Source organism: Enterobacter sp. MG-EB028 (assembly GCF_056673305.1).
In genome coordinates, this window is sequence record NZ_CP195079.1 from 1658262 (window position 1) to 1715932 (window position 57671).

At 55.6% G+C, this 57671-nt stretch carries 45 protein-coding genes (1 of these 45 only partly in view); 31 read left to right on the forward strand and 14 right to left on the reverse strand.

From position 1 onward, the window contains the following. On the forward strand, positions 1-184 hold the 3' end of the coding sequence (cas6f, locus tag ACR42C_RS07815; protein ID WP_316380038.1) for a type I-F CRISPR-associated endoribonuclease Cas6/Csy4. It extends 371 nt beyond the left edge of the window; the window shows 184 of its 555 coding nt (coding positions 372-555); the start codon falls outside the window, past its left edge; its stop codon occupies positions 182-184. A gap of 22 nt (positions 185-206) precedes the next feature. On the opposite strand, the gene ACR42C_RS07820 is transcribed toward cas6f, so the two are convergent. The 7 genes from ACR42C_RS07820 to trxB all read right to left on the reverse strand — a co-directional run bounded on the left by ACR42C_RS07820 (position 207) and on the right by trxB (position 7442). Next, positions 207-680 (reverse strand): RES family NAD+ phosphorylase, encoded by a 474-nt coding sequence (locus ACR42C_RS07820; RefSeq protein ID WP_233002279.1) that lies wholly within the window; start codon positions 678-680, stop codon positions 207-209. Further along, on the reverse strand, positions 677-1120 hold the full coding sequence (parS, locus tag ACR42C_RS07825) for a type II RES/Xre toxin-antitoxin system antitoxin (RefSeq protein WP_023337017.1): 444 nt from the start codon (positions 1118-1120) through the stop codon (positions 677-679). The genes ACR42C_RS07820 and parS overlap by 4 nt, the downstream gene beginning before the upstream one ends. A 498-nt stretch (positions 1121-1618) precedes the next feature. After that, positions 1619-1837, reverse strand: a complete 219-nt coding sequence (infA, locus tag ACR42C_RS07830; RefSeq protein WP_002211347.1) for a translation initiation factor IF-1 — start codon at positions 1835-1837, stop codon at positions 1619-1621. A gap of 284 nt (positions 1838-2121) precedes the next feature. Further along, on the reverse strand, positions 2122-2826 hold the full coding sequence (aat, locus tag ACR42C_RS07835) for a leucyl/phenylalanyl-tRNA--protein transferase (RefSeq protein WP_163328571.1): 705 nt from the start codon (positions 2824-2826) through the stop codon (positions 2122-2124). A 45-nt stretch (positions 2827-2871) separates the two neighbouring features. Next, positions 2872-4593, reverse strand: a complete 1722-nt coding sequence (gene cydC, locus ACR42C_RS07840; RefSeq protein ID WP_479984979.1) for a heme ABC transporter ATP-binding protein/permease CydC — start codon at positions 4591-4593, stop codon at positions 2872-2874. Beyond that, a complete protein-coding gene (gene cydD / locus ACR42C_RS07845) occupies positions 4593-6359 on the reverse strand; it encodes a heme ABC transporter permease/ATP-binding protein CydD (RefSeq protein WP_479984980.1) in 1767 nt (588 codons plus the stop codon). The genes cydC and cydD overlap by 1 nt, the downstream gene beginning before the upstream one ends. A gap of 114 nt (positions 6360-6473) precedes the next feature. Then, on the reverse strand, positions 6474-7442 hold the full coding sequence (gene trxB / locus ACR42C_RS07850) for a thioredoxin-disulfide reductase (RefSeq protein WP_116340982.1): 969 nt from the start codon (positions 7440-7442) through the stop codon (positions 6474-6476). Positions 7443-7986: 544 nt separating this feature from the next. Between trxB and lrp the strand changes: the two genes are divergently transcribed. From lrp to ACR42C_RS07900, 10 genes are all read left to right on the forward strand, one after another. After that, complete coding sequence (gene lrp, locus ACR42C_RS07855) at positions 7987-8481, forward strand: leucine-responsive transcriptional regulator Lrp (RefSeq protein WP_000228469.1); 495 nt, start codon at positions 7987-7989, stop codon at positions 8479-8481. A 135-nt stretch (positions 8482-8616) separates the two neighbouring features. Further along, positions 8617-12312, forward strand: coding sequence for a DNA translocase FtsK 4TM domain-containing protein (locus ACR42C_RS07860; RefSeq protein WP_320720187.1), 3696 nt, complete (start codon positions 8617-8619; stop codon positions 12310-12312). 128 nt (positions 12313-12440) lie between these two features. Then, positions 12441-13055, forward strand: a complete 615-nt coding sequence (lolA, locus tag ACR42C_RS07865; RefSeq protein ID WP_116340976.1) for an outer membrane lipoprotein periplasmic chaperone LolA — start codon at positions 12441-12443, stop codon at positions 13053-13055. Between the two features lie 9 nt (positions 13056-13064). Next, positions 13065-14408 (forward strand): replication-associated recombination protein RarA, encoded by a 1344-nt coding sequence (gene rarA / locus ACR42C_RS07870; protein ID WP_163328579.1) that lies wholly within the window; start codon positions 13065-13067, stop codon positions 14406-14408. Between the two features lie 92 nt (positions 14409-14500). Continuing rightward, a complete protein-coding gene (serS, locus tag ACR42C_RS07875; protein WP_008499983.1) occupies positions 14501-15793 on the forward strand; it encodes a serine--tRNA ligase in 1293 nt (430 codons plus the stop codon). A 211-nt stretch (positions 15794-16004) separates the two neighbouring features. Next, positions 16005-18449 (forward strand): dimethylsulfoxide reductase subunit A, encoded by a 2445-nt coding sequence (gene dmsA / locus ACR42C_RS07880; protein ID WP_479984981.1) that lies wholly within the window; start codon positions 16005-16007, stop codon positions 18447-18449. Between the two features lie 10 nt (positions 18450-18459). Then, a complete protein-coding gene (locus ACR42C_RS07885) occupies positions 18460-19077 on the forward strand; it encodes a DMSO/selenate family reductase complex B subunit (protein ID WP_116340970.1) in 618 nt (205 codons plus the stop codon). A gap of 1 nt (position 19078) precedes the next feature. Next, complete coding sequence (locus ACR42C_RS07890; protein ID WP_316380044.1) at positions 19079-19942, forward strand: dimethyl sulfoxide reductase anchor subunit family protein; 864 nt, start codon at positions 19079-19081, stop codon at positions 19940-19942. Positions 19943-20216: 274 nt separating this feature from the next. Then, positions 20217-21365: an MFS transporter gene (locus ACR42C_RS07895; RefSeq protein WP_049136505.1), complete on the forward strand. Its 1149-nt coding sequence runs from the start codon at positions 20217-20219 to the stop codon at positions 21363-21365. A gap of 123 nt (positions 21366-21488) precedes the next feature. Continuing rightward, positions 21489-22019: an anti-virulence regulator CigR family protein gene (locus ACR42C_RS07900; RefSeq protein ID WP_061098704.1), complete on the forward strand. Its 531-nt coding sequence runs from the start codon at positions 21489-21491 to the stop codon at positions 22017-22019. 36 nt (positions 22020-22055) lie between these two features. On the opposite strand, the gene pflA is transcribed toward ACR42C_RS07900, so the two are convergent. The 4 genes from pflA to ycaO form a co-directional block, all read right to left on the reverse strand. After that, a complete protein-coding gene (pflA, locus tag ACR42C_RS07905; protein WP_014883212.1) occupies positions 22056-22796 on the reverse strand; it encodes a pyruvate formate lyase 1-activating protein in 741 nt (246 codons plus the stop codon). A gap of 203 nt (positions 22797-22999) precedes the next feature. Beyond that, positions 23000-25282 carry a formate C-acetyltransferase gene (pflB, locus tag ACR42C_RS07910; protein ID WP_023338210.1) on the reverse strand — a complete coding sequence of 761 codons (2283 nt, stop codon included), beginning with the start codon at positions 25280-25282 and terminating at the stop codon, positions 23000-23002. A gap of 51 nt (positions 25283-25333) precedes the next feature. Next, on the reverse strand, positions 25334-26191 hold the full coding sequence (gene focA / locus ACR42C_RS07915; RefSeq protein ID WP_162874957.1) for a formate transporter FocA: 858 nt from the start codon (positions 26189-26191) through the stop codon (positions 25334-25336). A gap of 406 nt (positions 26192-26597) precedes the next feature. After that, positions 26598-28358, reverse strand: coding sequence for a 30S ribosomal protein S12 methylthiotransferase accessory factor YcaO (ycaO, locus tag ACR42C_RS07920; protein ID WP_479984982.1), 1761 nt, complete (start codon positions 28356-28358; stop codon positions 26598-26600). Between the two features lie 127 nt (positions 28359-28485). Between ycaO and ACR42C_RS07925 the strand changes: the two genes are divergently transcribed. The 13 genes from ACR42C_RS07925 to ACR42C_RS07985 all read left to right on the forward strand — a co-directional run bounded on the left by ACR42C_RS07925 (position 28486) and on the right by ACR42C_RS07985 (position 43411). Beyond that, positions 28486-29178, forward strand: a complete 693-nt coding sequence (locus ACR42C_RS07925; RefSeq protein WP_479984983.1) for a DUF421 domain-containing protein — start codon at positions 28486-28488, stop codon at positions 29176-29178. Positions 29179-29340: 162 nt separating this feature from the next. Then, entirely contained in the window at positions 29341-30429 is a 1089-nt protein-coding gene (serC, locus tag ACR42C_RS07930) for a 3-phosphoserine/phosphohydroxythreonine transaminase (RefSeq protein WP_479984984.1), read from the forward strand. A 69-nt stretch (positions 30430-30498) separates the two neighbouring features. Next, entirely contained in the window at positions 30499-31782 is a 1284-nt protein-coding gene (gene aroA, locus ACR42C_RS07935; protein ID WP_233002288.1) for a 3-phosphoshikimate 1-carboxyvinyltransferase, read from the forward strand. A gap of 185 nt (positions 31783-31967) precedes the next feature. Next, positions 31968-32651, forward strand: a complete 684-nt coding sequence (cmk, locus tag ACR42C_RS07940) for a (d)CMP kinase (RefSeq protein ID WP_024907794.1) — start codon at positions 31968-31970, stop codon at positions 32649-32651. Positions 32652-32762: 111 nt separating this feature from the next. After that, on the forward strand, positions 32763-34436 hold the full coding sequence (rpsA, locus tag ACR42C_RS07945) for a 30S ribosomal protein S1 (RefSeq protein ID WP_008499966.1): 1674 nt from the start codon (positions 32763-32765) through the stop codon (positions 34434-34436). Positions 34437-34606: 170 nt separating this feature from the next. Further along, a complete protein-coding gene (gene ihfB, locus ACR42C_RS07950; protein ID WP_008499965.1) occupies positions 34607-34894 on the forward strand; it encodes an integration host factor subunit beta in 288 nt (95 codons plus the stop codon). Positions 34895-35107: 213 nt separating this feature from the next. Beyond that, positions 35108-37372, forward strand: a complete 2265-nt coding sequence (locus ACR42C_RS07955) for a ComEC family protein (protein WP_479984985.1) — start codon at positions 35108-35110, stop codon at positions 37370-37372. 36 nt (positions 37373-37408) lie between these two features. After that, positions 37409-39157, forward strand: coding sequence for a lipid A ABC transporter ATP-binding protein/permease MsbA (gene msbA / locus ACR42C_RS07960; RefSeq protein WP_479984986.1), 1749 nt, complete (start codon positions 37409-37411; stop codon positions 39155-39157). Next, complete coding sequence (lpxK, locus tag ACR42C_RS07965) at positions 39154-40131, forward strand: tetraacyldisaccharide 4'-kinase (RefSeq protein ID WP_316380048.1); 978 nt, start codon at positions 39154-39156, stop codon at positions 40129-40131. The genes msbA and lpxK overlap by 4 nt, the downstream gene beginning before the upstream one ends. Positions 40132-40175: 44 nt before the next feature. Next, positions 40176-41405 carry a winged helix-turn-helix domain-containing protein gene (locus ACR42C_RS07970; protein WP_395313910.1) on the forward strand — a complete coding sequence of 410 codons (1230 nt, stop codon included), beginning with the start codon at positions 40176-40178 and terminating at the stop codon, positions 41403-41405. 45 nt (positions 41406-41450) lie between these two features. After that, positions 41451-41633: a protein YcaR gene (gene ycaR / locus ACR42C_RS07975; RefSeq protein WP_006174474.1), complete on the forward strand. Its 183-nt coding sequence runs from the start codon at positions 41451-41453 to the stop codon at positions 41631-41633. Beyond that, complete coding sequence (gene kdsB, locus ACR42C_RS07980) at positions 41630-42376, forward strand: 3-deoxy-manno-octulosonate cytidylyltransferase (RefSeq protein WP_479984987.1); 747 nt, start codon at positions 41630-41632, stop codon at positions 42374-42376. Before ycaR ends, kdsB begins: the two co-directional genes overlap by 4 nt. Before the next feature lie 141 nt (positions 42377-42517). Then, positions 42518-43411, forward strand: a complete 894-nt coding sequence (locus ACR42C_RS07985) for a YcbJ family phosphotransferase (RefSeq protein ID WP_163328601.1) — start codon at positions 42518-42520, stop codon at positions 43409-43411. Here the strand turns inward: ACR42C_RS07985 and elyC are convergent. Then, positions 43388-44167, reverse strand: coding sequence for an envelope biogenesis factor ElyC (gene elyC / locus ACR42C_RS07990; protein ID WP_116340944.1), 780 nt, complete (start codon positions 44165-44167; stop codon positions 43388-43390). The genes ACR42C_RS07985 and elyC overlap by 24 nt on opposite strands. Positions 44168-44291: 124 nt before the next feature. On the opposite strand from elyC, the gene cmoM reads away from it, so the two are divergent. The 7 genes from cmoM to ACR42C_RS08025 all read left to right on the forward strand — a co-directional run bounded on the left by cmoM (position 44292) and on the right by ACR42C_RS08025 (position 54929). Beyond that, entirely contained in the window at positions 44292-45071 is a 780-nt protein-coding gene (gene cmoM, locus ACR42C_RS07995; RefSeq protein ID WP_116340942.1) for a tRNA uridine 5-oxyacetic acid(34) methyltransferase CmoM, read from the forward strand. Positions 45072-45074: 3 nt separating this feature from the next. Beyond that, a complete protein-coding gene (gene mukF / locus ACR42C_RS08000; RefSeq protein ID WP_041910621.1) occupies positions 45075-46397 on the forward strand; it encodes a chromosome partition protein MukF in 1323 nt (440 codons plus the stop codon). Next, positions 46378-47082, forward strand: coding sequence for a chromosome partition protein MukE (gene mukE / locus ACR42C_RS08005; protein WP_008499954.1), 705 nt, complete (start codon positions 46378-46380; stop codon positions 47080-47082). Before mukF ends, mukE begins: the two co-directional genes overlap by 20 nt. Next, positions 47082-51533 (forward strand): chromosome partition protein MukB, encoded by a 4452-nt coding sequence (mukB, locus tag ACR42C_RS08010; protein ID WP_479984988.1) that lies wholly within the window; start codon positions 47082-47084, stop codon positions 51531-51533. Before mukE ends, mukB begins: the two co-directional genes overlap by 1 nt. Before the next feature lie 178 nt (positions 51534-51711). Continuing rightward, positions 51712-53535: a L,D-transpeptidase gene (gene ldtD / locus ACR42C_RS08015; protein WP_479984989.1), complete on the forward strand. Its 1824-nt coding sequence runs from the start codon at positions 51712-51714 to the stop codon at positions 53533-53535. 174 nt (positions 53536-53709) lie between these two features. Next, positions 53710-54261: a peptidoglycan L,D-endopeptidase MepK gene (gene mepK / locus ACR42C_RS08020; protein WP_028012580.1), complete on the forward strand. Its 552-nt coding sequence runs from the start codon at positions 53710-53712 to the stop codon at positions 54259-54261. Between the two features lie 20 nt (positions 54262-54281). Beyond that, complete coding sequence (locus ACR42C_RS08025) at positions 54282-54929, forward strand: MBL fold metallo-hydrolase (RefSeq protein ID WP_116340934.1); 648 nt, start codon at positions 54282-54284, stop codon at positions 54927-54929. A 47-nt stretch (positions 54930-54976) separates the two neighbouring features. Here the strand turns inward: ACR42C_RS08025 and ACR42C_RS08030 are convergent, their stop codons facing one another. Both ACR42C_RS08030 and ACR42C_RS08035 read right to left on the reverse strand, forming a co-directional pair. Next, positions 54977-56167 (reverse strand): amino acid aminotransferase, encoded by a 1191-nt coding sequence (locus tag ACR42C_RS08030; RefSeq protein WP_061098686.1) that lies wholly within the window; start codon positions 56165-56167, stop codon positions 54977-54979. A 184-nt stretch (positions 56168-56351) separates the two neighbouring features. Beyond that, positions 56352-57485 (reverse strand): porin, encoded by a 1134-nt coding sequence (locus tag ACR42C_RS08035; RefSeq protein WP_302218973.1) that lies wholly within the window; start codon positions 57483-57485, stop codon positions 56352-56354. Between the last annotated feature and the right edge of the window lie 186 nt (positions 57486-57671).

The window sequence follows — 57671 nt, forward strand, 5'->3', positions numbered from 1 at the left end:
GCAGCAGCGCCTATTAAAAATGGAAGAAGCGCGGACTGATTTGCCCTGGCTTAATTTACGTAGCCTCTCTACAGCTCAGTCTTTCAAACTTTTTATTCGTCATGGTGAGTTGCTTCCCGCTCCCGTGGATGGATGCTTTTCAACCTACGGGCTGAGCGCGACAGCGACAGTTCCCTGGTTCTGAGAAAACACGGCCGCATCAGCGTTCAGGGTGCGGTTTTTTCTGCAAGGCGGGTATCAAAAATAAAGGGCAGTTGCTGAACAGAACTGAGCGCCGAATGGAATGCCGGATGTAAGGGGTTAAGGATGGCATTGTTTTCATAAGGAATGATGCAGGAAGGCAGGATGAGGGCGAGGGCGCTGTTAGCCTGCAACCACCCGGTTCCCAGATCCATCGTCGATACCGGTGCCGGATTTTCCTGCCAGTCCTCGGGGAGCCATGCTTTATCCAGGTAATCAATCTGGTCGTCCGGGATATCAATGCTGAAAAGCTGGTACTGATTCAATACGGTATCTTTTCTGACGTGCACCAAAATCTCAAGTGATGCCAGCGAGATGGACGTGGACACATATACGGCGGGATGTCCTTTATGGTTCCAGCGACCGCCGTACTGATTTGCGCCGCTTCCACTCCACGCTTCGCTGGCATAGCGCCCCGTTACCAGCCGATAAAAAATCATGCAAACACTCCGTGTTCGAGTCGACCAATCAGGTCGGTGACTTCCAGCGCACCGGTTTCCGTAGCGATCAGGTCGACAGGCGCAACATTGCCAAGCCCGCGTACCGGCGCCTGCAGCCAGTTCCATGCCTCTTCTTTACTGCCGAAATAATCGACGGCAGCATCCAGCACCCGAACGAAACGGGCCACGCGTTCGCTCTCATCCGGTGTCAGCGTCCGTCCCGCGCTTTTACGGCGAGCCACGTTACGCTCATTAATCCCGGTGACGCGCAAAATGTCCGCTTTCGACATGGCCGTCCACTCATGGATATTGTCGAGGACGCTGACGGGCAATCCCTGATTGAGAAATTCAATCAGCCGCATACCTCTGTTTGCAGGTAAACCGGCGTAGCGCCAAAGTGCGTTATCAGCAGGTTTCTGCGCGGGGATCCAGGTTCTCATGTTATCTCCCTATTAATGTCATTTGTCGTGGTTAAGTATAGTCATTTGTCAGGATGTGTGGAATGGGTGTTTTTTGTACTGGGTGATTTATGAGAAGAAAGGTGTTTTGACCCTAATTTTCATCCTTCTTGTAATTGGTTGATTTTAAATGAAAATATTGAGTGGGTGAAAAAGAGGGTGAGAGAAAGGTTTTTAGCTTTTTTTGTATGAAAATCATGATTGCGTGGATATTATTCCAGTGCACTGCCGTACAGGCAGCTTAGAAAAGGGAAATGGACAACCATCACCACAGGATGAAGTGCACTGCCGCACACGTAGCTCAGCAAAATAGAAAATAAGGCCTCACACCCCTTACTTCCTACACTGTCGAACAGACAGCCACGATGCTCAAACGGACCGTCAAATAATTGTTCAAATTATCGACTGCGCCACAAAAAAATAAGGCCGGGAATATCCCGGCCTTATTTAATATTCATCTGCCATTACAGGCGAAAACAATTAGCGACTACGGAAGACAATGCGGCCTTTGCTCAGGTCGTACGGGGTCAGTTCAACAGTCACTTTGTCGCCCGTCAAAATGCGGATGTAGTTTTTGCGCATTTTACCGGAGATGTGCGCAGTTACCACGTGACCGTTTTCCAGCTCTACGCGAAACATGGTATTAGGCAACGTATCAAGTACGGTACCCTGCATTTCAATATTGTCTTCTTTGGCCATCTAATCCTCTGGGGTATCACTACCAAGTTTTGAACCGGCAAGATAATGCCGAAATTCATCAATTAAGTAAAGAATTGCGCGTTTAAAACGCAGCAAAACAGTTTCGGCGCATTGCCCAAGCGTCACGGTACAACCGAACGGAAAGCGCATTCGTAAAGGGGATACAACAGGATAAACGTCAGGACGTTATCTGAAGCGAAGGTCCCAAACGGCGGCGGGGCAACAGGCAGAAGCTACTCTGCGGCATAATTATAACACCCTCACAAAAAATATGCGGAAAACATTTAGGCATTGGGCATAAAGAGCGTTCTGGGGATCCAGAAGTCGCGCGGGAGCTTCTCCTGACGGCAGGCGTCCAGATGCTCGATATACTGTCGTCGCGGGATGTCAACGGCACCGAGGGAGGCGGTGTGCTCATTGAGCACCTGACAATCGATCAGACGCCCGCCGCGTTGGGCAAAGGCCTGGCAGAAGACCAGCAGCGCGGTTTTCGAGGCGTTGACCGCACGGGAGAACATCGACTCGCCGCAAAATAGCGTCCCTTGCGCCACGCCGTACATGCCGCCAACCAGTTCTCCGTTTTCCCAAACCTCAATGGAGTGGGCGTAGCCAAGCTCATGGAGCTGATGATAGGCGTTGACGATATCGCGGGTGATCCACGTCCCTTCATGGCGATCTTCGGCACAGCCTTCGATCACCTGTCCAAAGGCGTGATTCAGCGTTACGCGGTACGGGGATTTTGCATGGAATCGCTTCATGCTGCGGCTTACGTGAAACTGCGCTGGCCACAGCACGGCGCGCGGGTCGGGAGACCACCATAAAATCGGGTCGCCCGGAGAAAACCACGGGAAAATGCCGCGCTGGTACGCCATTAATAGCCGCGCAGGGCTAAGGTCACCGCCAAGGGCCAGCAGCCCGTTGGGCTCACGCAGCGCTCCCTCCGGCGAAGGGAACGCGATGTTATGACGAGAAAGCTGGACCAGGCGCATGACAGCAAAACTCCATTACGCGAGTGAGGACGCTACAAATATAGTCTACAGACGCTGTTTGAACTGATAGTAGCGACCCTGTTTCGCCAACAGCTCTGCGTGACTACCTTGCTCAATAATGTGCCCGTTGTCCATCACAATTATCCGATCAAAACTTGCCAGCCCGCGCAGGCGGTGCGTCACCATCAGGACGGTTTTTCCTGCCATCACGTTCGCCAGCAAATCAAGGATTTGACTCTCGGTTGTCGCATCAAGCCCTTCTGTCGGTTCGTCGAGCAGCATCAGCGGCGCATCATGCAGCAGCGCGCGCGCAATGGCCAGACGGCGTAGCTCTCCGCCGGAAAGCTGACGACCGCCTTCGCCCAGCCAACTGTTGAGACCTTCGTCCTCAAGCAGCTTTTGCAGTCCGACCTGCTCCAGTACGGCGCGAAGATCATCGTCCGAAGCCTCTGGCGCGGCCAGCAGCAGGTTATCGCGCAGGGTGGCGCTAAACAGATGCACGCGCTGTGGAACGACGCTCACGGTCTTGCGCAGGGCCTGCTCGCTGAAATCGGTCAGCAGCGTATTATTAAAACGAATCTGACCGCGCTGCGGATCCCAGGCCCGCGTCAGCAGCTGCAGCAGCGTCGACTTACCGCAGCCGGTACGGCCGAGGATCGCCATCCGCTGCCCTGCATTAACAGAAAGGTTGATACCGTCCAGCGCGTTCTGGGCCTGCTTGTCATAGGCGAAGGCCACGTTATCAAGCTTCAGCGCCACCTGCTCAGGCACGGCGGTTTGTGCTGCGCTGAACCTGACTTCAGGCTCCTGCTCGGCAATCTGGGTGATGCGCAGGGCAGAGGCGATCACCTGTCCAAGATGCTGGAAGGCGCCCGTCACCGGGGCCAGTGCCTCAAAAGCGGCCAGCGCGCAGAAAACGAAGAGCGCAATTAGAGGGCCTGGCTGGGTATTACCGCCAATCCCGCCGGAAGCCAGCCACAGCATGGCGATCACCGCCACGCCGCCGATTAACACCATCAGCGCCTGCGAGAAGGCCGTCAGTTCAGATTGACGGCGCTGGGCGTCATGCCAGTTCAGCTCCGTATTTTCCAGTCGGGCGCGGTAGCGCTTGCTGGCACCAAAAATAGTCAGCTCTGCCTGCCCCTGAAGCCAGGAGGTCAGCTGCTGGCGATAATCCCCGCGCAGACGCGTCAGGTTTTCCCCGGTGGATTTCCCGGCGCGATAAAACAGCGGCGGCAGAATAAGGAGCGTCAGCAGCATAATTCCACCCAGCGTCAGCGCAACGGGAACATCCATAACGGACAGCCCCAGCGTGACCACTACAATCACCACAAACGCGCCCACTATCGGGGAGATCACCCGCAGGTAAAGGTGGTCCAGTGTGTCGACATCCGCAACGACACGGTTAAGTAACTCACCCTGACGAAAACGCGCCAGCCCGGAAGGGGAGAGGGGCAGCAGTTTGCTGAAGGTGTAAATGCGCAGGTGCTGCAGAACACGGAACGTCGCGTCGTGGCTGACCAGCCGCTCGAAATAGCGTCCGGCAGTTCGGGTAATGGCGGTACCCCGCACGCCTGCCGCCGGCAGCATATAGTTGAAGCTGTATAATCCGGCGAACCCTGCGACGGCGGAGGCCGACAGGAACCAGCCTGAAAGCGTGAGCAGGCCGATGCTGGCGAGCAGCGTCACAATCGCCAGCACGATCCCCAGCGTCAGCATCCATTTGTGGCGTTTATAGAGCGCAAGATAAGGCAGCAGAGCACGCATCAGATGTCCTCCTGACGGTTCGCCAGCAGGGCGGCGAACGGCCCCTGCGCGGCAACGAGAGCGGCGTAATCGCCTTGCTCAACAATTCGGCCGTTCTCCATGACCCAGATCTGGTCCCAGTCGGTAATGCCTTCCAGTTGATGGGTGACCATCAGGGTGGTTTGCTGCCGGGATGCGGCGTTCAGGGCCGCCATGACGCGCTGTTCGCTGTGGGCATCCAGGCTGGCAGCGGGCTCATCCAGCAGCATCAGTTGGCACGGGTTAAGCAGCGCGCGGGCAACGGCCACACGCTGCGCCTGTCCGACTGACAGCCCGGAGGACTGGTCGCCGACCACGGTATCAACTCCTTGCGGGAGCAGCGGCAGAAACTCGCTGACCCAGGCGCGGTCGAGAACGGACTGTAGTTCATCTTCACGGGCATCCGGGCGCGCCAGGAGCACGTTTTCGCGCAGCGTGGAGGCAGGAAGCTGCGGGTTTTGTCCGACCCAACTGAGCTGCTTGCGCCAGGCGTCGGGATCGAGATTACGCAGTTCAGCTTTGTTTATCCGCAGCGAACCGGTGTAGGCCATAAAACCGGATAGCGCATTCAGCAGAGAACTTTTCCCTGAACCGCTGGTGCCGACCAGCACCACGCGTTTTCCGGCTGGCAGGGTAAAGTTCAGCGGACCCGCGAGCACTTTGCCTTCAGGTGACAGAATGGAAAAGTCCTGCGCTTCAATGGTCACGGGGTCTTTAGCATTCAGCGTCACGTCACCGCGCTCCGGGTGCGCCAGCGGCGTCTCCAGGAAGGTTTTCAGACTGTCGGCCGCGCCAACGGCCTGCGCTTTGGCATGATAGAAGGTCCCCAGGTCGCGAAGCGGCTGGAAAAACTCCGGAGCCAGGATCAACGCAAGGAAACCGGCTGAGAGGGTCACCGCAGTGCCGTAGTGGCCGAAATCCAGCGCGCCAAGATAGGAGAAGCCGAAGTAAACCGCCACCAGCGCAATCGACAGCGAGGTAAAGAATTCCAGCACGCCGGAAGACAGGAACGCCAGGCGTAACACCTCCATCGTGCGCTGGCGGAAGTCCTGTGATGCCAGGCGAATATTCTCGGTTTCCGCTTCACCGCGACCAAAAATACGCAGGGTTTCCATCCCGCGCAGGCGATCGAGGAAATGTCCGCTCAGCCTGCCCAATGCCAGGAAGTTGCGGCGGTTGGCATCAGCCGCACCCATGCCGACCATCGCCATAAACAGCGGGATCAGCGGGGCGGTGCCCAGCAGGATCACTGCCGCCACCCAGTTGACGGGGAAAATGGCGATAACAATCAGCAGCGGAACAAAAACCGCCAGCGCCATCTGCGGAAGATAGCGCGCGTAGTAATCGTGCATATCGTCAATCTGCTCAAGGATCAGCGTCGCCCAGCTTCCGGCCGGTTTACCCTGGATCCACGCGGGCCCGGCTTCCTGAAGGCGATCCAGCACCTGACGGCGGATCTCGTAGCGGATATGCTGTCCGGCGTGGAAGCCGACGCGCTCACGCAGCCACACCACCCAGGCGCGCAGGACAAAAACCAGGATCAGAACAATAAAGGGCAGCAGGAGCGCTTCGCGGGGAATGTTCTCCATGATCATGTGATTAAGAATGCGGGCCAGCAGCCATGCCTGGGCAACAATCAACAGACCGCTAACGAACCCCAAAAGACGGGAGATCGTAAGCCAGCGGCGGGAAATAACGCTTTGCTGTTTCAGCCAGCGTGTTAACTCTTGTTGACGGGTTTTTTCCATTGCGTATTTTGCAGGTGACGTTATAAGAAATTAGACATCTGCATGTTACACGCGAGCAAAAATAAAGGCGACCTGTGGCCGCCTTTATTTACGTTTGTTACTGACTTGTAAAGATTATTTACCTTGTTCAGCCAGTCCATCGAGATAGCGTTCAGCGTCCAGCGCGGCCATACAGCCGGTGCCCGCAGAGGTGATCGCCTGACGGTAAATATGGTCCATTACGTCACCGGCAGCGAACACGCCCGGGATGCTTGTCTGGGTCGCGTTACCGTGGCTGCCGGACTGCACTTTGATGTACCCGTTTTCCAGCTCCAGCTGGCCTTCGAAGATCGCGGTATTCGGGCTGTGGCCGATAGCCACAAACAGACCCGCCACCTCCAGCGTTTCGACGTTATCGGTGTTCTGGGTATCACGAATGCGCAGACCCGCAACGCCCATCTGATCGCCCGTGACTTCTTCCAGGGTACGGTTGGTGTGCAGCACGATGTTGCCGCTCGCCACTTTATCCATCAGGCGCTTAATCAGGATCTTCTCGGCGCGGAAGGTGTCACGACGGTGGATCAGATGCACTTCAGAGGCAATGTTCGCCAGGTAAAGCGCTTCTTCCACCGCGGTGTTGCCGCCGCCGATAACCGCGACTTTCTGGTTACGATAGAAGAAACCGTCGCAGGTGGCGCAGGCAGAGACGCCGCGGCCTTTGAACGCTTCTTCAGACGGCAGGCCGAGGTAGCGGGCAGAGGCCCCGGTAGCGACGATCAGCGCGTCGCAGGTGTATTCGCCGCTGTCGCCCGTCAGGCGGAACGGACGGTTCTGCAGGTCAACCTTGTTGATGTGGTCGAACAGGATTTCGGTTTCGAACTTAGCAGCATGCTCGTGCATGCGTTCCATCAGCAGCGGCCCGGTCAGGTCGTTCGGGTCGCCCGGCCAGTTTTCCACTTCCGTGGTGGTGGTCAACTGACCGCCTTTTTCCATGCCAGTGATCAGTACCGGCTGCAGGTTTGCGCGTGCAGCATAGACCGCCGCGGTATATCCCGCAGGTCCAGAACCAAGGATTAGCAACTTACTGTGTTTGGTCGTGCCCATGAGATCCCCATTGTTGTTGGCAGGCAATGGGCTGGATTGTAGGGAATTTGTTGCCGTAAAAAAAGAGCGCTGGGATTTTGCTTTCGATATATGCAATAGCTGCGCCCGATGAATCTTGCGCCGTTACATCACGTTTTCTACTTAAAACCGCTCGTTTATAAGGCAGTAAAATGAGGATTAATACCCCCCCGTAATGAATATCCGGCATCTTGTACTAAAAAACGATGTTTTGCTTTGACAATCCCCTGCGCATTTGCGAAAACATTCAAGGAAGAAAAAAAACCGCGTTAACCGTATGCCGCATAGGCATGCACGTAAATGCCATTTTTACCGTGTCAGTGAAATCTACGCATGGCGTGGACAGACGCCATACGTGATGTCGGTGACAGCCTTCGGGCAGCGGTCTTCTTACCAACAGAACCCGAATCCGCATCGCGTCTAATACATAACCAGGCGATGTGATGACTAACGGGTACAGGCTCTGAACAGTGATGTGCACAGGGTCCAGGCAGGAGTAGGGAAGGAATACAGAGAGACAATAATAATGGTAGATAGCAAGAAGCGCCCTGGCAAAGATCTCGACCGTATCGATCGTAACATTCTTAATGAATTGCAAAAGGATGGGCGTATTTCCAACGTCGAGCTTTCAAAACGTGTGGGACTTTCCCCGACGCCGTGCCTTGAGCGTGTGCGCCGACTGGAAAGACAGGGTTTTATTCAGGGCTATACGGCTCTGCTGAACCCGCATTATCTGGATGCCTCACTTCTGGTATTTGTTGAGATTACTCTGAATCGTGGTGCGCCGGATGTGTTTGAGCAATTTAACGCCGCTGTACAAAAACTTGAAGAAATTCAAGAATGTCATCTGGTGTCCGGTGATTTCGACTACCTGTTGAAAACCCGTGTGCCTGATATGTCCGCCTATCGTAAGCTGCTGGGGGAAACCCTGCTGCGTCTGCCAGGCGTGAACGACACCCGTACCTATGTGGTAATGGAAGAGGTCAAACAGAGCAATCGTCTGGTTATTAAGACGCGCTAACACGGAACAGGTGCAAAATCAGCGTAGTTTGATTACACTCCTGTTAATCCATACAGCAACAGTGCCGGGGAGCCCCGGCGCTGTTGTCCGTTTTAGCAAACAGGCAGGATATGCCTGATACCTGGAGAGCCTTTCTTGAGCCAGGAATACACTGAAGACAAAGAAGTCACACTATCGAAGCTAAGCAGCGGACGTCGTCTTCTCGAGGCTTTGCTGATCGTTATTGCCCTTTTTGCCGTCTGGCTGATGGCAGCCTTACTCAGTTTCAACCCTTCCGATCCCAGCTGGTCGCAAACCGCGTGGCATGAGCCTATCCATAATTTAGGCGGCGTACCCGGAGCCTGGCTTGCGGACACGCTCTTTTTCATTTTCGGTGTAATGGCCTACACCATTCCCGTCATTATTATTGGCGGATGCTGGTTTGCATGGCGTCATCGTCAGAACGATGATTACATCGATTATTTCGCGGTTTCCCTGCGCCTGATTGGCGCGCTGGCGCTGATCCTCACCTCCTGCGGGCTGGCGGCGATTAACGCCGATGATATCTGGTACTTCGCCTCCGGCGGGGTAATTGGCAGCCTGCTGAGCTCTGCGCTACAGCCGATGCTTCACAGTAGCGGCGGCACGCTGGCGCTGCTCTGCATCTGGGCGGCAGGGCTGACGCTGTTTACCGGCTGGTCATGGGTGAGCATTGCCGAGAAGATCGGCAGCTTTATTCTTACGATCCTGACCTTCGCCAGCAACCGTACCCGCCGCGACGACACGTGGGTCGATGAAGAAGAATATGAAGATGAGTACGAAGAGGAAGACGATGTTCCGGTGCAGCGTCGTGAATCTCGTCGTGCTCGTATTCTGCGCGGTGCCCTGGCGCGTCGCCAGCGCGTTGCTGAAAAATTTGCTAACCCGCTTGGACGCAAAACCGATGCGGCGCTCTTCTCCGGTAAGCGTATGGATGAAGATGAGCAGGTTGAGTACCGCGCAGCGGGTAGCGCAGTAGATCCAGATGATGTGCTTTTCTCCGGCAACCGTGCGATGCCGGGTGATTTCGATGAATACGATCCGCTGCTTAACGGGCATACCGTTACCGCGCCGGTTGCCGCAGCCGCAGCAGCAACGACCGCAGCACAGGCGTATGCCGCCCCTGTCGAAGCCGTGATGCCATCCGCGCCGGTTCCACCACCGGAATCCGTTATCCAGCAGCCTCAGGTTGCCTGGCAGACCGCACCGGGTGTCCACACGCCGGAGCCCGTTATCGCGCCTGAACCAGAGAGCTATGTCCCTGTGCAGCAGGAGCAGTGGCAGCAGCCTTATCAGCCGCCGCAACCTGAGTATGAACCGCAGCACTATGAGCAGCCTGCGGCCCAGCCTTATCAGGCGCATGCCCCTGAACCGGTTGAACCCACGCAGCCTTATGTGGAGCCTCAGCCTGAACCTGAGGTGGTGGAAGAGGTGAAACCGTCTCGTCCGCCAATGTACTATTTTGAAGAAGTTGAAGAACGCCGGGCTCGTGAACGCGAACAGCTGGCGGCATGGTATCAGCCTGTGCCTGAACCGGTGCAGGAGCCGGTTACAAAGGCACCTTCAGTTTCGGTTCCGCCGGTCGACCCGACGCCTGCTGTTGCCCCCGTAGCGGAAAGCGTGAAGCAGGCTTCTGCGGCCTCAGCGGCGGCAGCACCGGTATTTAGCCTGGCAACGGGCGGTGCGCCGCGTCCGCAGGTGAAAGAGGGAATTGGTCCCCAACTGCCTCGCCCTAACCGCGTCCGCGTTCCAACCCGACGTGAGCTTGCCTCCTATGGTATCAAGCTGCCTTCCCAGCGGATGGCCGAAGAAAAAGCGCGTGAGACGGACTATGAAGATGATGCCGATGAAATGCAGCAGGACGAACTGGCCCGCCAGTTCGCCGCGCAGCAGAATCAGCGCTACGGTGAAGCCTATCAGCACGATGAACCGATGCTGGAAGACGAAGATGACGCGGCTGAAGCCGAATTAGCGCGTCAGTTTGCGGCAACCCAGCAGCAACGTTACTCCGGTGAACAGCCTGCTGGCGCGAACCCGTTCTCATTATCGGATTTCGAGTTCTCACCAATGAAAGATCTGGTGGATGATGGTCCGAGCGAGCCTCTGTTCACCCCGAGCGTGATGCCTGAAGCAGAGCCTGTGCGCCAGCAGCCGGCGCCGCAGGCACAGACATACGCGCAGCCGCAGCAACCTGTTCAGCAGCCGTATGCGCAACCGCAGCAGCCGCAACAACAGCCGCCGCAGTTCCAGCAGCCAGCGCCACAGCCTCAGGAGAGCCTGATTCACCCGCTGCTGATGCGTAACGGTGACAGCCGTCCGCTGCAGCGTCCGAGCACGCCGCTGCCGTCGCTGGATCTGCTGACGCCGCCGCCGGCTGAAGTCGAGCCGGTTGATACGTTTGCTCTGGAGCAGATGGCCCGTCTGGTGGAAGCCCGTCTGGCAGACTTCCGCATCAAGGCGGACGTGGTGAATTACTCACCGGGCCCGGTTATTACCCGTTTCGAACTTAACCTGGCGCCGGGCGTCAAAGCCGCGCGCATTTCTAACCTGTCCCGCGATCTGGCGCGTTCTCTGTCGACCGTTGCGGTACGTGTGGTGGAAGTGATTCCGGGTAAACCGTACGTTGGCCTTGAGCTGCCGAATAAGAAACGTCAGACCGTTTACCTGCGCGAAGTGCTGGATAACACCAAGTTCCGCGATAACCCATCCCCGCTGACCGTAGTGTTGGGTAAAGATATCGCCGGCGACCCGGTGGTGGCTGACCTCGCGAAAATGCCTCACCTGCTGGTAGCGGGTACCACCGGTTCCGGTAAGTCCGTCGGTGTGAACGCCATGATCCTCAGCATGCTCTACAAAGCGCAGCCGGAAGATGTGCGTTTCATCATGATCGACCCGAAAATGCTCGAACTGTCGGTCTACGAAGGCATTCCGCATCTGCTGACGGAAGTGGTCACCGACATGAAAGACGCCGCCAACGCCCTGCGCTGGAGCGTCAACGAGATGGAGCGCCGCTACAAGCTGATGTCTGCGCTGGGCGTGCGTAACCTGGCCGGCTATAACGAGAAAATCGCCGAGGCGGCGCGCATGGGCCGTCCAATCCCGGATCCTTACTGGAAACCGGGTGACAGTATGGATGCACAGCATCCGGTGCTGGAGAAACTGCCTTATATCGTCGTGCTGGTGGATGAATTCGCCGACCTGATGATGACCGTCGGTAAGAAAGTGGAAGAGCTGATCGCGCGTCTGGCACAGAAAGCGCGTGCGGCAGGTATTCACCTGGTGCTGGCGACCCAGCGTCCGTCCGTGGATGTTATCACCGGCCTGATTAAGGCGAACATACCGACTCGTATCGCGTTTACCGTTTCGAGCAAAATTGACTCCCGTACCATTCTCGACCAGGGCGGCGCTGAGTCTCTGCTGGGAATGGGGGACATGCTGTACTCCGGCCCGAACTCCACCTCACCGGTGCGCGTACACGGTGCGTTCGTTCGCGACCAGGAAGTACACGCGGTGGTGCAGGACTGGAAAGCGCGCGGACGTCCGCAGTACGTTGACGGTATTACCTCCGACAGCGAAAGCGAAGGTGGCGGCGGTGGCTTTGACGGCGGTGAAGAGCTGGATCCGTTATTCGATCAGGCGGTTAACTTCGTCACTGAAAAACGTAAAGCCTCCATCTCTGGCGTGCAGCGTCAGTTCCGCATCGGCTATAACCGCGCGGCACGTATCATCGAGCAGATGGAAGCGCAGGGCATCGTGAGCGAGCAGGGGCACAACGGTAACCGTGAGGTGCTGGCTCCGCCGCCGTTTGATTAACCCTCAACATTTGCAAAGAAGGGTAAATCAGCAAAAATTAAGCATTTTCTTCTGTCGCCTGCCTGCGGGCAGGTCCAGAATAGATGACGGAACCCCCATTTCGGGAAGACGTATTTTAAGGAATAACAATGAAAAAAATCGCCATCGCCTGTGCATTACTCACCAGTTTTGTTGCCAGCAGCGTCTGGGCTGATGCAGCCAGCGACCTTAAAAGCCGACTGGACAAAGTCAGCAGCTTCCACGCCAGCTTCACGCAAAAAGTGACAGACGGCAGCGGCAACGCGGTGCAGGAAGGACAGGGGGATTTGTGGGTGAAACGCCCTAATCTGTTTAACTGGCATATGACCCAGCCTGATGAAAGTATTTTGGTGTCAGATGGTAAAACCCTGTGGTTCTTCAACCCGTTCGTTGAGCAGGCCACGGCGACCTGGCTGAAGGACGCGACCAGCAACACGCCGTTTATGCTGATTGCCCGCAACCAGGCCAGCGACTGGCAGCAGTACAATATTAAACAGAAGGGTGACGAATTTGTCCTGACGCCGAAAGGCAGTAACGGCAACCTGAAGCAGTTCACCATCAACGTAAGCACCAACGGTACCATTAACCAGTTCGGCGCGGTTGAGCAAGACGATCAGCGCAGCAGCTACCAGCTTAAATCTCAGCAGAACGGCGCTGTTGACGCATCGAAATTCACCTTTACCCCGCCGCAGGGCGTAACGGTGGACGACCAACGCAATAAGTAAGAGGCATGAGTGGGCAATCTGTCGCTCGATTTTTCAGATAACGCGTTTCAACCTCTGGCCGCCCGTATGCGGCCAGAAAATTTAGCGCAGTATATTGGTCAGCAGCATCTGCTGGCTGCGGGGAAACCCTTGCCGCGCGCCATTGAGGCCGGGCATTTACACTCGATGATCCTCTGGGGACCTCCGGGCACCGGCAAAACCACGCTTGCAGAAGTGATCGCCCGGTATGCTAACGCGGACGTTGAGCGTATCTCTGCGGTGACGTCGGGGGTGAAGGAGATCCGCGAGGCGATCGAGCGAGCGCGGCAGAACCGCAATGCCGGACGCCGCACTATTCTCTTTGTCGACGAAGTCCACCGCTTCAACAAGAGCCAGCAGGATGCCTTCCTGCCGCATATTGAAGACGGCACAATCTTCTTCATCGGGGCGACCACCGAAAATCCATCGTTTGAACTGAACTCGGCGCTGCTGTCCCGCGCGCGCGTTTATTTGCTTAAATCCCTGACCACCGAGGATATCGAAAAGGTCCTCACGCAGGCGATGGAGGATAAGGCGCGGGGCTACGGCGGGCAGGATATCGTGCTGCCTGACGACACGCGACGTGCGATTGCGGAGCTGGTCAACGGCGATGCGCGTCGGGCGCTAAACACGCTGGAAATGATGGCCGATATGGCCGAAGTGGATGATGCCGGGAAGCGGGTGCTGAAGCAGGAGCTGCTGACCGAAATTGCCGGGGAGCGCAGCGCGCGTTTCGATAATAAAGGCGACCGTTTCTACGACCTGATTTCGGCGCTGCATAAGTCCGTGCGCGGCAGCGCTCCGGATGCAGCGCTGTACTGGTACGCGCGTATCATCACCGCGGGTGGCGATCCGCTATATGTTGCGCGCCGCTGCCTGGCAATTGCGTCAGAAGATGTTGGCAATGCCGACCCGCGCGCCATGCAGGTTGCGATCTCGGCCTGGGACTGCTTTACCCGCGTAGGCCCGGCGGAAGGCGAGCGTGCCATTGCCCAGGCGATTGTCTATCTGGCCTGTGCACCGAAAAGCAACGCCGTCTATACCGCATTTAAAGCCGCGATGTCGGATGCGCGCGAACGTCCTGACTACGATGTACCGGTCCACCTGCGCAATGCGCCAACCAAACTGATGAAAGAGATGGGTTACGGGCAGGAGTATCGCTACGCCCATGATGAACCCAACGCCTACGCCGCTGGCGAGGAATATTTCCCGCAGGAAATGGCACAAACCCGCTATTATCACCCCACAAACAGAGGTCTTGAGGGCAAGATTGGCGAAAAGCTCGCCTGGCTTGCCGGACAGGATCAAAATAGCCCCATAAAACGCTACCGTTAGCGCTATCGTTGCGGTAATGTTGGCGTAGTATCCCTGTGGCTGCAGGCTGTGGTCACATTTTCCTATTTTAATTCGATAAGCACAGGATAAGCATGCTCGATCCCAATCTGCTGCGTAATGAGCCAGACGCAGTCGCTGAAAAACTGGCACGCCGGGGCTTTAAGCTGGATGTAGATAAGCTGCGCGCTCTTGAAGAGCGTCGTAAAGTTCTGCAGGTACAAACTGAAAATCTGCAGGCAGAGCGTAACTCTCGATCGAAATCCATTGGCCAGGCGAAAGCGCGCGGGGAAGATATTGAGCCATTACGCCTGGAAGTGAACAAACTGGGTGAAGAGCTGGATCAGGCGAAAGCGGAGCTGGACGTTCTTCAGGCCGAAATTCGTGATATCGCCCTGGCGATCCCGAACATTCCTGATGACAGCGTGCCTGTCGGCAAAGACGAGAACGACAACGTTGAAGTGAAACGCTGGGGCACGCCTCGCGAGTTCGACTTCGAGGTGCGCGATCACGTGACGCTGGGCGAAATGCACGCGGGCCTGGACTTTGCAGCAGCGGTTAAGCTGACCGGTTCTCGCTTCGTGGTGATGAAAGGCCAGATTGCCCATCTGCACCGCGCGCTGGCGCAGTTCATGCTGGATCTGCACACCGAACAGCATGGCTACAGCGAAACCTACGTTCCGTATCTGGTTAACCACGATACGCTGTACGGCACGGGCCAGCTGCCGAAATTTGCCGGCGATCTGTTCCATACCCGCCCGCTGGACGAAGAGGCAGACAGCAGCAACTACGCGCTGATCCCAACCGCGGAAGTACCGCTGACCAACCTCGTACGTGATGAGATCATCGACGAAGATGACCTGCCAATTAAGCTGACAGCACATTCTCCGTGCTTCCGTTCTGAAGCGGGCTCTTACGGTCGTGACACGCGCGGTCTGATCCGTATGCACCAGTTCGACAAAGTTGAGATGGTGCAGATCGTTCGTCCGGAAGAGTCCATGGACGCGCTGGAAGAGATGACCGGCCACGCGGAAAAAGTGCTGGAGCTGCTGGGGCTGCCGTACCGTCGTATGGCGCTGTGCACTGGTGACATGGGCTTTGGTGCCTGCAAAACCTTCGACCTGGAAGTCTGGGTACCTGCGCAGAATACCTACCGTGAGATCTCCTCCTGCTCTAACGTCTGGGATTTCCAGGCGCGCCGCATGCAGGCACGCTGCCGCAGCAAGTCTGACAAGAAAACCCGTCTGGTGCATACCCTGAACGGCTCTGGTCTGGCCGTTGGCCGTACGCTGGTTGCCGTACTGGAAAACTACCAGCAGGCAGATGGCCGCATCGAGATCCCTGAAGTGCTGCGTCCATACATGAAAGGCCAGCAGTACATCGGCTGATAATTTGTCTTAAAACAAAAAAGCGCCTCAGGGCGCTTTTTTTATGCCTTTGATTTGATACGAAGCAATAACCTCTCCCTCTAAAGTAGTAATACTCCTCCGAATGAAAGTCAGCATAAAAAGCTGATAACGAAGAAATTCGTTATAAATAAAACTATATAGCGGTCTATGCCGCCTCTCATTTCTTTGTGAGCAACCAAAGTGAGTCTTTATGAAAATCAACGCGCCTGAAGCGTTAATGGCTGCCGAGGTCACTCGCCGTGGGTTGATGAAAACCACGGCAATTGGCGGCCTGGCCGTAGCCAGTAGTGCCTTCACGCTCCCTTTCACCCGACTGGCGTCGGCGGCAGATGCACTGTCCCCAGCCTCAGCTCCGGAAAAAGTGGTGTGGAGTGCCTGTACCGTAAACTGCGGTAGCCGTTGTCCGCTGCGTATGCATGTAGTGGATGGTGAAATTAAATATGTCGAAACCGACAATACCGGGGACGATAACTACGAAGGGTTACATCAGGTTCGCGCCTGTCTGCGCGGTCGCTCCATGCGTCGTCGCGTGTATAATCCGGACCGCCTGAAGTATCCGATGAAGCGCGTCGGTAAGCGTGGGGAAGGGAAGTTCGAGCGTATTAGCTGGGATGAAGCCTACGACATCATCGTCACCAATATGCAGCGCCTTATCAAAGAGTACGGCAACGAATCCATCTACCTGAACTACGGCACCGGGACGCTCGGCGGCACGCTGACCCGCTCCTGGCCGCCGGGTAAAACGCTGGTGGCGCGCCTGATGAACTGCTGCGGCGGTTATCTCAACCACTACGGCGACTACTCTTCCGCGCAGATTGCAGCGGGTCTCAACTATACCTACGGCGGCTGGGCGGACGGCAACAGCCCGTCTGATATCGAAAACAGTAAGCTGGTCGTGCTGTTTGGCAATAACCCGGGCGAAACCCGCATGAGCGGCGGCGGGGTAACCTACTACCTCGAACAGGCCCGCGCAAAATCCAATGCTCGCATGATCATCATCGATCCGCGCTATACCGACACCGGTGCCGGACGTGAAGACGAGTGGATACCAATCCGTCCGGGTACCGATGCGGCGCTGGTTTCCGCGCTGGCGTGGGTGATGATCACCGAAAACCTCGTCGATCAGCCTTTCCTGGATAAATACTGCGTCGGCTATGACGAGAAAACCCTGCCCGCCAGCGCGCCGGCTAACGGTCACTACAAGGCGTATATTCTCGGTCAGGGCAGCGATGGCGTGGCGAAAACGCCCGAGTGGGCCTCCACCATCACCGGTATTCCGGTGGCGCGTATCGTTCAGCTGGCGCGTGAGATTGGCTCAGCCAAACCGGCCTATATCAGCCAGGGCTGGGGACCGCAGCGTCATGCGAACGGCGAAATCGCGACCCGTGCCATCTCAATGCTTTCTATTCTGACGGGTAACGTGGGCGTTCACGGCGGAAACACCGGCGCGCGTGAAGGCTCTTATGAAGTGCCGTTTGAACGTATGCCGACGCTGGATAACCCTGTTCAGACCAGCATCTCCATGTTTATGTGGACCGATGCGATCGAACGCGGCCCGGAAATGACCGCCCTGCGCGATGGCGTGCGCGGCAAGGACAAGCTGGACGTGCCGATCAAGATGATCTGGAACTATGCCGGTAACTGTCTCATCAACCAGCACTCTGAAATCAACCGCACCCATGAAATCCTGCAGGATGACAAGAAGTGCGAGATGATTGTGGTGATTGACTGCCACATGACCTCCTCGGCGAAATATGCCGATATCCTGCTGCCGGACTGCACCGCCTCTGAGCAGATGGATTTCGCGCTGGACGCCTCCTGCGGCAACATGTCCTACGTGATCTTTACCGACCAGGCGATTAAACCGCGCTTCGAGTGTAAAACCATCTATGAGATGACCTCTGAGCTGGCGAAACGTCTTGGCGTTGAGCCGCAGTTTACCGAGGGACGTACTCAGGAAGGGTGGATGCGCCATCTGCATGAACTTTCCCGTAAAGCGATCCCTGACCTGCCGGATTTCGATACCTTCCGCAAGCAGGGTATGTACAAAAAGCGCGATCCGGAAGGGCACCACGTGGCGTACAAAGCGTTCCGTGAAGATCCGCAGGCGAATCCGCTGACCACGCCATCGGGCAAAATCGAGATCTACTCCGAAGAGCTGGCAAAAATCGCGTCGACCTGGGAACTGCCGGAAGGGGACGTTATCGATCCGCTGCCGATCTACACGCCTGGTTTTGAAAACTATAACGATCCGCTGACGGCGAAATTCCCGCTGCAGCTGACCGGTTTCCACTACAAAGCGCGAGTGCACTCCACCTACGGCAACGTCGACGTACTGAAAGCCGCCTGCCGTCAGGAGATGTGGATCAACCCGATGGATGCCAAAGCTCGCGGCATCGGCAATGGCGATCGCGTGCGTATCTTCAACGGTCGCGGCGAGGTACACATTGAGGCCAAAGTGACGCCGCGCATGATGCCAGGCGTGGTGGCGCTGGGGGAAGGGGCCTGGTACAGCCCCGATGCCAACCGCATCGACCAGGCGGGCAGTATTAACGTGCTGACCACGCAACGTCCGTCGCCGCTGGCGAAGGGCAACCCATCCCACACAAACCTTGTCCAGGTTGAAAAGGTTTAAGGAGTAACCGATGACAACCCAGTATGGATTTTTCATTGATTCCAGCCGTTGCACCGGGTGCAAAACCTGCGAGCTGGCCTGTAAAGATTACAAAGATCTTACTCCGGATGTGAGCTTCCGCCGCATCTACGAATACGCCGGGGGCGACTGGCAGGAAGATAACGGCGTCTGGCATCAGAACGTCTTTGCATATTACCTGTCGATTGCCTGTAACCACTGTGAAGATCCGGCCTGCACCAAGGTCTGCCCGAGCGGGGCGATGCACAAGCGGGAAGACGGTTTTGTGGTGGTGGATGAAGATGTCTGCATCGGCTGCCGCTACTGCCATATGGCGTGCCCGTACGGCGCGCCGCAGTACAACGCCGCCAAAGGGCATATGACCAAGTGCGACGGCTGCCACAGCCGCGTAGCGGATGGTAAGAAACCCATCTGCGTCGAGTCCTGTCCACTCCGCGCGCTGGACTTTGGTCCTGTTGAAGAGCTGCGACAAAAACACGGTCAGCTTGCCGCAGTGGCACCGCTGCCGTCAGCGCACTTCACGAAGCCGAGTATTGTCATTAAACCTAACGCCAACAGCCGTCCGACGGGTGACACCACCGGCTACCTGGCAAATCCGAAGGAGGTGTAAGATGGGAAGTGGATGGCATGAATGGCCGCTGATGATCTTCACTGTCTTTGGTCAGTGCGTGGCGGGCGGCTTCATCGTACTCGCGCTGGCGCTGTTGAAAGGCGATCTCAACGCTGAACAGCAGCAGCGTCTGGTGTTGAGCATGTTTGGCCTGTGGGTGCTGATGGGAATTGGCTTTATCGCCTCCACGCTGCACCTGGGTTCGCCGATGCGCGCGTTTAACTCTCTGAACCGCGTAGGAGCGTCGTCCCTCAGTAACGAGATTGCGAGCGGGGCAATTTTCTTTGCCGTCGGCGGGCTGGGCTGGCTGCTGGCCGCGATGAAGAAATTGCCTGCGGGTCTGCGAAGCCTGTGGCTGATCGTCACCATGGTGCTGGGAGTAGTGTTCGTGTGGATGATGGTGCGCGTCTATAACACCATCGATACCGTCCCAACCTGGTACAGCGTCTGGACGCCGATGAGCTTCTTCCTGACGATGTTTATCGGCGGGCCGTTGCTGGGCTACCTGCTGCTGCGCGTGGCGGGTATCGACGGGTGGGCAATGCGTCTTCTGCCCGCCGTTTCGCTGCTGGCGCTGGTGGTGAGTGCGATGGTTGCTCTGATGCAGGGGGCTGAGCTGGCAACTATTCACAGCTCCATTCAGCAGGCGTCCGCCCTGGTTCCTGATTACGGTTCTCTGATGGCCTGGCGCATCGTTCTGCTGGTCGCGGCGTTGGTATTCTGGATCGCTCCTCAGCTTAAAGGTTATCAGCCCGCGCTGCCGCTGCTGTCACTGGCCTTTGTGCTGGTACTGGCAGGGGAGTTGATTGGTCGCGGCATTTTCTACGAGTTGCATATGACCGTTGGTATGGCTATCGCCAGTTAACGTTGCATTTAGTTATATCAAGCCGGGCCTGAGTGCCCGGCTTTTTCTTTTTCGATCATGAAATTTTTCGACTGTCGTTTTGTTTTAATTTCGGTCATTAATAAATAAAAACAGACACATAATTAATATCTATAGCAGGCGCTGCATTAGCAGGATAAGTTTTTTAAATCGACAGGGAACATATTGTGCGAGCCAGCTAAATCAGTGGATTGACTTTGTTTTTGCCAGTGGCATGATGCGCACGAAATCTGAACTTCCTCACGGTTTTTAATCCATGACCACCTATACCCGGCCAGTGCTCCTGTTGCTCTGTGGCCTGCTTCTGTTGACCCTGGCGATCGCAGTGTTAAACACGCTCGTCCCGTTGTGGCTCGCCCATGAAAACTTACCGACCTGGCAGGTGGGTATGGTCAGCTCGTCCTTTTTCACCGGGAACCTGCTGGGCACGTTATTAACCGGGAGCCTGATTAAGCGCTTCGGCTTTAATCGCAGCTATTATCTGGCCTCGCTGATTTTTGCTGCCGGGTGCGCCGGGTTGGGCCTGATGGTCGGCTTCTGGAGCTGGATGGCGTGGCGCTTTATCGCCGGTATCGGCTGCGCGATGATTTGGGTGGTGGTTGAAAGTGCGCTGATGTGCAGCGGCACCTCCCGCAACCGCGGACGTCTGCTGGCGGCCTACATGATGGTTTACTACGTCGGCACCGTGCTGGGTCAACTGATGGTCAGCAAGCTGCCAACCGACCTGATGAGCGTGCTGCCGTGGGTGACTGGCATGGTGCTGGCGGCGATCCTGCCGCTGCTCTTTACGCGCATTGTGAACCAAAACAGCGAACATCAGGAAGCGACCCACGTCTGGCCAATGCTGAGACTCCGTCAGGCGCGTCTGGGCGTTAACGGCTGCATTATCTCAGGGATTGTACTGGGCTCGCTCTACGGCCTGATGCCGCTCTACCTGAACCATCAGGGGGTCAGTGATTCCGGAATCGGCTTCTGGATGGCGGTGATGGTGAGCGCGGGTATTGTGGGTCAGTGGCCGATTGGCCGCCTGGCGGACCGCTTTGGTCGTCTGCTGGTGCTGCGCGTTCAGGTCTTCGTGGTGATCATGGGATGCCTCGCCATGCTCAGCAACGCCGCGATGGCGCCCGCGCTGTTTATTCTGGGGGCTGCCGGCTTTACGCTCTATCCGGTCGCGATGGCCTGGGCCTGTGAGAAAGTTGAACATCACCAGCTGGTGGCAATGAATCAGGCGCTGTTACTGAGCTATACTATCGGCAGTTTATTAGGGCCGACGTTTACCGCGATGCTGATGCAGAATTATTCCGATAATTTATTGTTTATCATGATCGCCAGCGTGTCGTTTATTTATCTCTTAATGCTGCTGCGTAAAGCGGGCGAGCATCCAACGCCTGTGGCTCACGCCTGATTAAATAAAAGCCTGTTATAGACAGGCTTTTTTATCCCTGTCACATATAAGACTTTTACGTATTGTTTGTTTTTCCCGCCTGGCGATAATTCAAATGAGTTCTACCACTAAAAGGCAACAATCATGTCTATACGTCGTTTTTCCACTACCGCACTTGCCGTAGTGTTGTCTTTAACGTTTGCAACGGCTCCGGTCATGGCTAATCCTGGTAACGGGAACGGCGGTGGTCACGGAAACGGTGGCGGACAAGGTAATGGCGGCAATCATGGTAACGGGAATTCTGGTAACTCCGGTAACCATGGTAATAAGCAAAATAGCGGAAAGGATAACCCTGGAAAATCGGATAAGAGCTTCAAAAACAGCAAAGATGTCGGTAATGACGTTGATGCTCGCGTGAGCTTCGATCATGCCCGCCACCTGGCACTGAATTACGGCTTAACGGGCTATGAGTCTCTGCCTCCGGGTATTGCAAAAAACCTCGCCCGCGGTAAACCACTTCCTCCGGGCATTGCGAAGAAAACCGTGCCAGCGTCTATGCTCGGCCAGCTTCCTTCCTACCCTGGCTATGAATGGCGCGTCGTGGGTGACGATCTGGTCTTAATTGCGCTGAGTACGGCGATTGTGACTTCCGTTATTAACGGCGTCTTTAAATAGAATATAAAAAGGCCCGGTTCTCACCGGGCCTTCTCTTTAATACATGACCTTGTGACCGTACTGCTCAAGAATACCTTTCACGCGCTCCATCGTCTCTTTCTTCGGCGGCTTCACGCCATCGAGTTTGTACTCTTCGCCCATCGCCACCCATTTGTGTTTACCCAGCTCGTGATAGGGCAGAAGCTCAATTTTCTCGACATTGCCCATGTCGCGGGTAAATTCCCCCAGGCGGTGCGCGGAATCATCGTCATCTGACCAACCGGGAACTACAACGTAGCGGATCCAGGTTTTGATGCCTTTGTCGGCAATGTATTTGGCAAACTCCAGCGTACGGTGGTTAGAAACGCCAACCAAATTCTGGTGGATCTCATCGTTCATCTGTTTGAGATCGAGCATCACCAGATCGGTCACTTCGAGCAGTTCATCAATAACCGGATCGTAGCGGCGCACAAAGCCGTTGGTGTCGAGACAGGTATGAATACCTTCTTTACGGCAGGCGCGGAACCAGTCGCGGACAAACTCAGCCTGAAGAATAGCTTCACCGCCGGACGCGGTCACGCCACCGCCGGACGCATTCATAAAGTGGCGGTAGGTCACCACCTCTTTCATCAAATCTTCCACGGTGACTTCTTTACCGCCGTGCGTGTCCCAGGTATCACGGTTATGGCAGTACAGGCAGCGCATCAGGCAGCCCTGGAAAAAGGTAATAAAGCGGATCCCCGGGCCATCGACGGTACCACAGGATTCAAAGGAGTGAATGCGACCAATAGTTGACATTGCGGTGATATCTCCGAATTTGGCCCATCCGGGGGCCTGTGTAGTTGCACAGCTCAAAGGCTATGTCGAGTCTGTTTTGGCTGTTATCCATAGAGTATAGATAGCGGACAAAAGAGACTGATGAAGCGAGGGTGTTAAAAAGGCCCCACTTGCGTGGAGCCTTTATTGTACGCTTTTTAACGCGTGATTTCAGTCAATTCCACTTACATGGACTGAGTGAAAGTACGGGTGATAACGTCCTGCTGCTGTTCTTTAGTCAGGGAGTTAAAACGTACTGCGTAGCCAGATACGCGGATGGTCAGCTGAGGATATTTCTCAGGGTGTTCCATCGCGTCGAGCAGCATTTCACGGTTCATTACGTTCACGTTCAGGTGCTGACCACCTTCGATGGACGCTTCGTGGTGGAAGTAACCATCCATCAGACCCGCGAGGTTAGTTTTACGCACTTCGTCGTCTTTACCCAGCGCGTTTGGCACGATAGAGAAGGTGTAAGAGATACCATCTTTCGCGTAAGCAAACGGCAGTTTAGCAACGGAGGTCAGAGAGGCAACCGCACCTTTCTGGTCACGACCGTGCATTGGGTTAGCACCTGGGCCGAATGGCGCGCCAGCACGACGACCGTCTGGGGTGTTACCGGTTTTCTTACCATACACAACGTTAGAGGTGATGGTCAGAACAGACTGAGTCGGGATAGCGTTACGGTAGGTAGTCAGTTTCTGAATTTTCTTCATGAAACGTTCTACCAGGTCAACTGCCATGTCATCAACGCGAGCGTCGTTGTTACCAAACTGCGGATATTCGCCTTCGATTTCGAAGTCTACGGCCAGGCCGTCTTCGTCACGAATTGGTTTAACTTTCGCGTATTTGATTGCAGACAGGGAGTCAGCAGCAACGGACAGACCAGCGATACCACACGCCATGGTGCGGATAACGTCACGGTCGTGCAGCGCCATCAGAGAGGCTTCGTAGCTGTACTTGTCGTGCATGTAGTGGATAACGTTCAGTGCAGTGACGTACTGTTTAGCCAGCCAGTCCATGAAGTGGTCCATGCGCTCCATGACTTCGTCATAGTTCAGCACGTCACCTTTGATTGGCTCAGACTTAGGACCAACCTGCATTTTCAGTTTTTCATCAACGCCGCCGTTGATAGCGTACAGCATGGTTTTCGCCAGGTTTGCACGCGCACCGAAGAACTGCATTTGTTTACCAACAACCATTGGGCTTACGCAGCAAGCGATAGCGTAATCGTCGTTGTTGAAGTCCGGACGCATCAGGTCATCGTTCTCGTACTGCAGAGAAGAGGTGTCGATGGACACTTTAGCGGCGAATTTCTTGAAGTTCAGAGGCAGTTTTTCAGACCACAGAACGGTGATGTTCGGCTCCGGAGAAGGACCCATGGTGTACAGGGTGTTCAGGAAGCGGAAGCTGTTTTTGGTAACCAGCGTACGGCCGTCAACGCCCATACCACCGATTGATTCTGTTGCCCAGATTGGGTCACCAGAGAACAGTTCATCGTATTCAGGGGTACGCAGGAAGCGAACCATACGCAGTTTCATGACCAGGTGGTCAATCATTTCCTGAGCGTCTTGCTCGGTGATTTTGCCTGCTTTCAGGTCACGTTCGATGTACGCATCCAGGAAGGTAGACACGCGACCGAAGGACATTGCTGCACCGTTCTGAGACTTAACCGCAGCCAGGTAGCCGAAGTAGGTCCACTGGATAGCTTCCTGAGCGTTGGTTGCAGGACCAGAGATATCGCAGCCGTATTTCGCAGCCATCTCTTTGATCTGACCCAGTGCGCGGTGCTGTTCAGCAATTTCTTCACGCAGACGGATAGTCGCTTCCAGGTTTACGCCGTTTTCCAGATCGGACTGCAGGGAAACAAACTGCGCGTACTTGTCTTTCATCAGGAAGTCGATGCCGTACAGCGCAACGCGACGGTAGTCACCGATGATACGACCACGACCATATGCATCTGGCAGACCCGTCAGAACGCCAGATTTACGGCAGTTCAGAATGTCTTTGGTGTAAACATCGAATACGCCCTGGTTGTGGGTTTTGCGGTATTCGGTGAAGATTTTTTTCAGCATTGGGTCCAGCTCGCGGTTATACGCTTTGCAGGAACCTTCAACCATTTTGATACCACCGAACGGGATGATTGCGCGTTTCAGTGGTGCTTCAGTCTGCAGACCAACGATTTTCTCAAGGGCTTTGTTGATGTAGCCAGCATCGTGAGAAGTGATGGTGGAAGCAACGGAGGTGTCAAAATCAACTGGCGCGTGAGTGCGGTTTTCCAGTTTAACGCCTTCCATTACGCTGTCCCACAGCTTGGTGGTCGCATCAGTTGCGCCAGCCAGGAAGGATTCGTCACCTTCATACGGGGTATAGTTTTTCTGAATGAAGTCGCGGACGTTTACTTCATTCTGCCAGTCACCTTTCGCAAAACCTTCCCAGGCTGTGGCTAACTTTTCATTAAGCTCGGACATGTAACACCTACCTTCTTAAGTGGATTTTTTATTTACTGCCTGAGAAAACCATCAATGATGATCGTCGCCACGCAGGTAAATGACCCAGTATGTCAACCCAACTAACAGACCCCCACCGATAATGTTCCCGATAGTGACGGGGATCAGGTTATCAGTAATGAAATTCATAATAGTCAGGTGAGAGAAACTTTCCGGGGATGAACCAACTGCGGTCCAGAACTCCGGGCTTGCAAAGTTGCGGATAACAATCCCCATCGGGATCATGAACATATTCGCAATACTGTGCTCAAAGCCGCTGGCAACAAACATCGCAACCGGCAGAACCATAATCATGGCTTTATCCATCAGGCTACGACCCGAGTAGCTCATCCAGACCGCCAGGCAGACCATCAGGTTTGCGAGGATGCCGAGAGCAACGGCTTCGATAAATGTGTGATGCATTTTGTGGTCGGCGGTCTGCAGGACGTTAAGGCCCCAGCCGCCGTTGGCGGTCATATACTCGCCAGAGAGCCACATCAACAGAACAAAGAGCAGACAGCCAATCAGGTTACCAACGTAGACGTTAAGCCAGTTGCGCGCCAGTTGACCCCAGGTAATTCTTCCGCTGGCCTTTGCCACGACAATCAGCACCGTTGAGGTGAAGAGGTCGGCGCCGCAGATGACGCAGAGAATCAGGCCCAGTGAGAAGCAAATGCCGCCAATCAGTTTAGCTATGCCGAAAGGCATTCCGGCAGTACCGGTGGTGGCGGTGATGTAGAAGACGAAAGCGATTGAGATGAACACACCTGCGGTGATCGCCAGATAGAACGTCTTCATCGGGTGTTTCGTTGCTTTATAGACACCCGCTTCTTCGGCAACTTTTGCCATCGCGGCGGGGAGTAAAAGATCAAAAGGGTTGTCAGCTTTCACACTAACTCTCTCTTTATTAAGTCGGCGACGAGATACTAACAAAGCATTATAGAAGAGAAATTGATATAGATCATATCTCGCCTGGCTTATAGGCCCGCAGTGTGTATGGTTTTACAACAAATGCGGAGTAAGTATTTGATTATCCGTATAAAAATAAATTTTAAAAGTTATGAAAAGAGTTGAATTTTTTCGTTCGGCCCCCTTCGAAACAGTTAATTAATATGGGGTATTTACCATAAAAAGTAACAATAAAGCCCAGGCAAATATTATTATATTTACCCATGTTTAACTTTATTATTACAATCAATAATCATTGCCGAAGAGAATAAAAAACGGGGCAATGAAATTGCCCCGTAATATAGCCCAGACGATTGAATACGCCTACTGCTGTTAATGTTATGTGCGCTTATTTTGACCAGTAAGCGGCTTTTGCTTTCTGCAGCTTTTCATAGGCCTTCAGCAGAGACTGATGCGCCGGGAAGGCTTTCAAATCGCTGTCAACTGCCTGCAGACCGTAGAACGGCTCTTCACCGCTCAGCGCCGCGCTGGCGGCTTCAACCGCTTCAGCACCGTACATACGTACGAAAGCGTTCAGGTACTGCAGTGGCTCGCGATCGTCTTCCTGTGCAAGCAGCAACAGGGTTTGCAGACAGCGGTAATAGTTGGTGCGCTCGGCGGAGAAGACCGACTGGTTAAACTCCATGGTCCATTCGGTCCAGGCCAGGGCCTGATCCAGATCGCCGCCCGCCAGCGCCAGCATCGCTTTCAGTTCGCCGATGCGCAGGGTGTACCAGCCGTTGTCTTTCCCGGTCGCCAGACCCAGCAGTTCGCGCACGCGGGTAAAATCATCGTGGCCCTCATCGTCCAGCTGGGCGATCAGGTTGAGATAATCTTCTTTCTCCCACTCGCTGCCCGGCAGGGACAGCAGGGTCTCACGCAGGTGCGCGCCCATGCTGTTGTTAGCCAGCCACAAATCTTCCGCCGGATAGATGTCGGACATGCCGGGCACGATGATGCGGCACGCGTAAACGCCCAGGTGTTCGTAGTCGGCAATGTAGACTTCCTGATCTTCGGCGTTGAAGATTGCCATCAGCGTGGCGAACTCTTCTTCCGTGGTACCGGCAAAGCTCCAGTCCACGAACGGATAGTCCGCGTCCTGCTTGAACATATCCCAGGAGATCAAACCGCTGGAGTCGATGAAGTGGGTTTCGAGGTTGGTATGCTCGGCCACTTCTTCATCGTCAAACGTTGGCGGGGTAAACACGTCGAGATCTTTCAGGCTACGGCCCTGCAGCAGCTCGGTCACGGTACGCTCCAGCGCCACACCGAAGTCAGGATGCGCGCCGAACGAGGCAAAGCAGGTGCCGTTAGTCGGGTTAAACAGCACGACGCAGATAACCGGATATTTACCGCCCAGCGAGCCGTCGTAGGCAAAGATTGGGAAACCTTCCGCTTCCAGCTTCGCGATGGATTCCACCACGCCCGGGTAGCGCGCCAGCACGTCCGCCGGGATCTCCGGCAGGCTGATGGATTCAGCGATGATGCGGTTTTTAATGTGACGCTCGAACACCTCAGACAGGCCCTGCACGCGTGCTTCGTTGCGGGTGTTACCGGCGGACATGCCGTTGGACACATACAGGTTGCCGACGATGTTCATCGGAATATAAACGGTCTGCTCGTCAGACTGACGGGTGAACGGCAGGGCGCAGATACCGCGATCTTCGTTACCCGATTGCAGATCGATCAGCATGCTGGCAGTCAGTTCGTTTTCTGGATCGTAGAAAGCGCGCAGGCGTTGATCGAGGATCCCTTCCGGCAGTTCGTCGTCTTCGGTCAGCGGGAACCATTTTTCGTTCGGATAGTGAACGAAAGGACCGTTGGCGATGGTTTCACCCAGCCAGAAGTCAGCAAAGAAATAGTTGGTGGACAGACGCTCAAAATACTCACCCAGCGCAGAGACCAGTGCCGCTTTTTTCGTCGCGCCTTTACCGTTGGTAAAGCAGAGCGCGCAGTCTTTGTCGCGAATGTGCACGGACCAGACGTGAGGCACCGGGTTGAGCCAGGAGGCTTCTTCGATGTTAAAGCCCAGGTCGGTCAGTTTCTGCTGGAAGCGAGCGATGGAATCTTCCAGAGCGGCGTCTTTGCCGGGGATAAACGTTTGAGTCATGGCGTTCACTTTTATCGTACGTAAAGCGCGCAATGATACGGGTTTTGAGTGACGGGTGCTATCTCCGGCGAAAATAAATGGCTGGGCTATGCTTAGTGACAGTAACTGACTGTTAAGGCATAGAAAAATGAAAGCATTTGATCTCCAGCGGATGGCGTTTGATAAAGTTCCTCCTGAATTTCTGGGCGAAGTGGCGCTGCGAAGCCTGTATACCTTCGTACTCGTCTTCCTGTTTCTTAAAATCACCGGCCGTCGCGGCGTTCGGCAGATGTCGCTGTTTGAGGTGCTGATCATTCTGACGCTGGGCTCGGCGGCGGGAGACGTCGCCTTTTATGACGATGTGCCGATGGTGCCGGTATTTATCGTTTTTGTCTCACTGGCGCTACTTTACCGTCTTGTCATGTGGCTGATGTCGAAAAGCGAAAAGCTGGAAGATCTGTTCGAAGGGAAGCCGGTGGTTATCGTCGAGGACGGCCAACTGGCCTGGGAAAATGTGCAAAGCGCCAATATGACCGAGTTTGAGTTCTTTATGGAGCTTCGCCTGAACAGCGTTGAGCAACTGGGGCAGGTGCGTCTGGCGATTATGGAAACCAACGGCCAAATCAGCGTCTATTACTATTCTGACGACGAGGTGAAGCCGGGACTGTGTATCCTGCCGGATATGCTCATAGAGCGTTTCAGAACGGTACCTGAATCAGGCGAGTATGCTTGCGTAAGATGTAGCCATGTTGTCGCGATGCAGCCAGGGGATCGTCAATTATGCCCCCGCTGTGCAAATCCGGAATGGACGAAGGTTAGCCGGGCCAAACGTATTACCTGACAGCCATTTTGTCGGTTTTGTCGTATCGAGGCGGCAGATTGTTTTGTGTGACGCGGGGCACATTTCCCCGGTCATAAGTTTTAGACATTGCGGCGCGTGTCACTGAATGATAAAACCGATATCCACAGTTATAACTTATGGCTTTTAGCGTGGTGAGGGGAAATGGCTCAAGTCTTTAATTTCAGTTCAGGTCCGGCAATGTTACCGGCAGACGTGCTTAAACAGGCTCAACAGGAGCTGTGTGACTGGAACGGTCTGGGTACGTCGGTGATGGAAATCAGCCACCGTGGTAAAGAGTTTATTCAGGTGGCCGAAGAGGCAGAAAAGGATTTTCGCGATCTGCTGAATATTCCCTCGAACTACAAAGTATTGTTCTGCCACGGCGGCGGCCGCGGTCAGTTTGCAGGCGTACCGCTGAATATCCTCGGTGACAAAATGACGGCTGACTACGTTGACGCGGGTTACTGGGCGGCAAGCGCCGTTAAAGAAGCGCATAAATATTGCACGCCGAATGTTATCGATGCCAAAGTGACCGTTGACGGTCTGCGCGCCGTGAAGCCTATGAGCGAGTGGCAGCTTTCTGATAACGCCGCCTATCTTCACTACTGCCCGAACGAAACCATTGACGGGATTGCCATCGACGAGACGCCAAACTTTGGCAAAGATGTTGTGGTTGCCGCCGACTTCTCCTCCACCATTTTGTCTGCGCCACTTGACGTCAGCCGCTACGGCATTATCTATGCGGGCGCGCAGAAAAATATCGGTCCTGCGGGCCTGACTATCGTCATCGTGCGTGAAGACTTGCTGGGTAAAGCGCATAAATCCTGCCCGTCGATTCTCGACTACACCGTGCTGAACGATAACGACTCCATGTTCAACACCCCACCAACGTTTGCCTGGTACCTCTCCGGCCTGGTCTTCAAATGGCTGAAGCAAAACGGCGGCGTGGCGCAGATGGACAAGGTGAATCAGCAGAAAGCCGAACTGCTGTATGGCGTGATCGACAAGAGCGATTTCTACCGCAACGATGTAGCGAAAGCTAACCGTTCCCGCATGAACGTGCCATTCCAGCTGGCGGACAGCAGCCTGGACAAAGTGTTCCTGGAAGAGTCCTTCGCGGCAGGCCTGCACGCGCTCAAGGGCCACCGTGTGGTGGGCGGCATGCGTGCCTCTATCTATAACGCGATGCCGCTGGAAGGCGTTAAGGCCCTGACGGATTTCATGATCGACTTTGAACGTCGTCACGGTTAATTTGCTGTTTTTCACCCCCGCAGCGTCCCTGCGGGGTTTTTATTATGTTGAGTTGAGAGTTTAGTTTTCATGGAATCCCTGACGTTACAACCTATCGCGCGGGTAGATGGCACCATCAATCTGCCTGGTTCAAAAAGTGTCTCGAACCGCGCTCTGCTGCTGGCAGCTCTGGCAAACGGCACCACCGTCCTCACTAACCTGCTGGACAGCGATGACGTGCGCCATATGCTCAATGCGCTGAAAGCGTTGGGCGTTCATTACACACTCTCTGACGATCGTACCCGCTGCGAAGTGACCGGCAACGGCGGCGCACTGCAGGCGAGTGAAGAGCTTGAGCTGTTTCTGGGCAACGCGGGTACCGCGATGCGTCCGCTGGCGGCGGCCCTGTGCCTGGGGAGCAACAACATCGTGCTGACCGGCGAGCCGCGTATGAAAGAGCGTCCGATAGGTCATCTGGTAGATGCCCTGCGTCAGGGCGGCGCGCAGATTGACTATCTGGAGCAGGAAAATTATCCGCCACTGCGTCTGCGCGGGGGCTTTACCGGCGGTCACGTCGAGGTTGACGGCAGCGTCTCCAGCCAGTTCCTGACGGCACTGCTGATGACCGCGCCGCTGGCCCCACAGGATACGGTTATCACGATTAAAGGTGAGCTGGTCTCCAAACCGTATATTGATATCACGCTGCACCTGATGAAAACCTTCGGCGTTGAGGTGGAAAACCAGTCTTACCAGCGCTTCGTGGTGCGCGGGGCACAGCGGTATCAGTCTCCGGGTAACTACCTGGTGGAAGGGGATGCGTCATCCGCGTCCTACTTCCTGGCCGCGGGGGCGATTAAAGGCGGTACGGTAAAAGTGACCGGCATTGGCCGCAACAGCGTGCAGGGCGATATTCGTTTTGCGGACGTGCTGGAAAAAATGGGCGCTATTGTCACCTGGGGCGATGACTTCATCTCCTGTACCCGCGGCGAGCTGAACGCCATCGACATGGACATGAACCATATCCCGGATGCGGCGATGACCATTGCCACGGCGGCGCTGTTTGCCAAAGGCACCACCACGCTGCGTAACATCTACAACTGGCGCGTAAAAGAGACGGACCGCCTGTTCGCAATGGCGACAGAGCTGCGTAAAGTCGGCGCTGAGGTAGAAGAGGGCGAAGATTACATTCGCGTTACCCCTCCGGCAAAACTGCAGTTTGCGGAAATCGGGACCTATAACGATCACCGTATGGCGATGTGTTTCTCGCTGGTGGCGCTGTCCGATACCCCTGTGACCATTCTCGATCCGAAATGTACGGCAAAAACCTTCCCGGACTATTTCGAACAGCTGGCGCGCATTAGCACCCTGGCATAATGAATACCTGCCGCATCACCTGATGCGGCATTTCCTTACGCTTCCTGACGATCTTTCCCGCTCATTTCTTCTACACTCTGCTTCAATCATTCCGCAATTTGCACGCAAAGGTAACAGTTGCGCACGTTGGCGCGTATAATGCGCGGCGTTCATGTTAACGGTATGCCTTATTTAAGGAGAAAAAGATGACGGCAATTGCCCCGGTAATCACCATTGATGGGCCGAGTGGCGCAGGGAAAGGTACTCTGTGCAAAGCGATGGCGGAAGCATTGCAATGGCATCTTTTAGATTCGGGAGCAATCTATCGCGTGCTGGCGCTGGCTGCGCTGCATCATCATGTGGATGTCGCCTCTGAAGAAGCGCTGGTACCGCTGGCTGCGCATCTGGATGTGCGTTTTGTTTCCACCGATGGCAACCTGGAAGTGATTCTGGAAGGTGAAGACGTGAGCGGCGAAATCCGTACGCAGGAAGTCGCTAATGCGGCCTCTCAGGTGGCCGCTTTCCCACGCGTTCGCGAGGCGCTGCTACGTCGGCAGCGTGCGTTTCGTGAAGCCCCGGGTCTGATCGCTGACGGACGCGACATGGGAACCGTAGTATTTCCTGATGCACCAGTAAAAATTTTCCTTGACGCCTCTTCGGAAGAGCGTGCTCAACGCCGCATGCTTCAGTTGCAGGAAAAGGGGTTTAGTGTTAACTTTGATCGCCTTTTATCCGAGATAAAAGAGCGCGATGACCGCGATCGTAACCGCGCCGTCGCACCACTTGTTCCTGCAGAAGATGCTTTAGTACTGGATTCAACCAGTTTAACTATTGAGCAAGTGATTGAAAAAGCGCTACAATATGCGCGCCAAAAACTGGCACTCGCGTAATTGCGACCGATTTAGCAGTACCCCCGCTGCAATGGACTGACGGCGGGTATGTGAAACAACCCCATCCGGCACGGAGCCAGGTGGACGTTAATATTAACCTGAAGATTAAACATGACTGAATCTTTTGCTCAACTGTTTGAAGAATCCTTAAAAGAAATCGAAACCCGTCCGGGTTCCATCGTTCGCGGTGTTGTTGTTGCTATCGACAAAGACGTAGTACTGGTTGACGCCGGTCTGAAATCTGAGTCCGCCATTCCGGCTGAGCAGTTCAAAAACGCCCAGGGCGAGCTGGAAATCCAGGTTGGTGACGAAGTTGACGTTGCTCTGGACGCAGTAGAAGACGGCTTCGGCGAAACCCTGCTGTCTCGTGAGAAAGCTAAACGTCACGAAGCATGGATCACGCTGGAGAAAGCTTACGAAGAAGCTGAAACTGTGGTCGGTGTTATCAACGGCAAAGTTAAAGGTGGCTTCACTGTTGAGCTGAATGGTATTCGTGCGTTCCTGCCAGGTTCACTGGTAGACGTTCGTCCAGTCCGTGACACCCTGCACCTCGAAGGCAAAGAGCTTGAGTTCAAAGTAATCAAGCTGGACCAGAAGCGTAACAACGTTGTTGTTTCCCGTCGTGCCGTTATCGAATCCGAAAACAGCGCAGAACGCGATCAGCTGCTGGAAAACCTGCAGGAAGGCATGGAAGTCAAAGGTATCGTTAAGAACCTCACTGACTACGGCGCATTCGTTGACCTGGGCGGCGTTGATGGCCTGCTGCACATCACCGACATGGCGTGGAAACGCGTTAAGCACCCAAGCGAAATCGTGAACGTGGGCGACGAAATCACTGTTAAAGTGCTGAAGTTCGACCGCGAGCGTACTCGTGTATCCCTCGGCCTGAAACAGCTGGGCGAAGATCCATGGGTAGCTATCGCTAAGCGTTACCCAGAAGGTACTAAACTGACTGGTCGCGTAACCAACCTGACCGACTACGGCTGCTTCGTTGAAATCGAAGAAGGCGTTGAAGGCCTGGTGCACGTTTCCGAAATGGACTGGACCAACAAAAACATCCACCCATCCAAAGTTGTTAACGTTGGTGATGTAGTGGAAGTGATGGTTCTGGATATCGACGAAGAACGTCGTCGTATCTCCCTGGGCCTGAAACAGTGCAAAAACAACCCATGGCAGCAGTTCGCGGAAACCCACAACAAGGGCGACCGTGTTGAAGGTAAAATCAAGTCTATCACTGACTTCGGTATCTTCATCGGCCTGGACGGCGGCATCGATGGCCTGGTTCACCTGTCTGACATCTCCTGGAACGTTGCAGGCGAAGAAGCAGTTCGTGAATACAAAAAAGGCGACGAAATCGCTGCAGTTGTTCTGCAGGTTGACGCAGAGCGTGAGCGTATCTCCCTGGGCGTTAAACAGCTCGCAGAAGATCCGTTCAACAACTGGGTTGCACTGAACAAGAAAGGCGCAATCGTAAACGGTAAAGTGACTGCAGTTGACGCTAAAGGCGCAACCGTAGAACTGGCTGACGGCGTTGAAGGTTACCTGCGCGCTTCTGAAGCTTCACGTGACCGCGTTGAAGATGCCACTCTGGTTCTGAACGTTGGCGACGACGTTGAAGCTAAGTTCACCGGTGTTGACCGTAAGAACCGTGCAATCAGCCTGTCTGTTCGTGCTAAAGACGAAGCTGATGAGAAAGATGCAATCGCAACTGTTAACAAACAGGAAGATGCAAACTTCTCTAACAACGCAATGGCTGAAGCTTTCAAAGCAGCTAAAGGCGAGTAATATCAGGTTCTCGGCATCATTTGAGCTGTAACGCATTTACAGCGCGAAGGATGAGGAGCAGACTTGACAGATTGCAGGATTCGTCCTGTAATCAATAACAAAGGGCGGCTACGGCCGCCCTTGTTTAATAAGCTGTTCAGCTAATTGGTTTGAAAGGAACCGGAGGAATCATGACCAAGTCAGAATTGATTGAAAGACTTGCCAGTCAGCAACCGCATATCCCTGCCAAGGCAGTGGAAGATGCCGTAAAAGAGATGCTGGAGCATATGGCCTCCACTCTTGCCCAGGGCGAGCGCATTGAAATCCGCGGTTTCGGTAGTTTTTCTCTGCACTATCGTGCTCCACGTACCGGGCGTAACCCGAAAACTGGTGATAAAGTCGAGCTGGAAGGTAAGTACGTTCCACACTTTAAGCCGGGTAAAGAGCTGCGCGATCGCGCCAATATTTACGGCAACTGAGTTTAGCCAGCCGGTTAAACTGGGTTCGAAAGAAAGCACCTGCGGGTGCTTTTTTTGTACCCGTCGCTTTCTTTCTGAAGGTGCCCCGCATTTTCCGTTTCGTTTTCTGTAACGCATAAAATACATTGCTGCGCTTGCTGTAAATCGCATTCTTCTTACCTGACGACCCGACCACCCGCTAGCATACTGCCGCCCTGAAACAGGGAGGTAGCAATGGGAATTCCCGCTTTAGGTATCTGCGCCATTCTGGCGATAGCCCCGTTACTCTGGTTACCCGAACTGCCATCGCGTTATACCGTGTGGATAATGATGGCTGGCGGGGCTGCTCTGGCCGCACGCCAAAACATACGGCTGAAGTATGTGGGGCTTACGTTGCTCTTTTGCGTGTGGGGCATTCTGGCTGCGCAAGAGAGCGTCTGGCCGATGCAGCATTTAACCACAGGTGCCGTACAGGCCGAGGTAGAAATCTCCATCACTGATGGTGCCACTGTGCATCAGGGAAAAATACTCACCGTTGATGGCCAACGCTGGTGGGCGTCAACGGGCGTAACGCTTTATGGTCATTATTTGCCGCAGAAAGCGTGTGCCGGTCAGCGCTGGGCAATGACCCTCAGGCTCAGGCCGGCTCACGGCGAACTGAACGACGGAGGGTATGATCCCCAGCGCAGCGCTATTGCCCGCCATCAAACGCTGAGCGGGCGCTTTACCCATGCAGAACTCGTCGATGGGCGTTGCAGTCTGCGAGCGCAATACCTGACGTCGCTGCAAAACCGACTTTCTGCTTATCGCTGGGGCGCGGTGATCCTCGGGCTGGGGATGGGGGAACGTCTGGATGTTCCAGGAGAAATAAAAGACCTGATGCGTGAAACCGGCACGCTGCATCTGATGGCGATTTCGGGCCTGCATATCGCGCTGGCGGCCTCCATCGTCTGGTTGCTCACGCGCGGGCTTCAGTTTTTATTACCTTGCCATCGTGTCCACTGGCAAATGCCTCTGCTGGCCGGGTTATGCTTTGCCGCTTTCTACGCCTGGCTGACCGGCCTGCAGCCGCCCGCGCTACGCACGGTCATCGCACTTGCCATGCTGGCGGCGCTGCGCATCGGTGCCCGGCAGTGGTCTCCCTGGCAGGTGTGGATCTGCTGTGTCGCGGCGATCCTGGTAAGCGATCCCTTAGCCATACTATCGCAGAGTCTGCTTCTGTCTGCATTTGCCGTCGCCGCGCTGATTTTCTGGTTTCAGTGGCTACCGCTTCCTGACTGGCAACGGGCTCGACGTATTCGGCCGCTGCTGAACCTTCTCTATCTTCAGGTCGGCATGCTGTTGCTTCTCATGCCGTTACAGGTTCTGATTTTCCATGGCTTTAGCATTTCATCGTTGATCGCCAATCTCTTTGCCGTTCCGCTGGTGACGTTTGTCTGCGTACCGCTGATTTTACTTGGCATGCTGCTCCATCTGCTGCCACTGGCGGGGCTGGAAAGCGGCATCTGGTATACGGCCGATAAGACGCTTGCCGGGTTGTTCTGGCTGCTGATGCGCCTTCCAGACGGCTGGCAGAGTGTGGATCAACGCTGGCAGTACATGACGTTACTGCCCTGGCTTATCATCATCGGCTGGCGTTTTCGTGCCTGGAAAACCGTTCCTGCCGTTTGTCTGGCTGGAAGTGTCTTACTGGCATTTCCCCTCTGGCGAACGGCGAAAAGCGACGCCTGGACGCTACATATGCTGGATGTAGGGCAGGGGCTGGCAATGGTCATTGAACGGCAGGGTAAAGCCATTCTCTATGACACCGGGCTCGCCTGGCCGGGCGGGGATAGCGCGCAGCGGTTAATCATACCGTGGCTGCGCTGGCATCACCTGCGGCCAGAGGGGGTTATTCTCAGCCATGAACACCTCGACCATGCGGGAGGCCTTGCATCGCTACAAAAAGCATGGCCTGAGATATGGGTAAGAAGTCCGCTGCGCCTGGCGGGGCATCTTCCCTGTTTTCGTGGGCAAAAATGGCGATGGCAGGGGTTAACCTTCTCCGTCCACTGGCCTCCTGAAAATTATCCGGCTCAGGGGAACAATCACTCCTGCGTGGTAAAAATTGACGACGGCGAGCAGAGCGTTCTGCTGACGGGAGACATTGAAGCACAGGCAGAACAGGCTATGCTTAGCCATTACTGGAAACATCTTACGTCAACACTCATACAGGTACCGCATCACGGCAGCAATACCTCGTCATCTTTGCCGCTGGTACAGCGGGTGGATGGACAGATTGCGCTGGATTCAGCGGCCCGCTACAACGCATGGCGGTTCCCGTCGGTTAAAGTGGTCCGGCGTTATCGAAAAGAGGGGTATATCTGGCACGATACCCCCCATTCCGGGCAAATATCGGTGACGTTTTCGCACCATCGCTGGCAAATCCGGCTCTTGCGGGATCAATTTTTACCACGTTGGTATCATCAGTGGTTTGGCGCGCCCGTAGATAACGGGTAGAATATGCGGCTATTTCAACAAATGCTGGTTTTTTGAATGCATAACGACAAAGATCTCTCCACGTGGCAAACCTTCCGCCGACTCTGGCCGATGATTGCACCTTTTAAAGCAGGCCTGATCGTGGCGGGTGTAGCGTTAATTCTCAACGCAGCCAGCGATACTTTTATGTTATCGCTCCTCAAACCGTTACTGGATGACGGTTTTGGTAAAACGGATCGCTCAGTGTTGCTATGGATGCCTCTGGTGGTTATCGGGCTGATGATCTTACGTGGTATCACCAGCTATATCTCCAGCTACTGCATCTCCTGGGTTTCCGGGAAAGTGGTTATGACCATGCGCCGTCGTCTGTTCAGCCACATGATGGGCATGCCGGTCTCATTCTTTGACAAGCAGTCTACCGGGACGCTGCTGTCCCGCATCACCTACGACTCAGAGCAGGTAGCCTCCTCGTCCTCAAGCGCACTGATTACCGTCGTGCGTGAAGGGGCGTCGATCATCGGCCTGTTCGCGATGATGTTCTATTACAGCTGGCAGCTGTCGATCATCCTTATCGTTCTGGCGCCGATAGTTTCTATTGCTATCCGTGTCGTCTCGAAGCGCTTCCGCAATATCAGTAAAAATATGCAGAACACCATGGGGCAGGTGACGACCAGCGCAGAGCAGATGCTGAAAGGGCATAAAGAAGTGTTGATCTTCGGCGGTCAGGAAGTCGAAACCAAACGCTTTGACAAAGTCAGCAACAAAATGCGTCTGCAGGGGATGAAGATGGTCTCGGCCTCTTCCATCTCTGACCCGATCATTCAGCTGATTGCCTCACTGGCGCTGGCGTTCGTTCTCTATGCGGCAAGCTTCCCGAGCGTAATGGAGACACTGACGGCGGGTACCATCACCGTGGTCTTCTCCTCTATGATCGCCCTGATGCGCCCGCTGAAATCCCTGACGAACGTGAACGCCCAGTTCCAGCGCGGGATGGCCGCCTGCCAGACGCTGTTTAGCATTCTGGATTCCGAACAGGAAAAAGACGAAGGTACACGCGAGGTAGGGCGTGCGCGTGGCGACGTTGAGTTCCGCAACGTGACCTTCACCTATCCAGGCCGCGAAACGCCGGCTCTGCGCAATATCAACCTGACGATTCCGGCAGGTAAAACCGTTGCGCTGGTAGGCCGCTCCGGCTCCGGTAAATCGACCATTGCCAGCCTCATCACCCGTTTCTACGACATTAACGAAGGTGAGATCCTGCTGGATGGCTACGACCTGCGGGAGTACACCCTGCAGTCGCTGCGTAACCAGGTTGCGCTGGTTTCTCAGAACGTGCATCTCTTCAACGATACGGTTGCCAACAACATTGCTTATGCGCGCACTGACGAGTACAGCCGCGAGCAGATTGAGAACGCCGCGCGTATGGCCTATGCAATGGACTTTATCAACAAGATGGATAACGGTCTGGATACGATAATCGGTGAAAACGGCGTACTGCTCTCCGGCGGTCAACGCCAGCGTATCGCCATTGCGCGCGCGCTGCTGCGCGATAGCCCGATTCTGATCCTGGACGAAGCAACCTCTGCTCTGGATACGGAATCTGAACGCGCGATTCAGTCGGCGCTGGATGAACTGCAGAAGAACCGTACTTCGCTGGTGATTGCGCACCGTCTGTCCACTATCGAGCAGGCGGATGAGATCGTCGTGGTTGAGGACGGCATCATTGTTGAACGCGGAAGCCATGCTGATCTGCTGGAACACCGCGGCGTTTACGCCCAGCTTCATAAAATGCAGTTTGGCGAATGATTGCACGCATCTGGTCCGGTGAATCCCCGCTGTGGCTGCTGCTTTTGCCGCTCTCCTGGCTGTATGGCCTGGTGAGCGGCACTATTCGCCTGTTTTACCGTCTGGGGATCAAGCGCGCCTGGCGCGCGCCGGTGCCGGTTGTAGTGGTGGGTAACCTCACGGCGGGCGGCAACGGCAAAACGCCGGTGGTGATCTGGCTGGTAGAGCAGCTGCAAAAGCGCGGTATTCGCCCCGGCGTGGTGTCGCGCGGCTATGGTGGCAAAGCGGCGCATTACCCATTGCTTCTGTCGGCGGAAACCACGACCGCAGAAGCGGGGGATGAGCCAGTATTGATTTTCCAGCGTACCGGCGCGCCGGTTGCGGTCTCCCCGGTGCGCAGCGACGCCGTTCAGGCACTGCTTGCCGAACAGGCGGTACAAATCATCATCACTGACGATGGCCTGCAGCATTACGCTCTGGCGCGTGATAAGGAGATTGTGGTTATTGACGGGGTTCGCCGTTTCGGCAACGGCTGGTGGCTGCCTGCTGGCCCCATGCGCGAACGCGCTTCGCGACTGAAGTCCGTTGATGCAGTGATTGTGAACGGTGGAGAGGCAAAATCGGGTGAAATCCCGATGAACCTGCAGCCGGGTCTGGCGGTCAACCTGGCGACGGGTGAACGCCGGTCGGTTGCTGAGCTACCTTCACTGGTGGCAATGGCGGGGATTGGCCATCCGCCGCGCTTCTTCGCGACGCTGGAGCAGTGTGGCGCCCGGCTTGAAAAACGCGTTCCGCTGGCCGACCATCAGGCGCTGGTGGAAGGGCAGGTGGATGCCCTGACCGTGCCCGGACAGTCGCTGATCATGACCGAAAAAGATGCGGTGAAATGCCGTGCCTTTGCGAAAGAAAACTGGTGGTATCTGCCGGTTGACGCTGAACTCAGCGGCGAACAGCCGGAACACTTGCTCAAGGAACTGATTGCGTTGGTGCAGTAGAGACTTACGCGGTTCTGGTGGCGCTTTGACTGACAGGAAAACGCATGTCTTTACCGCAACTCTCGCTTTCAGCCGCACGTCATTTACACCTTGCCGCGCAGGGGCTGCTCAAAAAGCCCCGCCGCCGCGCGCAGCCTGCCGATATCCTCTCTACCGTCCAGCGCATGTCGCTGCTCCAAATCGACACCATTAATATTGTGGCCCGTAGCCCTTACCTGGTGCTGTTTAGCCGTCTGGGAAGTTATCCTTCGCAGTGGCTGGATGAGGCGCTCTCCAAAGGGGAACTGATGGAGTACTGGGCGCACGAAGCCTGCTTCCTGCCCCGCAGCGACTTTGCCCTGGTGCGCCACCGTATGCTTGCCCCGGAAAAAATGGGCTGGAAATACCGGCAGGCGTGGATGCAGGAACACGCGGCCGAAATAGAGCAGCTTATCAGCCATATTCAGGAAAAAGGCCCCGTTCGCTCCGCTGATTTTGAACATCCCCGCAAAGGTGCAAGTGGCTGGTGGGAGTGGAAACCGCACAAGCGTCATCTGGAAGGGTTATTCACGTCAGGCAAAGTCATGGTCATTGAACGGCGTAATTTTCAGCGCGTTTATGACCTGACGCATCGCGTGATGCCCCACTGGGACGACGAGCGCGACATGCTTACTCAGGAGGCCGCCGAGGCTATCATGCTGGAAAACAGCGCCCGCAGCCTGGGTATTTTCCGTGCGCAATGGCTGGCAGATTATTACCGCCTTCGCCAGCCCGCGCTGAAGCCGCTGCTGGAGATATGGCAGCGCGAACAGCGAGTCATTCCCGTCACGGTGGAAGCGCTGGGAGAAATGTGGCTGCATGCGGATCTCCTCCCTCTGCTGCCTGAGGCCCTGGAGGGGAAACTCCGGGCAACGCACAGCGCGGTGTTGTCACCTTTCGATCCGGTGGTCTGGGACAGAAAGCGCGCCGAGCAGCTATTCGATTTCAGCTACCGGCTGGAGTGCTATACCCCGGCGCCAAAGCGGCAGTACGGCTATTTTGTTTTACCGCTGCTGCACAAGGGGCAACTGGTCGGCCGCATGGATGCCAAAATGCACCGCAAGACCGGCACGCTGGAAGTCATTGCGCTTTATCTGGAAGAAGGCGTCAGGGTCACTGCGAGCCTGGAAATAGGGCTAACGTTCGCCATTAGCGAGTTCGCGCGCTGGCAGGGAGCTCACGACGTGACGCTTGGCCGGGTACCTGACGGGTTATTCACATCCTGTCGAAGTGGCTGGGAAACAGGCACTCCCTGAAAAGGGAATGTGTTAAGCTTTAGCGATTACCCATACGGAGGAACTATGGATCACCGTTTACTTGAAATTATTGCCTGCCCGGTATGCAACGGCAAACTCTACTACAGCCAGGACAAACAGGAGCTGATTTGCAAGCTGGACAGTCTGGCCTTCCCGCTGCGTGACGGCATTCCGGTATTGCTGGAAAACGAAGCCCGTTCCCTGGTGGCAGAAGAGAGCAAACCATGAGTTTTGTCGTCATTATTCCTGCGCGTTATGCCTCAACGCGTCTGCCGGGTAAACCTCTGGTGGATATCAACGGCAAGCCGATGATTGTGCATGTCCTTGAGCGGGCGCGTGAGTCCGGTGCCGACCGCATTATCGTTGCAACCGACCATCCTGATGTCGCCCGCGCGGTTGAAGCCGCAGGCGGTGAGGTGTGCATGACCCGCGCCGATCACCAGTCCGGCACCGAGCGTCTGGCGGAAGTGGTTGAGAAGTGTGGTTTCAGTGACGATACGGTCATCGTAAACGTGCAGGGCGACGAGCCGATGATCCCGGCGGTTATTATCCGTCAGGTGGCGGAGAATCTGGCGCAGCGCCAGGTCGGTATGGCGACGCTCGCGGTGCCCATTCACCACGCTGAAGAGGCATTCAATCCGAATGCGGTGAAGGTTGTCATGGATGCCGAAGGCTACGCGCTCTATTTCTCGCGCGCCACGATCCCCTGGGATCGCGATCGCTTTGCGGTATCAAAAGAGAGCATCGGTGATACCTTCCTGCGCCATATTGGGATCTACGGCTATCGCGCCGGCTTTATTCGTCGCTATGTTGCCTGGGCGCCGAGCCCGCTGGAGCATATCGAAATGCTGGAGCAGCTTCGCGTCCTCTGGTATGGCGAAAAAATCCACGTTGCCGTTGCCCGCGAAGTACCGGGAACGGGTGTTGATACGCCGGAAGATCTTGAGCGCGTCCGCGCCGAGCTGCGCTAATCCCGCCTGCATCCCTCCTTTCGGGGGGATGTCCTCTCCCCGCTAATTCCCCTTTCTTTACCCTAATTGATCTCTTCCGGGTGACATCTTCACGCTGTGCGCTCATTATAAAAGCAGTAGTCTTAATGGGGGTAATCTCATATGGAACAGCTGCGTGCCGAACTTAGCCATCTTCTGGGTGAGAAGTTAAGCCGGGTCGAATGCGTGAGTGAAAAGGCCGATACCGCGCTTTGGTCGTTGTATGACAGCCAGGGCAACCCGATGCCGCTGATGGCCAGAAGTTTCACCTCGCCGGGCGTTGCCAGGCAGCTTGCGTGGAAAATGTCGATGCTGGCGCGGGAGGGGACCGTCCGTATGCCGACCGTGTACGGCGTGATGACGCATGAGGAACACCCCGGTCCGGACGTACTGCTGATTGAGCGTTTGCGCGGCGTGCCCGTTGAAGCGCCCGCGCGCACGCCGGAACGCTGGGAGCAGCTGAAAGACCAGATTGTCGAGGCGCTGCTGGCCTGGCACCGTCAGGATAGCCGCGGGCTTGTCGGTCCGGTCGACAGCACTCAGGAAAACCTGTGGCCGCTGTGGTATCGCCAGCGGGTGGAAGTGCTGTGGGGGACGCTTAACCAGTTCAACAATACCGGTTTAACCATGCAGGACAAACGTATCCTGTTTCGTACCCGCGAGTGCTTGCCGGCGCTGTTCGACGGTTTTAATGACAACTGCGTGCTGATCCACGGCAATTTTACTCTGCGCAGCATGCTAAAGGACTCCCGCAGCGATCAGCTTCTGGCAATGTTGGGGCCGGGGATCATGCTCTGGGCGCCGCGCGAATATGAGCTGTTCAGGCTCAGCGACAGCGGGGCGGCGGAAGGGTTACTGTGGCACTACCTTCAACGCGCGCCCGTTGCAGAGGCGTTTCTCTGGCGACGCTGGCTCTACCTGCTCTGGGACGAAGTGGCGCAGCTGGTCAACACCGGACGTTTCAATCGCGCCAACTTCGATCTTGCGGCGAGGTCACTCCTGCCCTGGCTCGCCTGACGATCCTTTCAGCCACTGCCACAGGCGTCCGAGCGTCTCGTAGCCGACGCGATCGCTATGCATCAGCCACATCGGAGATGGAATAATCCGCTCCCATGGGTTGAGCGGCGCGCTGATGGCCATCTGGTTTGCCGGTGCGGGAAGCGGGTGCAGACCTTGCTTCTCGAAGAAGATCATTGCTCTTGGCAGGTGCGAGGCGGAGGTCACCAGTAAGAACGGAACATCGCCAATCGCCTGCTTCACCGCAGCGGCCTCTTCCTCGGTATCCTTTGGGCTGTCCAGGGTGATAATCGAGGAACGCGGGACGCCGAGCGATTCCGCGATTCTGGCGCCCGCTTCAGCCGTACTCACCGGGTTCGTTTTTGCCGCCGCGCCGGTGAAGATCATTTTTGATCCCGGATTTGCCAGCCAGAGGCGAATGCCCTCGTTTAGCCGCGGCAGGCTGTTGTTAATCAGGTTCGAGCTGGGGGCCCAGTCAGGATCCCATGTATATCCGCCGCCCAGCACTACGATGTATTCAACTTTCTGGTTTCCCTGCCACGTTGGGTACTTAGCTTCGATGGGACGTAACAGGCCATCCGCCACCGGTTGCAGGCTCAGCAGCAGCAGGACAAGCCAGCCGAACGTGATAAGCGTTTTGCCACTTTTCTGAAAGCGACTAAACCACACCAGCGCCAGCCCCAGCGCAATGATGATGAGTAGCAGCGGAAGGGGAAGCATCATCCCTCCAACGTATTTCTTAAGGGTAAAAAGCATCCTTTTTGGTTCCTTTTTTGACCATATAGCAGGTGATTACCCGTGATATTACACCAGAGAGGTTCATTCTCCGCGCGGGTGTGACAAAATAGCGGTTTTGCAGTTAGCGAGTGGAACTCTCCCAATGCGGGATCGCAATTTTGATGACATCGCGGAAAAGTTTTCGCGCAACATTTATGGCACCACGAAAGGGCAGCTCCGTCAGACGATCCTCTGGCAGGATCTGGACACCATTCTGGCTACCTTTGGCGGCCAAACGTTGCGCGTGCTGGACGCCGGAGGCGGTGAAGGGCAGACGGCGATAAAAATGGCCGGGCTCGGTCATCACGTCACGCTTTGCGATCTTTCTGCTGAAATGGTCGCCCGCGCGACGCGTGCCGCAGAAGAGAAAGGTGTGAGCGACAACATGCATTTTATACAATGCGCCGCTCAGGACATCGCACAGCATTTGGAAACCCAGGTTGATCTGATATTGTTTCATGCGGTGCTGGAGTGGGTAGCCGATCCGCTAAGCGTGTTACAAACCCTGTGGTCGATGTTGCGCCCGGGCGGCACGCTGTCGCTGATGTTCTACAATGCTAACGGCTTCCTGATGCACAATATGGTGGCAGGAAACTTCGACTATGTTCAGGTCGGGATGCCTAAAAAGAAAAAACGCACGCTTTCCCCGGACTATCCGCGCGATCCGCAGCAGGTTTACGGCTGGCTGGAAGAGATTGGCTGGCAGATCGTCGGGAAGACGGGCGTCAGGGTGTTTCATGATTATCTGCGTGAAAAACACAAACAGCGTGACTGTTTTGACACCTTAACAGAATTAGAAACGCGGTATTGCCGCCAGGAGCCTTTTGTCAGCCTTGGCCGCTATATTCACGTCACCGCGCACAAGCCGCAGATGCAAGGATAACCTATGAGTGAATTTTCCCAGACAGTCCCCGAACTGGTTGCCTGGGCCAGGAAAAACGATTTCTCCATCTCGCTGCCGGTAGACAGACTCTCTTTCCTGCTGGCGGTTGCCACGCTGAACGGCGAGCGGCTGGACGGTGAAATGAGCGAGGGTGAACTGGTGGATGCGTTCCGCCACGTCAGTGATGCGTTTGAGCAAACCAGCGAAACCATTAGCGTGCGTGCCAACAACGCGATCAACGATATGGTGCGTCAACGTCTGCTGAACCGCTTTACCAGCGAGCAGGCGGAAGGAAACGCCATCTATCGCCTGACGCCGCTGGGCATCGGCATCACCGATTACTATATTCGCCAGCGCGAATTTTCCACGCTGCGTCTTTCCATGCAGCTCTCGATCGTGGCCGGTGAGCTTAAGCGCGCCGCCGATGCGGCGGATGAAAACGGTGACGAATTCCACTGGCATCGCAACGTTTACGCGCCGCTGAAATACTCGGTGGCCGAGATTTTCGACAGTATCGATCTCACCCAGCGCCTGATGGACGAACAGCAGCAGCAGGTGAAAGACGATATCGCGCAGTTGCTGAATAAAGACTGGCGAGCGGCCATCTCCAGCTGTGAACTTTTGCTGTCAGAAACCTCTGGTACGCTGCGTGAACTGCAGGATACGCTGGAGGCCGCAGGGGACAAGCTGCAGGCCAACCTGCTGCGCATCCAGGACGCGACCCTGGCGCACGACGATCTGCATTTTATTGACCGTCTGGTGTTCGATCTGCAGAGTAAACTCGACCGCATTATCAGCTGGGGCCAGCAGTCGATCGATCTGTGGATCGGCTATGACCGCCACGTGCATAAATTTATCCGTACCGCGATTGATATGGATAAAAATCGTGTCTTTGCCCAGCGTCTGCGTCAGTCGGTACAGACCTACTTTGATGCGCCGTGGGCGCTGACCTATGCCAATGCCGATCGTTTGCTGGATATGCGCGACGAAGAGATGGCATTGCGCGATGAAGAGGTGACCGGTGAACTGCCGCCGGATCTGGAGTACGAAGAATTCAACGAAATTCGCGAGCAGCTTGCGGCCATGATCGAAGAACAGCTCGCTGTCTACAAAACCAGACAAGCGCCGCTGGATCTTGGACTCGTGGTGCGCGACTATCTGGCGCAATATCCTCGCGCGCGCCATTTCGACGTTGCCCGCATTGTGGTAGACCAGGCGGTGCGCCTGGGTATCGCGCAAGCAGATTTCACCGGACTGCCGCCGAAGTGGCAGCCAATTAACGATTACGGAGCCAAGGTACAGGCGCATGTCATTGACAAATATTGAACAAGTGATGCCAGTTAAGCTGGCACAGGCGCTGGCGAATCCGTTATTTCCGGCGCTGGACAGCCAGCTACGTGCCGGTCGTCACATTGGCCTGGACGAGCTGGATAATCACGCCTTTTTGATGGACTTCCAGGAGTACCTGGAAGAGTTTTACGCCCGCTATAACGTGGAGCTTATCCGCGCGCCGGAAGGCTTTTTCTACCTGCGCCCGCGCTCCACGACCCTGATCCCGCGCTCTGTTCTCTCCGAGCTGGACATGATGGTCGGCAAAATTCTTTGCTATCTCTATCTCAGCCCGGAACGTCTGGCGAATGAAGGGATCTTCACCCAGCAGGAACTTTACGACGAGCTGCTGACGCTGGCGGATGAAAGCAAGCTGCTCAAGCTGGTGAACAACCGCTCCACGGGGTCGGATCTCGATCGTCAGAAATTACAGGAAAAGGTTCGCTCTTCCCTGAACCGTCTGCGCCGTCTGGGGATGGTCTGGTTTATGGGCCACGACAGCAGCAAATTCCGCATTACGGAATCGGTCTTCCGCTTCGGCGCCGACGTGCGTGCGGGCGATGACGCGCGTGAAGCGCAGCTTCGCATGATCCGCGACGGTGAAGCGATGCCGGTGGAAAACCATTTGCAGCTCAACGACGAGCATGAAGAGAATCTGCCGGATAGCGGGGAGGAAGAGTAATGATTGAACGCGGTAAATTTCGCTCACTGACGCTGATTAACTGGAACGGCTTCTTTGCCCGAACGTTCGATCTGGATGAGCTGGTCACGACGCTCTCCGGCGGTAACGGGGCGGGGAAATCCACCACCATGGCGGCGTTTGTTACGGCGCTGATCCCCGATCTGACGCTGCTTCACTTCCGTAACACCACCGAAGCGGGCGCGACAAGCGGCTCCCGTGATAAAGGTCTGCACGGTAAGCTGAAAGCGGGCGTTTGTTATTCCGTGCTGGACGTCATTAACTCGCGTCACCAGCGCGTGGTGGTGGGCGTGCGCCTGCAGCAGGTCGCCGGTCGCGACCGTAAAGTGGATATCAAACCGTTTGCCATCCAGGGGCTGCCAACCTCCGTGCAGCCGACCGCGCTGCTCACGGAAACCCTGAACGAACGCCAGGCGCGCGTGTTGACGCTGCAGGAGCTGAAGGACAAGCTCGAAGCTATTGAAGGCGTGCAGTTCAAGCAGTTCAACTCGATTACCGATTACCACTCCCTGATGTTCGATCTGGGCGTGGTGGCGCGCCGTCTGCGCACCGCATCAGACCGTAGCAAATACTACCGTCTGATCGAAGCCTCCCTGTACGGCGGTATCTCCAGCGCCATTACCCGCTCCCTGCGCGACTACCTGCTGCCGGAAAACAGCGGCGTGCGTAAGGCCTTCCAGGATATGGAAGCGGCGCTGCGTGAAAACCGCATGACGCTGGAAGCGATTCGCGTTACCCAGTCTGACCGCGACCTGTTTAAACACCTGATCAGCGAAGCCACCAACTACGTGGCGGCGGACTATATGCGTCACGCCAACGAGCGCCGCGTCCATCTCGACCAGGCGTTAGAATACCGCCGCGAACTGTTTACCTCCCGTAAACAGCTGGTGGCCGAGCAGTACAAGCACGTCGAGATGGCGCGCGAGCTGGGCGAGCACAACGGTGCTGAAGGCGATCTGGAAGCTGATTACCAGGCTGCCAGCGATCACCTGAACCTGGTGCAGACTGCGCTGCGCCAGCAGGAGAAAATCGAGCGCTATGAAGCGGATCTCGATGAGCTGCAGATTCGTCTCGAAGAGCAAAATGAAGTGGTGGCCGAAGCCGCCGAGATGCAGGAAGAGAACGAAGCCCGCGCCGAAGCTGCCGAGCTGGAAGTGGACGAGCTGAAAAGCCAGCTTGCTGATTACCAGCAGGCGCTGGACGTGCAGCAGACGCGTGCGATTCAGTACAACCAGGCGCTGCAGGCGCTACAGCGTGCGAAAGAGCTATGCCATCTGCCAGACCTGACGCCGGACAGCGCCGACGAGTGGCTGGATACCTTCCAGGCCAAAGAGCAGGAAGCTACCGAGAAACTGCTCTCACTTGAACAGAAAATGAGCGTCGCGCAAACGGCGCACAGCCAGTTTGAGCAGGCTTATCAGCTGGTGGTCGCGATTAACGGCCCGCTGGCGCGTAATGAAGCCTGGGACGTAGCCCGTGAACTGCTGCGCGACGGCGTGAACCAGCGCCATCTGGCCGAGCAGGTGCAGCCGCTGCGTATGCGCCTGAACGAACTGGAACAGCGCCTGCGCGAGCAGCAGGAAGCCGAGCGTTTGCTCGCTGAGTTCTGCAAGCGCCAGGGCAAACAATACGATTTCGACGAGCTTGAGGCACTGCATCAGGAGCTGGAAGCACGTATTGCGGCCCTGTCTGATACCGTATCAAACGCCAGCGAACAGCGTATGACGCTGCGTCAGGAGCTGGAGCATCTTCAGTCTCGTTCGAAGACGCTTCTTGAGCGTGCGCCGGTCTGGCTGGCAGCGCAAAGCAGCCTGAACCAGCTCAGCGAACAGTGTGGCGAGGAGTTTGAATCCAGCCAGCAGGTGACCGAATACCTGCAGCAGCTGCTGGAGCGCGAGCGCGAAGCCATCGTTGAGCGTGACGAAGTGGGCGCGCGCAAGCGTGACGTGGATGAAGAAATCGAGCGCTTAAGCCAGCCGGGCGGGTCAGAAGATCCGCGTCTGAATACCCTGGCCGAGCGTTTTGGCGGCGTACTGCTGTCTGAGATTTACGATGACGTTGGCCTGGACGATGCGCCGTATTTCTCCGCGCTGTACGGTCCATCCCGCAACGCAATTGTGGTGCCGGATCTGTCGCTGATTTCTGAGCAGCTGGCAGGGCTTGAGGATTGCCCGGAAGATCTCTATCTGATCGAAGGGGATCCGCAGTCGTTCGATGACAGCGTCTTCAGCGTTGACGAGCTGGAAAAAGCGGTGGTGGTGAAAATCGCCGATCGCCAGTGGCGCTACTCCCGCTTCCCCGAGCTGCCGCTGTTTGGCCGCGCCGCGCGTGAAAGCCGCATCGAGAGCCTGCACGCCGAGCGTGAAACGCTGTCTGAACGTTTTGCGACCCTGTCGTTTGACGTGCAGAAAACCCAGCGTCTGCACCAGGCGTTCAGCCGCTTTATCGGAAGCCATCTCGCCGTGGCGTTTGAAGCCGACCCGGAAGCGGAAATCCGCAAGCTCAATACCCGCCGTGGCGAGCTGGAGCGCGCGATTACCAGTCATGAAAGTGACAACCAGCAGAGCCGCGTCCAGTTTGAACAGGCGAAAGAGGGCGTCGCTGCCCTTAACCGCATCCTGCCGCGCCTCAACCTGCTGGCGGATGATACGCTGGCCGACCGCGTGGATGAGATCCAGGAGCGTCTGGATGAAGCCCAGGAAGCAGCGCGTTTCGTGCAGCAGCACGGCAACCAGCTGGCGAAGCTGGAGCCCGTGGTGTCTGTACTGCAAAGCGACCCGGAACAGTTCGAGCAGTTAAAAGAAGATTATGCCTGGTCGCAGCAGGTGCAGCGCGAGGCGCGCCAGCAGGCGTTTGCTCTGACGGAAGTGGTGCAGCGTCGGGCCCACTTCGGCTACTCCGATTCGGCTGAAATGCTGAGCGGTAACAGCGACCTGAATGAAAAACTGCGTCAACGCCTTGAGCAGGCGGAAGCAGAACGTACCCGCGCTCGCGAAGCGATGCGCAGCCACTCGGCGCAGCTGAATCAGTACAACCAGGTGCTGGCCTCGCTGAAAAGCTCCTTCGACACCAAGAAAGAACTGTTAAACGACCTGCAGAAAGAGCTGCAGGACATTGGCGTCCGTGCCGACAGCGGGGCGGAAGAGCGTGCGCGCATTCGTCGTGATGAGCTGCATAGCCAGCTCAGCAATAACCGTGCGCGTCGTAATCAGCTGGAGAAAGCGCTCACCTTCTGCGAAGCGGAAATGGATAACCTGACCCGTCGCCTGCGCAAGCTGGAGCGCGACTATCACGAAATGCGTGAGCAGGTCGTGACGGCGAAAGCGGGCTGGTGCGCCGTGATGCGCATGGTGAAAGACAACAACGTTGAACGTCGCCTGCACCGTCGCGAGCTGGCATACCTCTCTGCCGATGAGCTGCGTTCGATGTCGGATAAGGCGCTGGGTGCGCTGCGTCTGGCGGTGGCGGATAACGAACATCTGCGCGATGTATTGCGCATGTCAGAGGATCCGAAACGTCCAGAACGTAAAATTCAGTTCTTCGTGGCCGTTTATCAGCACCTGCGCGAGCGTATTCGTCAGGACATCATCCGTACCGACGATCCGGTCGAAGCCATCGAACAGATGGAAATTGAGCTGGGGCGTCTGACGGAAGAGCTGACCTCCCGCGAGCAGAAGCTGGCGATCAGCTCCCGCAGCGTGGCGAACATCATTCGCAAAACCATTCAGCGCGAGCAGAACCGTATCCGCCAGCTGAACCAGGGGCTGCAGAGCGTCTCGTTTGGTCAGGTCAACAGCGTGCGTCTTAACGTCAACGTCCGTGAAGCCCACGCGACGCTGCTGGAAGTGCTCTCTGAGCAGCACGAGCAGCATCAGGATCTGTTCAACAGCAACCGTCTGACCTTCTCCGAAGCGCTGGCGAAGCTGTATCAGCGCCTGAATCCGCAGATTGATATGGGCCAGCGTACGCCGCAAACCATCGGTGAAGAGCTTCTGGACTACCGTAACTACCTGGAAATGGAAGTTGAGGTTAACCGTGGTTCAGACGGCTGGCTGCGTGCGGAATCCGGGGCGCTCTCTACCGGTGAAGCCATCGGTACCGGGATGTCAATTCTGGTGATGGTGGTGCAGAGCTGGGAAGATGAAGCACGTCGTCTGCGCGGGAAAGATATCTCCCCATGCCGACTGCTGTTCCTGGATGAAGCGGCGCGTCTCGATGCCCGCTCTATTGCCACGCTGTTCGAGCTTTGCGAACGTCTCGATATGCAGCTCATCATTGCGGCACCGGAAAACATCAGCCCTGAAAAAGGCACCACCTATAAACTGGTGCGTAAAGTGTTCCAGAACAGCGAACACGTGCACGTTGTCGGGCTGCGTGGCTTTGCGCCGCAGCCGCCGGAGTCACTGCCGGAAACCACGGCAGACGCGTCCTGAGGCGTTTTGTTACAAAGAGCGGCGCAGAAGCGCCGCTTTTTTTATTCACTTAACTTGTGCTCAGGGCTGCGTTATCTTTAAACTTCTTTACATAAGGTAAGGCAGCAGAGTTGTCGTCTACCTATAATAAAAGAAAGCCCCACCGTGATGGGCATGTCGTGAAAACAGGGGGCAAGGGATGTTGCTAAAGAAAGAATGTGGTCGTCAGCTGTCAGCGCTGAGTTTATGCCTGGCAGTGATGTTTGCTCCACTGTTAACCGCCCAGGCCGACGAGCCTGAAATTGTGCCGACTGACAGCTCCGCAGCGACAGGCGCGCAGCCGACGTCATTGTCTCAGCCGCTGGAACAGTCTCCGGCAACGGCCATCATGGCCGGGATTAAGCCGTTGCCGGAAGGCATCGACGTCGAATCGCTCAGCCAGCAGCTCCAGACGGGGCTGCCGTCAGGCTACACGCCCGCCTATATCAATCAGCTCACGCTGCTTTATGCTGCCCGCGATATGAAACCCATGTGGGAAAACCGTGAAGCCGTGCGCGCCTTCCAGCAGCAGCTGGCGGAAGTGGCGATTGCGGGCTTTCAGCCGCAGTTTACGAAGTGGGTTGAGCTGTTAACCGATCCTGCCGTCACCGGTCAGGCGCGAGATGTGGTCCTTTCCGATGCCATGATGGGCTATCTGCAGTTTGTGGCGGGTATTCCGGTCAACGGCAACCGCTGGCTGTACAGCGATAAGCCCTATAAGCTGGCGACGCCAGCCCTGTCGGTGATTAACCAGTGGCAATTAGCGCTGGATAACGGCGACCTGCCGCGCTTCATTGCCAGCCTCGCGCCGGCGCATCCGCAGTATGCCACCCTGCACCAGTCGCTCCTCGCGCTGGTGGGGGACTCGCGGCCATGGCCGCAAATGCGGGGGACCGCAACGCTGCGGCCGGGTCAGTGGAGCAGCGATGTGCCTGCCCTGCGCGAGATCCTGAAACGCTCCGGTATTCTTGATGGCGGGCCGAAGATTGCCTTGCCGGGCGACGATCCGCAAAGCGCGGTGGTCAGCCCGTCAGCGCCCGTGAAAGAGAGCAAGGCCACTACCCAGAGTAATAAGCCCGCGGCCTATGATCGCGAACTGGTCGCCGCGGTTAAACAGTTCCAGGCCGCTCAGGGGCTAGGAGCCGATGGCGTCATTGGCCCGTCAACGCGTGACTGGCTTAACGTATCGCCTGCGCAGCGGGCAGGGGTGCTGGCGCTCAATATTCAGCGTTTGCGCCTGCTGCCGGGCACGCTGTCAACCGGCATTATGGTTAACATCCCGGCCTATTCCCTGGTCTATTATCAGGATGGTAGCGAGAAGCTGGCCTCGCGCGTGATTGTCGGGCGTCCTGATCGTAAAACGCCGATGATGAGTAGCGCGTTAAGTAACGTGGTGGTTAACCCGCCGTGGAACGTACCGCCGACGCTGGCGCGTAAGGACATTCTGCCTAAGGTCTGGAACGATCCGGGTTATCTGGAACGTCATGGCTATACGGTAATGCGTGGCTGGAACAGTAAAGAGGCGATCGATCCTTATATGGTCGACTGGTCGACGATCACGCCATCTAACCTGCCGTTCCGCTTCCAGCAAGCACCTGGCGCACATAACTCGCTTGGACGCTATAAATTCAACATGCCGAGTTCAGATGCTATCTATCTGCACGATACGCCGAACCACAATCTGTTCCAGAAAGATACCCGGGCACTGAGTTCAGGCTGCGTGCGCGTGAATAAAGCTTCGGAGCTGGCCAACATGCTGTTGCAGGATGCGGGCTGGAACGATACGCGTATTTCTGACGCCCTGAAGCAAGGGGATACGCGCTACGTGAATATTCGCCACAACATTCCGGTCAATCTTTACTATCTGACGGCGTTTGTGGGCGAAGACGGGCGCACTCAGTACCGTACAGATATTTACAATTATGATCTCACCGCGCGATCCGGCGCACAAATTTTGCCAAAAGCGGAACAATTAATCAGGTAAATGAAGCAGTTCGGGAAAAATGATTGTCGTAAGTTATGGTGAATCGGGGCCAATATCGCTGTAAGCCGCGTATTCACTGGGGTTGGGCGCCTTGACGTACCCCGTTTTGCCAGTTAAGGTGCCCTTCGTGCGCTAAGCATATTACGATTTCTTTGACCTGTAGACCTGATTATCATGGACAAATTTGACGCTAATCGCCGCAAGCTGCTGGCGTTAGGTGGTGTTGCGCTTGGCGCAGCGGCCATCTTACCGACGCCAGCATTTGCCACCCTCTCGACACCTCGTCCGCGCGTTTTAACGCTCAGCAATCTTCACACCGGTGAGTCGCTAAAAGCGGAGTTTTTCGATGGCAGAGGCTATATTCAGGATGAATTAGCAAGACTCAACCATTTTTTCCGTGATTTCCGCGCGAATAAAGTAAAAGCCATCGACCCTGGACTGTTTGATCAGCTTTTCCGCCTTCAGGGCCTGCTGGGCACCAGCAAGCCGGTGCAGCTTATTTCTGGTTATCGCTCGATTGATACCAATAATGAACTGCGCGCCCATAGCCGTGGGGTAGCGAAAAAAAGCTACCACACGAAGGGACAGGCAATGGATTTCCATATTGAAGGCGTTTCGTTAGCCAATATTCGCAAAGCCGCGTTATCTATGCGCGCTGGTGGTGTAGGATATTACCCACGTAGCAACTTTGTGCATATTGATACCGGGCCGGTTCGGCACTGGTAATAACGAAACACAGGAGCAGTATGAACTATCGTATTATTCCGGTTACCGCGTTCTCCCAGAACTGTTCATTAATCTGGTGCGAACAAACCAAACTGGCCGCGCTTGTCGATCCCGGCGGTGACGCTGAGAAAATCAAGCAGGAAGTTGCCGACAGCGGCGTGACGCTGATGCAGATTTTACTGACGCATGGTCACCTCGACCATGTGGGTGCAGCGGCTGAACTGGCTAAATATTACGGTGTGCCGATTATCGGCCCGGAAAAAGAGGATGAGTTCTGGCTGCAGGGGTTACCCGCCCAAAGCCGCATGTTTGGCCTTGATGAGTGTCTGCCTTTGACGCCCGATCGTTGGCTAAACGAAGGAGAGCGCGTTAACGTAGGGAATGTGACTTTACAGGTGTTGCATTGTCCTGGGCATACGCCAGGCCATATCGTCTTCTTTGACGACCAGTCCCGTCTGCTGATATCCGGCGATGTGATTTTCAAAGGTGGCGTAGGACGCAGCGATTTTCCGCGTGGCGATCACGGGCAGCTGATTCAGTCGATCAAACAGAAGTTATTGCCGCTGGGTGATGACGTAACGTTTATCGCAGGACACGGTCCGATGTCGACGCTGGGCTATGAACGGCTCCATAACCCGTTCCTTCAGGATGAAATGCCTGTCTGGTAACCAGCATAAAAAAAGCCTGCTTAACGCAGGCTTTTTTGTGGGCGCTATTACAGGACGGCGACAATCGCTTCGCACAGTGGCGCCATGTTGTCAGGGGTCATGCCTGCAACGTTCACGCGGCCAGAGGCTACGGCGTATACGCCGAACTCTTCGCGCAGACGAAGAACCTGCTCTTTGGTCAGGCCGCTGAACGAGAACATGCCGTTCTGTTTGATGATGAAGCTGAAGTCGCGGTCTGCGCCTTTCTCAGCCAGGGTGTTCACAAACAGCAGGCGCATGCGCTGGATACGCTGACGCATATCGTTCAGCTCTTGTTCCCAGATCGCGCGCAGCGCATCGTTGCTCAGAATGGTCGCAACAACAGACGCACCGTGTGCCGGCGGGTTAGAGTAGTTAGCGCGGATAACGGATTTCATCTGGCTGAAGGCGCGATCGGCGGTTTCATCGTTAGCCGCAACCAGCGTACAGGCACCTACACGCTCATTGTACAGACCAAAGTTCTTGGAGTAGGAGCTTGCAACGATCAGCTCCTGATGCACGGCTGCGAACGCGCGCAGGCCTTCGGCATCTTCTTCCAGACCGCGGGCGAAGCCCTGGTAAGCAAAGTCAAACAGCGGCAGCCAGCCTTTCTCAACGGAGAGCTTCGCCAGGTGTTCCCACTGCTCAAGCGTTGGATCGATACCGGTCGGGTTGTGGCAGCAGCCGTGGAACAGCACCACGTCACCCGCCTGCGCTTCGCTCAGGCTTGCCAGCAGGCCGTCAAAGTCCAGAGCGTGGTTCGCCGCGTCGTAGTAAGCATATTCCCGCACTTCCAGGCCCGCAGAGTTAAAGACGCTCTTGTGGTTCGGCCAGCTTGGGTTGCTCACCCATACGCGCTTAACAGAGGTGTTTTTCGCAAGGAAATCCGCCGCAACGCGCAGCGCGCCGGTACCGCCAGGGGTCTGCGCCGTGCGCGCACGTTTGTCACTCACAATTGCGCTGCCTTTACCGAACAGCAGCTCCTGGGTGCAGCGACCAAATTCAGGGATACCATCAATACCGAGGTAGTTTTTGGTGGTTTCATTTTCCAGCAGATACTGCTCAGCTTTCTTAACGCTGGTCAGTACCGGAGTTTTGCCGGTTTCATCTTTATATACACCAATTCCCAGGTTGATTTTGCCAGGGCGGTCGTCGGCACGAAACAGATCGGCCAGGCCCAGAATAGGGTCGGCAGGAGCGGCGGTAATGTTCTCAAACATGACGAAGTTCCATTGTGATTACAGAAGTGAAATCCGCTATCAGGTTAACGGTAGATTTACAAAATGCCAACCGTTTGCGACGAAAAGCGTGCGGCTTTTCAAAAGTCGCCATTATTTTCTGTCAGGCATAAAAAAACAGGGCCGAAGCCCTGTTCATTATGCATATAACAAAGTGGTGTTCTGATTAGAACTGGTAAACTGCAGCCAGACCCAGTTGGTCGTCGGTACCAACCCAGCCGCCGCCAGTGCGCTTGGCCTGATCTTCGTCGATCAGGTTGATACGGTAGTCAGCAGACACGTTGAAGTTTTTATTGAAGTAGTAAGTTGCGCCTACTTCAACGTATTTAGCCAGATCTGCATCGCCGCCGGCTACGGTGTTCAGGTTTTTACCTTTACTCTGCACGTAGGACAGGGATGGACGCAGGCCGAAATCGAACTGGTACTGAGCGATAACTTCGAAGTTCTGGGTTTTGTTCGCTACGTTGAACACGTCACCATTAGCATCCGGAGTATTGGAACCGGTGCTGTTACCCAGGATGCTCATGTTGCGAGTTTCTGCGTACACAGCTGCCAGATACAGGCTGTTAGCATCGTATTTACCACCGATTGCCCATGCTTCAGCTTTGTCGCCTTTGCCATCAGCTTTCTGGTCGAGAGTACGGTTAGCATTACTGTATGCGCCGGTCAGACCAAAGCCACCGCCGAAGTCGTAACCCACAGAGTAACCAACACCGTCGCCGTTGGCACGACGCAGATCAGCACGCTCGTTTTTAGCCTGGTACTGGATACCGAAGCTCAGACCATCAACCAGACCGAAGAAATCGCTGTTACGGTAGGTCAGCAGGCCAGTAGAACGGCTGGTCATGTAGTTATCAACATAACCACCGCCCCAGGTTTCGCCGGACCAGGTTGGCGCCATGTCGGTGTAAGACTCAACATCGTATACGATGCCGTAGTTACGGCCATAGTCGATGCTGCCAGCGTCAGCCATTTTCAGACCCGCGAAAGCCAGACGAGTACGGGTAGAGTTGTTTGAAGACTGCTCACTTTCAGCTGAGCTGGCCAGTGCACGGTATTCCCACTGGCCATAACCGGTCAGTTGGTCGTTGATCTGAGTTTCGCCTTTGAAACCGATCTGCGCGTAGGTGGAGTCTGCGTTGTTGGTATTATCGCCGTTGGTAACGAAATCACGCTCAGCGTTAATTTTTCCGTACAGATCCAGTTTGTTGCCGTTCTTGTTATAGATTTCTGCAGCGTTAGCTGCACCGGCTACCAGCAGGGCAGGGATTACCACTGCCAGAATATTGCGCTTCATCATTATTTATTACCCTCATTGGTTTTTTTATGACACTCGCCACTGCCGTCAATAAATTCTGTCAATAAATATTTCCGGAACTATTGATGAGAGTTAGGTGTCTTTATGTATCTGACAGGCATCTTTCCATTCACCGAAGCGTTTCGCTAGCCTGAAAGTGCTACAATTCTCAAGATTGAGTTACAGAAA

Coding starts and splice junctions, on each gene's coding strand:
- ACR42C_RS07820 (WP_233002279.1), bottom strand. CDS start 680: ATGATTTTTTATCGGCTGGTAACGGGGCGCTATGCCAGCGAAGCGTGG.
- parS (WP_023337017.1), bottom strand. CDS start 1,120: ATGAGAACCTGGATCCCCGCGCAGAAACCTGCTGATAACGCACTTTGG.
- infA (WP_002211347.1), bottom strand. CDS start 1,837: ATGGCCAAAGAAGACAATATTGAAATGCAGGGTACCGTACTTGATACG.
- aat (WP_163328571.1), bottom strand. CDS start 2,826: ATGCGCCTGGTCCAGCTTTCTCGTCATAACATCGCGTTCCCTTCGCCG.
- cydC (WP_479984979.1), bottom strand. CDS start 4,593: ATGCGTGCTCTGCTGCCTTATCTTGCGCTCTATAAACGCCACAAATGG.
- cydD (WP_479984980.1), bottom strand. CDS start 6,359: ATGGAAAAAACCCGTCAACAAGAGTTAACACGCTGGCTGAAACAGCAA.
- trxB (WP_116340982.1), bottom strand. CDS start 7,442: ATGGGCACGACCAAACACAGTAAGTTGCTAATCCTTGGTTCTGGACCT.
- lrp (WP_000228469.1), top strand. CDS start 7,987: ATGGTAGATAGCAAGAAGCGCCCTGGCAAAGATCTCGACCGTATCGAT.
- lolA (WP_116340976.1), top strand. CDS start 12,441: ATGAAAAAAATCGCCATCGCCTGTGCATTACTCACCAGTTTTGTTGCC.
- serS (WP_008499983.1), top strand. CDS start 14,501: ATGCTCGATCCCAATCTGCTGCGTAATGAGCCAGACGCAGTCGCTGAA.
- dmsA (WP_479984981.1), top strand. CDS start 16,005: ATGAAAATCAACGCGCCTGAAGCGTTAATGGCTGCCGAGGTCACTCGC.
- ACR42C_RS07885 (WP_116340970.1), top strand. CDS start 18,460: ATGACAACCCAGTATGGATTTTTCATTGATTCCAGCCGTTGCACCGGG.
- ACR42C_RS07890 (WP_316380044.1), top strand. CDS start 19,079: ATGGGAAGTGGATGGCATGAATGGCCGCTGATGATCTTCACTGTCTTT.
- ACR42C_RS07895 (WP_049136505.1), top strand. CDS start 20,217: ATGACCACCTATACCCGGCCAGTGCTCCTGTTGCTCTGTGGCCTGCTT.
- ACR42C_RS07900 (WP_061098704.1), top strand. CDS start 21,489: ATGTCTATACGTCGTTTTTCCACTACCGCACTTGCCGTAGTGTTGTCT.
- pflA (WP_014883212.1), bottom strand. CDS start 22,796: ATGTCAACTATTGGTCGCATTCACTCCTTTGAATCCTGTGGTACCGTC.
- pflB (WP_023338210.1), bottom strand. CDS start 25,282: ATGTCCGAGCTTAATGAAAAGTTAGCCACAGCCTGGGAAGGTTTTGCG.
- ycaO (WP_479984982.1), bottom strand. CDS start 28,358: ATGACTCAAACGTTTATCCCCGGCAAAGACGCCGCTCTGGAAGATTCC.
- ACR42C_RS07925 (WP_479984983.1), top strand. CDS start 28,486: ATGAAAGCATTTGATCTCCAGCGGATGGCGTTTGATAAAGTTCCTCCT.
- serC (WP_479984984.1), top strand. CDS start 29,341: ATGGCTCAAGTCTTTAATTTCAGTTCAGGTCCGGCAATGTTACCGGCA.
- aroA (WP_233002288.1), top strand. CDS start 30,499: ATGGAATCCCTGACGTTACAACCTATCGCGCGGGTAGATGGCACCATC.
- cmk (WP_024907794.1), top strand. CDS start 31,968: ATGACGGCAATTGCCCCGGTAATCACCATTGATGGGCCGAGTGGCGCA.
- rpsA (WP_008499966.1), top strand. CDS start 32,763: ATGACTGAATCTTTTGCTCAACTGTTTGAAGAATCCTTAAAAGAAATC.
- ihfB (WP_008499965.1), top strand. CDS start 34,607: ATGACCAAGTCAGAATTGATTGAAAGACTTGCCAGTCAGCAACCGCAT.
- ACR42C_RS07955 (WP_479984985.1), top strand. CDS start 35,108: ATGGGAATTCCCGCTTTAGGTATCTGCGCCATTCTGGCGATAGCCCCG.
- msbA (WP_479984986.1), top strand. CDS start 37,409: ATGCATAACGACAAAGATCTCTCCACGTGGCAAACCTTCCGCCGACTC.
- lpxK (WP_316380048.1), top strand. CDS start 39,154: ATGATTGCACGCATCTGGTCCGGTGAATCCCCGCTGTGGCTGCTGCTT.
- ACR42C_RS07970 (WP_395313910.1), top strand. CDS start 40,176: ATGTCTTTACCGCAACTCTCGCTTTCAGCCGCACGTCATTTACACCTT.
- ycaR (WP_006174474.1), top strand. CDS start 41,451: ATGGATCACCGTTTACTTGAAATTATTGCCTGCCCGGTATGCAACGGC.
- kdsB (WP_479984987.1), top strand. CDS start 41,630: ATGAGTTTTGTCGTCATTATTCCTGCGCGTTATGCCTCAACGCGTCTG.
- ACR42C_RS07985 (WP_163328601.1), top strand. CDS start 42,518: ATGGAACAGCTGCGTGCCGAACTTAGCCATCTTCTGGGTGAGAAGTTA.
- elyC (WP_116340944.1), bottom strand. CDS start 44,167: ATGCTTTTTACCCTTAAGAAATACGTTGGAGGGATGATGCTTCCCCTT.
- cmoM (WP_116340942.1), top strand. CDS start 44,292: ATGCGGGATCGCAATTTTGATGACATCGCGGAAAAGTTTTCGCGCAAC.
- mukF (WP_041910621.1), top strand. CDS start 45,075: ATGAGTGAATTTTCCCAGACAGTCCCCGAACTGGTTGCCTGGGCCAGG.
- mukE (WP_008499954.1), top strand. CDS start 46,378: ATGTCATTGACAAATATTGAACAAGTGATGCCAGTTAAGCTGGCACAG.
- mukB (WP_479984988.1), top strand. CDS start 47,082: ATGATTGAACGCGGTAAATTTCGCTCACTGACGCTGATTAACTGGAAC.
- ldtD (WP_479984989.1), top strand. CDS start 51,712: ATGTTGCTAAAGAAAGAATGTGGTCGTCAGCTGTCAGCGCTGAGTTTA.
- mepK (WP_028012580.1), top strand. CDS start 53,710: ATGGACAAATTTGACGCTAATCGCCGCAAGCTGCTGGCGTTAGGTGGT.
- ACR42C_RS08025 (WP_116340934.1), top strand. CDS start 54,282: ATGAACTATCGTATTATTCCGGTTACCGCGTTCTCCCAGAACTGTTCA.
- ACR42C_RS08030 (WP_061098686.1), bottom strand. CDS start 56,167: ATGTTTGAGAACATTACCGCCGCTCCTGCCGACCCTATTCTGGGCCTG.
- ACR42C_RS08035 (WP_302218973.1), bottom strand. CDS start 57,485: ATGATGAAGCGCAATATTCTGGCAGTGGTAATCCCTGCCCTGCTGGTA.